The organism is Mesorhizobium sp. M0437, assembly GCF_040321335.1.
In the GTDB taxonomy this organism is placed as follows: Bacteria; Pseudomonadota; Alphaproteobacteria; order Rhizobiales; family Rhizobiaceae; genus Mesorhizobium.
In genome coordinates this window covers 53,835-109,037 of record NZ_JAMYRK010000018.1, presented here as the reverse complement: position 1 = coordinate 109,037, position 55,203 = coordinate 53,835, and the positions used below count along the sequence as shown (strand labels likewise).

At 63.3% G+C, this 55,203-nt stretch carries 57 protein-coding genes and 2 pseudogenes (2 of these 59 running past the window's edge); 26 read left to right on the top strand and 33 right to left on the bottom strand.

The genetic code is table 11. From position 1 onward, the window contains the following. Positions 1-29, bottom strand: the 5' end (the start) of a protein-coding gene (locus NKI72_RS14325; protein WP_352836636.1) for a LysR substrate-binding domain-containing protein. Its footprint begins 859 nt before the window's first position; the window shows 29 of its 888 coding nt (coding positions 1-29); the start codon lies at positions 27-29; its stop codon lies off the left edge, out of view. 75 nt (positions 30-104) lie between these two features. On the opposite strand from NKI72_RS14325, the gene NKI72_RS14320 reads away from it, so the two are divergent. Further along, on the top strand, positions 105-1,697 hold the full coding sequence (locus tag NKI72_RS14320) for a zinc-binding metallopeptidase family protein (RefSeq protein ID WP_352836640.1): 1,593 nt from the start codon (positions 105-107) through the stop codon (positions 1,695-1,697). Positions 1,698-1,730: 33 nt separating this feature from the next. Further along, on the top strand, positions 1,731-2,663 hold the full coding sequence (locus NKI72_RS14315) for a dimethylarginine dimethylaminohydrolase family protein (protein ID WP_352836634.1): 933 nt from the start codon (positions 1,731-1,733) through the stop codon (positions 2,661-2,663). Positions 2,664-2,741: 78 nt separating this feature from the next. On the opposite strand, the gene NKI72_RS14310 is transcribed toward NKI72_RS14315, so the two are convergent. Then, positions 2,742-3,749 (bottom strand): ornithine cyclodeaminase family protein, encoded by a 1,008-nt coding sequence (locus NKI72_RS14310; RefSeq protein WP_352836631.1) that lies wholly within the window; start codon positions 3,747-3,749, stop codon positions 2,742-2,744. A 155-nt stretch (positions 3,750-3,904) separates the two neighbouring features. On the opposite strand from NKI72_RS14310, the gene NKI72_RS14305 reads away from it, so the two are divergent. Beyond that, entirely contained in the window at positions 3,905-4,366 is a 462-nt protein-coding gene (locus NKI72_RS14305) for an Lrp/AsnC family transcriptional regulator (RefSeq protein WP_352836628.1), read from the top strand. A gap of 107 nt (positions 4,367-4,473) precedes the next feature. On the opposite strand, the gene NKI72_RS14300 is transcribed toward NKI72_RS14305, so the two are convergent. Together NKI72_RS14300 and NKI72_RS14295 are read right to left on the bottom strand one after the other, a co-directional pair. Further along, positions 4,474-4,857, bottom strand: coding sequence for a YybH family protein (locus NKI72_RS14300; protein WP_352501278.1), 384 nt, complete (start codon positions 4,855-4,857; stop codon positions 4,474-4,476). Positions 4,858-5,009: 152 nt separating this feature from the next. Then, a complete protein-coding gene (locus NKI72_RS14295; RefSeq protein ID WP_352836625.1) occupies positions 5,010-5,759 on the bottom strand; it encodes an SDR family NAD(P)-dependent oxidoreductase in 750 nt (249 codons plus the stop codon). Positions 5,760-5,855: 96 nt separating this feature from the next. Between NKI72_RS14295 and NKI72_RS14290 the strand changes: the two genes are divergently transcribed. Beyond that, entirely contained in the window at positions 5,856-6,749 is an 894-nt protein-coding gene (locus tag NKI72_RS14290; protein WP_352836622.1) for a LysR family transcriptional regulator, read from the top strand. An 81-nt stretch (positions 6,750-6,830) separates the two neighbouring features. Here NKI72_RS14290 and NKI72_RS14285 read toward each other — a convergent pair whose 3' ends face one another. Then, on the bottom strand, positions 6,831-7,259 hold the full coding sequence (locus tag NKI72_RS14285) for a VOC family protein (RefSeq protein WP_352541214.1): 429 nt from the start codon (positions 7,257-7,259) through the stop codon (positions 6,831-6,833). Positions 7,260-7,474: 215 nt separating this feature from the next. Here NKI72_RS14285 and NKI72_RS14280 point away from each other — a divergent pair, with 215 nt between their 5' ends. Next, positions 7,475-8,677, top strand: a complete 1,203-nt coding sequence (locus NKI72_RS14280) for an MFS transporter (RefSeq protein WP_352836618.1) — start codon at positions 7,475-7,477, stop codon at positions 8,675-8,677. 97 nt (positions 8,678-8,774) lie between these two features. Here NKI72_RS14280 and NKI72_RS14275 read toward each other — a convergent pair whose 3' ends face one another. Then, positions 8,775-9,677, bottom strand: coding sequence for a sigma-70 family RNA polymerase sigma factor (locus tag NKI72_RS14275; protein WP_352836615.1), 903 nt, complete (start codon positions 9,675-9,677; stop codon positions 8,775-8,777). 203 nt (positions 9,678-9,880) lie between these two features. On the opposite strand from NKI72_RS14275, the gene NKI72_RS14270 reads away from it, so the two are divergent. From NKI72_RS14270 to NKI72_RS14240, 7 genes are all read left to right on the top strand, one after another. Continuing rightward, entirely contained in the window at positions 9,881-11,287 is a 1,407-nt protein-coding gene (locus NKI72_RS14270; RefSeq protein ID WP_352850236.1) for an MFS transporter, read from the top strand. Between the two features lie 433 nt (positions 11,288-11,720). Continuing rightward, positions 11,721-12,917: an acyltransferase family protein gene (locus tag NKI72_RS14265; RefSeq protein WP_352473739.1), complete on the top strand. Its 1,197-nt coding sequence runs from the start codon at positions 11,721-11,723 to the stop codon at positions 12,915-12,917. A 2-nt stretch (positions 12,918-12,919) separates the two neighbouring features. Next, positions 12,920-14,026 carry a glycosyltransferase family 2 protein gene (locus tag NKI72_RS14260; protein ID WP_352473738.1) on the top strand — a complete coding sequence of 369 codons (1,107 nt, stop codon included), beginning with the start codon at positions 12,920-12,922 and terminating at the stop codon, positions 14,024-14,026. 6 nt (positions 14,027-14,032) lie between these two features. Next, on the top strand, positions 14,033-15,061 hold the full coding sequence (locus NKI72_RS14255; RefSeq protein ID WP_502896437.1) for a glycosyltransferase family 2 protein: 1,029 nt from the start codon (positions 14,033-14,035) through the stop codon (positions 15,059-15,061). 9 nt (positions 15,062-15,070) lie between these two features. Beyond that, the gene (locus tag NKI72_RS14250) at positions 15,071-16,858 is read left to right on the top strand and encodes an ABC transporter ATP-binding protein (RefSeq protein WP_502898640.1); all 1,788 of its coding nucleotides are present in this window, start codon (positions 15,071-15,073) and stop codon (positions 16,856-16,858) included. Between the two features lie 1,079 nt (positions 16,859-17,937). Further along, positions 17,938-18,156, top strand: a complete 219-nt coding sequence (locus tag NKI72_RS14245) for a hypothetical protein (RefSeq protein ID WP_352836611.1) — start codon at positions 17,938-17,940, stop codon at positions 18,154-18,156. Between the two features lie 111 nt (positions 18,157-18,267). Beyond that, entirely contained in the window at positions 18,268-18,972 is a 705-nt protein-coding gene (locus tag NKI72_RS14240) for an SOS response-associated peptidase (protein ID WP_352836608.1), read from the top strand. On the opposite strand, the gene NKI72_RS14235 is transcribed toward NKI72_RS14240, so the two are convergent. From NKI72_RS14235 to NKI72_RS14185, 11 genes are all read right to left on the bottom strand, one after another. Next, positions 18,969-19,229: a hypothetical protein gene (locus NKI72_RS14235; protein WP_023677293.1), complete on the bottom strand. Its 261-nt coding sequence runs from the start codon at positions 19,227-19,229 to the stop codon at positions 18,969-18,971. The two genes, NKI72_RS14240 and NKI72_RS14235, sit on opposite strands and share 4 nt — an antisense overlap. A 3-nt stretch (positions 19,230-19,232) precedes the next feature. Further along, positions 19,233-19,493: a hypothetical protein gene (locus tag NKI72_RS14230; protein WP_352836605.1), complete on the bottom strand. Its 261-nt coding sequence runs from the start codon at positions 19,491-19,493 to the stop codon at positions 19,233-19,235. A 152-nt stretch (positions 19,494-19,645) separates the two neighbouring features. Beyond that, on the bottom strand, positions 19,646-19,795 hold the full coding sequence (locus tag NKI72_RS14225) for a hypothetical protein (protein ID WP_023677295.1): 150 nt from the start codon (positions 19,793-19,795) through the stop codon (positions 19,646-19,648). Between the two features lie 3 nt (positions 19,796-19,798). Further along, positions 19,799-20,128, bottom strand: coding sequence for a DUF2934 domain-containing protein (locus NKI72_RS14220; protein ID WP_287286361.1), 330 nt, complete (start codon positions 20,126-20,128; stop codon positions 19,799-19,801). 128 nt (positions 20,129-20,256) lie between these two features. Next, positions 20,257-20,889 carry a BA14K family protein gene (locus tag NKI72_RS14215; RefSeq protein WP_352836602.1) on the bottom strand — a complete coding sequence of 211 codons (633 nt, stop codon included), beginning with the start codon at positions 20,887-20,889 and terminating at the stop codon, positions 20,257-20,259. Between the two features lie 167 nt (positions 20,890-21,056). After that, on the bottom strand, positions 21,057-21,818 hold the full coding sequence (locus tag NKI72_RS14210) for an ABC transporter ATP-binding protein (protein ID WP_352836599.1): 762 nt from the start codon (positions 21,816-21,818) through the stop codon (positions 21,057-21,059). A gap of 37 nt (positions 21,819-21,855) precedes the next feature. Next, positions 21,856-22,854, bottom strand: coding sequence for an ABC transporter substrate-binding protein (locus NKI72_RS14205; protein ID WP_352850234.1), 999 nt, complete (start codon positions 22,852-22,854; stop codon positions 21,856-21,858). Positions 22,855-22,912: 58 nt separating this feature from the next. Then, a complete protein-coding gene (locus NKI72_RS14200; RefSeq protein WP_352836592.1) occupies positions 22,913-23,761 on the bottom strand; it encodes an ABC transporter permease in 849 nt (282 codons plus the stop codon). 40 nt (positions 23,762-23,801) lie between these two features. Beyond that, positions 23,802-25,166 carry an LLM class flavin-dependent oxidoreductase gene (locus NKI72_RS14195; protein ID WP_352451454.1) on the bottom strand — a complete coding sequence of 455 codons (1,365 nt, stop codon included), beginning with the start codon at positions 25,164-25,166 and terminating at the stop codon, positions 23,802-23,804. Between the two features lie 52 nt (positions 25,167-25,218). Then, positions 25,219-25,776, bottom strand: coding sequence for an FMN reductase (msuE, locus tag NKI72_RS14190; RefSeq protein WP_352836588.1), 558 nt, complete (start codon positions 25,774-25,776; stop codon positions 25,219-25,221). A 732-nt stretch (positions 25,777-26,508) separates the two neighbouring features. Further along, positions 26,509-27,801: an Nramp family divalent metal transporter gene (locus NKI72_RS14185; protein WP_352451453.1), complete on the bottom strand. Its 1,293-nt coding sequence runs from the start codon at positions 27,799-27,801 to the stop codon at positions 26,509-26,511. 236 nt (positions 27,802-28,037) lie between these two features. Between NKI72_RS14185 and NKI72_RS14180 the strand changes: the two genes are divergently transcribed. Next, positions 28,038-28,343 (top strand): hypothetical protein, encoded by a 306-nt coding sequence (locus tag NKI72_RS14180; protein ID WP_023677305.1) that lies wholly within the window; start codon positions 28,038-28,040, stop codon positions 28,341-28,343. A gap of 230 nt (positions 28,344-28,573) precedes the next feature. Here the strand turns inward: NKI72_RS14180 and NKI72_RS14175 are convergent, their stop codons facing one another. Next, positions 28,574-29,428: an aldo/keto reductase gene (locus NKI72_RS14175; protein ID WP_352774375.1), complete on the bottom strand. Its 855-nt coding sequence runs from the start codon at positions 29,426-29,428 to the stop codon at positions 28,574-28,576. Positions 29,429-29,657: 229 nt separating this feature from the next. Here NKI72_RS14175 and NKI72_RS14170 point away from each other — a divergent pair, with 229 nt between their 5' ends. The 4 genes from NKI72_RS14170 to NKI72_RS14155 all read left to right on the top strand — a co-directional run bounded on the left by NKI72_RS14170 (position 29,658) and on the right by NKI72_RS14155 (position 32,035). After that, positions 29,658-30,293, top strand: a complete 636-nt coding sequence (locus NKI72_RS14170; RefSeq protein WP_352834078.1) for an ankyrin repeat domain-containing protein — start codon at positions 29,658-29,660, stop codon at positions 30,291-30,293. A gap of 145 nt (positions 30,294-30,438) precedes the next feature. Then, positions 30,439-30,828, top strand: coding sequence for an ArsR/SmtB family transcription factor (locus tag NKI72_RS14165; protein ID WP_352569142.1), 390 nt, complete (start codon positions 30,439-30,441; stop codon positions 30,826-30,828). Then, positions 30,825-31,358, top strand: coding sequence for an SRPBCC family protein (locus NKI72_RS14160; RefSeq protein WP_352472189.1), 534 nt, complete (start codon positions 30,825-30,827; stop codon positions 31,356-31,358). Before NKI72_RS14165 ends, NKI72_RS14160 begins: the two co-directional genes overlap by 4 nt. Positions 31,359-31,459: 101 nt before the next feature. Further along, positions 31,460-32,035: a dihydrofolate reductase family protein gene (locus tag NKI72_RS14155; RefSeq protein WP_352451449.1), complete on the top strand. Its 576-nt coding sequence runs from the start codon at positions 31,460-31,462 to the stop codon at positions 32,033-32,035. A gap of 63 nt (positions 32,036-32,098) precedes the next feature. Here the strand turns inward: NKI72_RS14155 and NKI72_RS14150 are convergent, their stop codons facing one another. From NKI72_RS14150 to NKI72_RS14125, 6 genes are all read right to left on the bottom strand, one after another. After that, positions 32,099-32,899, bottom strand: coding sequence for a class I SAM-dependent methyltransferase (locus NKI72_RS14150; RefSeq protein ID WP_352834081.1), 801 nt, complete (start codon positions 32,897-32,899; stop codon positions 32,099-32,101). Between the two features lie 152 nt (positions 32,900-33,051). Beyond that, the gene (locus tag NKI72_RS14145; protein ID WP_352834084.1) at positions 33,052-33,963 is read right to left on the bottom strand and encodes a DUF930 domain-containing protein; all 912 of its coding nucleotides are present in this window, start codon (positions 33,961-33,963) and stop codon (positions 33,052-33,054) included. Between the two features lie 183 nt (positions 33,964-34,146). Beyond that, on the bottom strand, positions 34,147-34,896 hold the full coding sequence (locus NKI72_RS14140) for a glucose 1-dehydrogenase (protein WP_352489988.1): 750 nt from the start codon (positions 34,894-34,896) through the stop codon (positions 34,147-34,149). Between the two features lie 47 nt (positions 34,897-34,943). Then, on the bottom strand, positions 34,944-35,948 hold the full coding sequence (locus NKI72_RS14135) for a sugar-binding protein (RefSeq protein ID WP_352489989.1): 1,005 nt from the start codon (positions 35,946-35,948) through the stop codon (positions 34,944-34,946). 53 nt (positions 35,949-36,001) lie between these two features. Then, positions 36,002-37,063 carry an ABC transporter permease gene (locus NKI72_RS14130; RefSeq protein WP_352489990.1) on the bottom strand — a complete coding sequence of 354 codons (1,062 nt, stop codon included), beginning with the start codon at positions 37,061-37,063 and terminating at the stop codon, positions 36,002-36,004. A gap of 55 nt (positions 37,064-37,118) precedes the next feature. Continuing rightward, the gene (locus NKI72_RS14125; protein ID WP_254819718.1) at positions 37,119-37,859 is read right to left on the bottom strand and encodes an ATP-binding cassette domain-containing protein; all 741 of its coding nucleotides are present in this window, start codon (positions 37,857-37,859) and stop codon (positions 37,119-37,121) included. Between the two features lie 469 nt (positions 37,860-38,328). Between NKI72_RS14125 and NKI72_RS14120 the strand changes: the two genes are divergently transcribed. The 3 genes from NKI72_RS14120 (at position 38,329) to NKI72_RS14110 (ending at position 42,026) form a co-directional block, all read left to right on the top strand. Continuing rightward, positions 38,329-39,762: a coiled-coil domain-containing protein gene (locus NKI72_RS14120; RefSeq protein WP_352472183.1), complete on the top strand. Its 1,434-nt coding sequence runs from the start codon at positions 38,329-38,331 to the stop codon at positions 39,760-39,762. A gap of 185 nt (positions 39,763-39,947) precedes the next feature. Then, positions 39,948-41,450, top strand: coding sequence for a serine hydrolase (locus NKI72_RS14115; RefSeq protein WP_352834184.1), 1,503 nt, complete (start codon positions 39,948-39,950; stop codon positions 41,448-41,450). 255 nt (positions 41,451-41,705) lie between these two features. Next, the gene (locus NKI72_RS14110) at positions 41,706-42,026 is read left to right on the top strand and encodes a hypothetical protein (RefSeq protein ID WP_352501252.1); all 321 of its coding nucleotides are present in this window, start codon (positions 41,706-41,708) and stop codon (positions 42,024-42,026) included. Positions 42,027-42,073: 47 nt separating this feature from the next. Here the strand turns inward: NKI72_RS14110 and NKI72_RS14105 are convergent, their stop codons facing one another. Continuing rightward, positions 42,074-43,015, bottom strand: a complete 942-nt coding sequence (locus NKI72_RS14105; protein ID WP_352834087.1) for a hypothetical protein — start codon at positions 43,013-43,015, stop codon at positions 42,074-42,076. Positions 43,016-43,280: 265 nt separating this feature from the next. Here NKI72_RS14105 and NKI72_RS14100 point away from each other — a divergent pair, with 265 nt between their 5' ends. Next, the gene (locus NKI72_RS14100; protein WP_352451439.1) at positions 43,281-43,721 is read left to right on the top strand and encodes a lipid-binding SYLF domain-containing protein; all 441 of its coding nucleotides are present in this window, start codon (positions 43,281-43,283) and stop codon (positions 43,719-43,721) included. An 18-nt stretch (positions 43,722-43,739) separates the two neighbouring features. Here NKI72_RS14100 and NKI72_RS14095 read toward each other — a convergent pair whose 3' ends face one another. After that, positions 43,740-44,372: a TetR/AcrR family transcriptional regulator gene (locus NKI72_RS14095; RefSeq protein WP_352850232.1), complete on the bottom strand. Its 633-nt coding sequence runs from the start codon at positions 44,370-44,372 to the stop codon at positions 43,740-43,742. Between the two features lie 714 nt (positions 44,373-45,086). Here NKI72_RS14095 and NKI72_RS14090 point away from each other — a divergent pair. Genes NKI72_RS14090 through NKI72_RS14080 form a run of 3 tightly spaced genes read left to right on the top strand, consistent with a single transcriptional unit; the run spans position 45,087 to position 48,870 of the window. After that, positions 45,087-45,572 (top strand): (2Fe-2S)-binding protein, encoded by a 486-nt coding sequence (locus NKI72_RS14090; RefSeq protein WP_352451438.1) that lies wholly within the window; start codon positions 45,087-45,089, stop codon positions 45,570-45,572. Then, positions 45,569-46,552 carry an FAD binding domain-containing protein gene (locus NKI72_RS14085; protein ID WP_352834090.1) on the top strand — a complete coding sequence of 328 codons (984 nt, stop codon included), beginning with the start codon at positions 45,569-45,571 and terminating at the stop codon, positions 46,550-46,552. Before NKI72_RS14090 ends, NKI72_RS14085 begins: the two co-directional genes overlap by 4 nt. After that, positions 46,549-48,870: a xanthine dehydrogenase family protein molybdopterin-binding subunit gene (locus NKI72_RS14080; RefSeq protein WP_352834093.1), complete on the top strand. Its 2,322-nt coding sequence runs from the start codon at positions 46,549-46,551 to the stop codon at positions 48,868-48,870. Before NKI72_RS14085 ends, NKI72_RS14080 begins: the two co-directional genes overlap by 4 nt. Before the next feature lie 109 nt (positions 48,871-48,979). Here the strand turns inward: NKI72_RS14080 and NKI72_RS14075 are convergent, their stop codons facing one another. After that, positions 48,980-49,990, bottom strand: coding sequence for a zinc-dependent alcohol dehydrogenase family protein (locus NKI72_RS14075; RefSeq protein ID WP_352541190.1), 1,011 nt, complete (start codon positions 49,988-49,990; stop codon positions 48,980-48,982). Between the two features lie 105 nt (positions 49,991-50,095). Here NKI72_RS14075 and NKI72_RS14070 point away from each other — a divergent pair, with 105 nt between their 5' ends. Beyond that, positions 50,096-51,025: a LysR family transcriptional regulator gene (locus tag NKI72_RS14070; protein WP_352685278.1), complete on the top strand. Its 930-nt coding sequence runs from the start codon at positions 50,096-50,098 to the stop codon at positions 51,023-51,025. Positions 51,026-51,150: 125 nt separating this feature from the next. Here the strand turns inward: NKI72_RS14070 and NKI72_RS14065 are convergent, their stop codons facing one another. Both NKI72_RS14065 and NKI72_RS14060 read right to left on the bottom strand, forming a co-directional pair. Beyond that, positions 51,151-51,915 (bottom strand): slipin family protein, encoded by a 765-nt coding sequence (locus NKI72_RS14065; RefSeq protein WP_352822324.1) that lies wholly within the window; start codon positions 51,913-51,915, stop codon positions 51,151-51,153. Next, entirely contained in the window at positions 51,912-53,303 is a 1,392-nt protein-coding gene (locus NKI72_RS14060) for an NfeD family protein (RefSeq protein WP_352834096.1), read from the bottom strand. Before NKI72_RS14060 ends, NKI72_RS14065 begins: the two co-directional genes overlap by 4 nt. An 88-nt stretch (positions 53,304-53,391) precedes the next feature. On the opposite strand from NKI72_RS14060, the pseudogene NKI72_RS14055 reads away from it, so the two are divergent. Beyond that, positions 53,392-53,518, top strand: a pseudogene (locus NKI72_RS14055) (HAD family hydrolase); the annotation flags it as partial. A gap of 74 nt (positions 53,519-53,592) precedes the next feature. On the opposite strand, the gene NKI72_RS14050 reads toward NKI72_RS14055, so the two are convergent. The 4 genes and pseudogenes from NKI72_RS14050 to NKI72_RS14035 all read right to left on the bottom strand — a co-directional run. After that, complete coding sequence (locus NKI72_RS14050) at positions 53,593-53,880, bottom strand: hypothetical protein (RefSeq protein WP_352494411.1); 288 nt, start codon at positions 53,878-53,880, stop codon at positions 53,593-53,595. Between the two features lie 70 nt (positions 53,881-53,950). Beyond that, entirely contained in the window at positions 53,951-54,541 is a 591-nt protein-coding gene (locus NKI72_RS14045; protein ID WP_352472172.1) for an RES family NAD+ phosphorylase, read from the bottom strand. Beyond that, a complete protein-coding gene (locus NKI72_RS14040; protein ID WP_023680350.1) occupies positions 54,542-54,889 on the bottom strand; it encodes an antitoxin Xre/MbcA/ParS toxin-binding domain-containing protein in 348 nt (115 codons plus the stop codon). 147 nt (positions 54,890-55,036) lie between these two features. Beyond that, positions 55,037-55,203, bottom strand: a pseudogene (locus NKI72_RS14035) (pseudouridine synthase) (its annotated part continues 31 nt past the right edge of the window); the annotation flags it as partial.

Here is a 55,203-nt window from a genome sequence, read left to right as displayed (position 1 = left end):
CGCAGCGCCTGCGTCGAGGGAATTCTCAAGAGGTGAACCGAATTTGCATGAGCCGGGAAAACATATCACTTTTTGGCGGGGCGCTTCACTGCTTTCTTTCCACCATGGAGAAACCGGTGACCTCCGCGCAAGCGACCGCACTTGCCTGTCTGGACGACATCCAGCCGTCGCTGTCGGCGTGGACGCGGACAATCTTCGACTTCGGCGAGACCGCCTGGCGCGAATACCAGTCGGCCGCCTGGTATGTCGAGCATCTGAAGCACGAAGGCTTTTCCGTCGAGGAAGGTTCTGGCGGCATGCCGACCGCCTTCTGCGCCCACTGGACCAACGGCGCGGGGCCGACCATCGGCCTGTATGCCGAGTATGATGCAGTGCCCGGCAATTGCCAGGATGCTGCGACGGTGAAGCGACCGCGCCCGGGCCTCGGCGAACAGGCTGGCGGCCACACCGATCCGCATTCCGGCCTCGGCATTGCCAGCCTCGGCGGGCTGCTGGCGACCAAGGCGGCGATGCAGCGCCACGGCATATCAGGCACGCTGCGCTTCACCGGCGAGCCGGCGGAGAAGGTGCGCGGGTCGAAGCCGATCCATGCCGCGAAGGGCTATTACGATGGGCTAGCGGGCATGGTCTCCTTCCATCCTTTTTATATGCTGCCGCTCTGCAATACCGCGCGCTGGGATACGCATTGCGGTGCGGCCTATGCGATGATCTACCGCTTTGTGTGCGACGAGCCGGAACATTGGGCGAGGGCGGCAGGCGGCGCAGCACCCATCCCGCAGGCGCATTCGGCAGTCAGGGCGCCCGGCGCCAACGACGCGCTGATGATGATGTATATGGCGTCCAAGGCGCTGCGCGATTCCATGCTGCCGCATCAGGGCGGCTGGTCGATCAGCGAGGCGATCCTGACGGCGGGCCAGGCGACCGCCGACAATCTGCCGGCCGGGCTGGCCGAGATCCAGTACATGATCCGCGTGCCGACGCTGGCGATGGCCGAGCAGGTCACCGCCGTGCTCGACCGCAATGCGGAAGCCGCAGCCAGGATGAGCGGCTGCCGCCATGAGCGGCACTGGGTGTCGAAGTCGCGGCCGGGGCTGGCCAATCACGTCATGGCCGGTATTGCCTTCGACGCGCTGGCGGCGGTCGGGCCGCCGTGCTGGGACGAGACGGCCAAGGCGATCGCCCGCGAAGTCCAGCTCAATGCCGGGGGCGAGGCGACCGAGGAACCATTCATCGACGAACTGGAGCGGCTGATTGCACCACAGGCGGCCGAGGCGCTCCTGCGCCGCGACCTGCCGCCTTGGCAGCTCAATTCGACCTCTGACGATTACACCGACATGTCGTGGCATACACCGACGGCACGATTCTACGTCGCCCGGCCGGCGCTGCGATCCGAGAACGGCCACGCGTTTCCGTCCTGGGCTATGAATGCGCTGGGCGGCATTTCTGCCACCATCGACCCGATGGTCATCTGCGCCGCAAAGACGGTCGCGCTGGCAGCACTTCGCCTGTTGGAAGACGATGCCGCGCGCAACGCGGCGATGGATGAATTCGTCGCCCGCACCGGCGGCGGCATCGGCGGCTCGAACTGGATCGCGCCGCTCTGCGACTACGATCCGCCCATCGGATTTCGCTGGCCGGAATACATCACCACCCCGCGCGGACGGGATTGGTGGATACCAGGCAACCAAGCCGCATGATCAACCAAGCCGCCCTTCACGAGGAGAAACCCCATGACCGTCCATGACCGCATCGTCGCCGAGGCGTTTTCGCTGCAGCACCGCAACCCGGCCGGCGGAACCAAGCCGCTGACCGCCTGGGGCTTCGCCAACGAGACCGACGTGCTGACCGACGTGCTGCTCGGCTCGCCGAATTTCCTGCGCCATCTCTCGACCAGCTCGCTGTCGCGCAAGCATCTGCGCGAAGCGCCATGCAACGTCCAGATCGCGCAGGCGCAGCACAAGGACTTGGTCGCCGCCTATGAGCATTTCGGTGTCAACATCCACTGGCACGAGCCGACGCCGGAGTTGCCGATGCAGGTCTACTCGCGCGATTCCAGCGTCATGACGCCGTACGGCGCCATCATCACCGCCATGTCGCAATGGTGGCGGCGCGGCGAGAACTACGCGGCGATCCGCACCTATAAGAAGCTCGGCATCCCGATCTACGACATGGTCACCGCGGGCACGTTCGAGGGCGGCGACTTCAACGTCATCGAGGACGGCGTCGTGCTGATCGGCTGCGGTGGCGCCCGCACGCAGGAGGAGGGCGCGCGCCAGGTCCAGGCCTGGTTCGACAAGGAGGGCTGGGAGACCCGCATCGCCTTCATCGACGAGTATTACGTCCATATCGACCTGATGGTGGTGCCGATCGCCGAAAAGCTGACCGCCGTCTGCCTTGCCTGTACAGAGCCCGGCATCGTCGACTGGCTGAAGGGCAAGGGCCACGAGATCATCGACGTGCCGTTCCAGGATACTATGGCGCTCGGCTGCAACTTCATGTCGCTGGGCAAGGACAGGGTAATCGCCCCGACCTCGAGCCAGACACTGATCGGCCAGCTCAAGGCGCGCGGCTTCGAGGTGGCGGCCATCGACATGAGCGAGATCTCGAAGACCGGCGGCGGCATCCACTGCATGGCGCAGGCGCTGAAGCGCGAGCCGGCCTGAGGGGCCGGCCTAGCCCGGCCGCTTGCGCGAAAGCGCCATTGTCAGCACCGTCGATCCCGCCCGGCGTGCGGCGCGCGCCTACAGCACGACGAGCTTTCCCTTGCGCAGACGCCGGGCGCAACGATAGACGAGGTCGGCAGCGACCATGTCTTCCATCGCAATGCCCATCGCCTTGTAGGTGGTGATCTGTTGATCCGAAACGCGGCCCGGCGCGCGGTCGAGCAGCATGGCGCCAAGCTCGGTGCCGAAATCCGGGTCGAAGCCGGCAAGCTCGCAAGATCCGACCGGGGTCGGTCTGAATGCATCCTTGGTTTCGACAAAAAGACTGGATCTGCCGATGAGCTCGATCGGCATTTCACCGCCGGGCGGCGCCACCCCGACCGAGGAGACATGCGTGCCCGGCTGGACCCAGCCTGCGTCGATCACCGGCTGGTAGGAGTGGGTCGCCAGGCACACCACGTCGGAACTGCGCACTGCCGTCTCGAGATCGGCGACCGCCACCACCGACGGATGCAGCCGGGCAAGCGCTGCCGCATCGTCGAAGCTCTTCGAAGCGACACGGATTTCGGCAAAGTCGCGCACCAGCGGCAACAGATGCAGGTGCTGGTTGGCCTGCACGCCGGCGCCGACCACGGTCGCTATCCTGGCATCCCGGCGCGCAAGCGCGCGCACCGACAGCACGGCGGAGCCGGAGGTTCGCACCGCGGTTATGAAGGTGCCGTCCATGATGCAGACCGGCAGGCCCGACAGCGGATCGAACAGGCTGATGGTGGCAAGGTGGCTGGGCAGGTTCTTGGCCAGGTTGCCTTCGAAGACGTTGACGATCTTGACGGTCAGGTTCATGCCCTCCATCCAGGCCGGCATGGCGAGGCTGTAGCCGGCCTCGGGGATGTCGAGCTGTGGTCGGGGTGGATTGACGACCTTGCCTTGTGACAGCACCTTGAAGCCGTCTTCCAGAACATCGAGAAGCTGGCTGAGGTCGATGCATGCCATCACGTCGGCTTCGCTCAGCACCAGGATCTCGGTCGCTCCCTTGCTGATTTCCGCCGCACTCCTGCCGGCTGGGCTGAACGCTTCCTTGGTCATCCTGCACTCCTGTGTTCGAAATCGGCTCACCACGTTTGCTTTCAGCGGTGAGGGAAGCGCAGGCTATTGCGAGGTTTTATGTTGTGAAATACGTTGATTTCGGTGTCTCTGCGTGAAATCAACACGCAAATCCCTTAGATAGCGTGGATTGTGAAATGAGCGACCTCGACCAGATAGACCGCAGCCTGCTCCGGTTGCTGCAGGAAGACGGACGCCGGACGACGCTTGATCTTGCCGGGCGTGTCGGGCTGTCTCCGACCGGAACCAGCCAGCGGGTTAAGCGCCTGTTCCGCGACGGGTTCATCACCGCGGTCAGGGCCATGCTCGATCCGCGCAAGGTCGGCCGGGGAACGCTGGTGTTCATCGAGGTCCGGCTTGACCACACGGCGCCTCATGTCTTTGACCGCTTCGCCGAAGCCGTGGCGAAAGCTCCGGAGGTTCTGGAGTGCCATATGGTGGTTGGCGGTTTCGATTATCTGGTCAAGGCGCGGATCGCCGATATGGCGGTGTTCCAGGATTTCCTGCAGCGGATCATCCTGCCGCTGCCCGGCGTGCGCGAAACGCACACGTTCGCCTCCATCGCCGATGTCAAGCCGAACGCCCTTTTGCCGGTGTGATCGGGTAGAGGAGGGGAACGCTGTTCAGGGCGACCTGCATCGCATCTTCGCCATCTAATCGCTCCCCCCTGGCGCGCCTTCAGGTGCAGCGATGCCGGAGACCGGCTCTAGCCTTGCTGGGTCAGCAGGTTTGCGTCGCGTGCGAGCCGCCACTCACCATCCGCCTCCTTGCGCAGGAGCGTCAGCGCATATCCCGATCGATGGACCGGCTCGCCATTCGGCGGGGTCGCGGTCATATTGATGCGGCTGCGGATGAAGGCCCAAGTGCCGAGAAGCTGTAGTTCCACGATATCGCTCGTGCCGTCGATATGAACGCCGGCCGTCTCCCGCGCGGCTGCCGCGAAGATCTCCTTGTCGAAGGGTTCCCGGCCGGGAACCATGAAGATCGCGTCGTCCGTCATTAAGCTGAGGACGGTCGCGATGTCTCCACGCTTGCTCGCATCCATCCACGTCTCGACCAGCTTTCGGATTGCTTTTTCGTCGCCCGTCATCCGTTACCTCCCTGGCATCTCGCCGTCATCGATGGCGCACGGCGCTCCTTCCTCGCTGCTACATAGGGCTTAGATCGCTCTCGTCATCGATTGCAGTGCGTCGCGCCGCGGGTAGCACGGTCAGCGAGCCGGCAGGTTCGCGCCCTCCATGCCTATCGCCAGCCACCGGAGGCGGTGATGCGCTCGCCGGTCAGCCAGGACGCTTCGTCGGAGGCGAGGAACACCGCGACGCGGGCGACGTCGTCGGGCAGGCCGAAGCGACCGAGCGGCGTCATGGCTATAATCTGGTTCTCGAATTCGCTGCCGACGATGCCGATGCGCGCGAGGCCCTCGGTATCGATGCCGCCGGGCGCGATGGCGTTGACGCGGATGTTGCGTGCGCCGAGCTCCCGCGACATCGACAGCGTGATCGTGTCCACCGCACCTTTGGTCGCGGCGTAGACGAGCGAGTTCGGCTGCGGATTGCGGCTGGCGACCGAGCTTATGTTGATGATGCTGCCGCCGCCCGCGCCAAAATGCTTCACTGCTGCTTGCGTGGTCAGAATGATGCCCAACACATTGATGTCGAACTCGCGGTGAAACTCGGCCTCGGTAACCGCTTCCAGCGGCTCGAATGCGAAGACTCCGGCATTGTTGACCAGTATGTCGAGCCCGCCAAACTCCAATTTCGCCGCCTCGAACAGGCGGCGCACATCAGCCGCTTGCGACACGTCGCCCTGGACGGCGACGGCGCGGCCGCCACGGTCGTCGATCTCGGCGACAACGCGGTCAGCGCCTTCCCGTGACGAGGCGTAGTTGACGACCACTGCGGCGCCGGCCGTGGCAAGACTCTTGGCGATGGCGGCGCCGATACCCTTGGAGGCGCCGGTGACGATGGCGACCTTGCCGTTCAGCTTGCTCATCAAATCTCTCCTTTGTTGACGATGAGCGTATTTAATCATGATCGAAACGCGTATTATGGTGCCCGCAATCCGATCTTTCGTGCCTGGAATTCCGGAATGACCACCATCCTCGAAAAGACCGCCGGTCTCGTCGCCTTCGTCCGCACGGTCGATGCCGGCTCGTTCGATGCCGCCAGCCGGCTGGTCGGCTCCAGCCCGTCGGCAGTGTCGAAAAGCGTGGCGCGGCTCGAGCGTCGGCTCGGCGTCAGGCTGATCCAGCGCTCGACGCGCCGGCTCGGGCTGACCAGCGAAGGCATCGCCTATTACGAGCGCGTGGCGCCGCTGCTCAGGGCGCTGGACGATGCCGAAGACATCGTTCAGATGGCCGATACGGCGCGCGGCCTGCTGCGCGTTACAGCGCCGGTCGAGCTTGGGCGTGGCCTGATCGCGGCATGGGCGCAAGCGTTCCTTGCGCAGCACGGCGCAGTCAAACTGGAGCTCAGCGTCACCGACCGTCACGCCGATCTGATCCGCGAAGGCTATGACGTTGCGGTGCGCATGGGGCCGCTCTCAGACACCGGGCTCGTCGCGCGCAAGATCGCCAATCTGCCGATCATGCTGGTGGCCTCACCGGCCTATGTCGAGCGGCGCGGCCGTCCGGCATCGGTCGAGGATTTACGGGACCATGAATTCGTCCGCCACCAGATGGCTGGCCGGCCTTATCCGGTCACATTTGCCGACGGTACGATGATCGTGCCGGATGGGCGGCTCGATACCGATGACGGCGGCGCCATCCGCAATGCCGCACTTGCCGGCACCGGCATCGCGCATCTGATGCGGTTTGCCGTGCAGAACGATCTCGACACGGGTCGCCTGGTCCGCATCCTGCCCGACGTGGCGATGCCAACCATGCCGGTGCACATCGTCCATGCCTACGGGCGGCAGCTGCCGGTCCGGGCGCGGCTGTTCGTCGACTTCCTGGTGGGCCAAATGGCGGCACTGACGCGATAGGGCAGACGCGGTCTGACGCAAGCACCCAGCTTTTGGCAGAGACCAACCGTGCCGGCCGGCGCGAACCACCCTTACCCGAAGCTAGAACGTGATCTTCACTGAATCGGCGCTGCGGTTGGCCGCGCCGTGGTGGACGGCCTCGATGTTGTTGCCGTCGGGGTCGAGCAGGAAGGCGGCGTAATAGCCGGGATGGTAGGATCGTTCGCCGGGCGCGCCATTGTCGGTGCCGCCGCCGTCGAGGCCGGCCCTGTAGAATGCGTCGACCATGGCGCGGTCATTTGCCTGGAAGGCCAGGTGGTGGCGGCCGGTCAGCTTTCCCAGGGCCGCCGGGCTGTCGGGGCTGGAAATGAACAGCTCGTCGGCCCAGAAATAATTATTGCCGGCGCCACCGATCGGTATGCCGAGCACGTTGAGAACCGCCTCGTAGAAACGACGGCTGGCCGCAAGATCCCTGACCACCAGCTGGAGGTGGTCGATGAGACGGCCGCGATGAAGTTCCTGATTTGCCATGCTTGACAGCTCCTGATCGCCGGTTGGAAATCTAGCTTCGAATGGTGCGCGGTCAATCCAGAAAGCCGTGGAATGGCGCCGTCGCGCCGACTGGATAAAAATGCAACCGGATTGTCGGATTCAAGACATGTCCAACGTCCTTCGGACGCAAGCGGCTCGGCGGAGCTCGAAAAGGTCGTGCCGTATCAACGCTTCCGGCATGGGAGAAAAGTGAAATGAGCCTTCCCTATCGTTGGGTTGTCGTCACGGCTGGCGCGCTGATGACCTGTGTCGCCCTCGGGGCGATGTTCTCGCTGGCGATCTTTCTCGAACCGATGGCGCTCGACACACAATGGTCGCGCGCCGGCATATCGAGTGCGATGACGCTGAACTTCCTGGTAATGGGCCTCGGCGGCTTCGCCTGGGGCGCCATTTACGACCGCTTTGGCGCCCGCATCGTCGTCATGACCGGCGCCGTGCTGCTCGGCCTGGCGCTGGTCCTGGCCAGCCGCACCGGTTCGCTGCTCGTTTTCCAGTTGGCCTACGGCGTGCTCGTCGGCCTCGCGGCAAGCGCCTTCTTCGCGCCGATGATTGCGCTGACCTCCGCCTGGTTCGACACGAACCGCAGCCTCGCCGTCTCGCTGGTCTCGGCCGGCATGGGCGTGGCGCCAATGACCATCTCGCCCTTCGCCCGCTGGCTGATTTCGGCCTACGACTGGCGCACCGCAATGTTCGACATCGGCATAACCGCGTGGGTGCTGCTACTGCCGGCCGCGCTTCTGGTGCGCCAGCCGCCCAAGCCCGCTGCCGACGGCGCTGCCCCAAGCGTTGCCGCCGAGGGTGCCGGCATGACGGTTCCGCAGGCGCTGCGCTCGCCGCAATTCATCGTGTTGGGACTGACCTTCTTTGCCTGCTGCGCGGCGCATTCCGGGCCGATCTTCCACATGGTGAGCTATGCCATGCTGTGCGGCATAGCGCCGATGGCGGCGGTCAGCATCTACAGCATCGAGGGCCTGGCAGGGCTGGGTGGCCGGCTGCTTTACGGCGTGCTTGCCGATCGGTTGGGCGTCAAGCCGGTGCTGATCACCGGGCTGGCCATACAGGCCGTGGTCATCGCAGCCTATCTGGCGGTCAGCGAGCTTGGTCAATTCTACACGCTCGCCGTCATCTTCGGCGCCACCTATGGCGGCGTCATGCCGCTCTATGCGGTGCTGGCGCGCGAATATTTCGGCCAGCGCATCCTCGGTACGGTGTTCGGTGCAGTAACCATGCTGTCCAGCCTCGGCATGGCTTTCGGCCCGCTCGCCGGCGGCATGGTGTTCGATGCCTATGCCAGCTATTCCTGGCTGTTCATCGGCTCGGCCCTTGTCGGGCTTGGCGCGATGGCGATTGCGATCGCCTTCCCGCCGCTGCCGCGCAGGGAGTTGCAACCGGCTTAAAGCAGGATCGGTGGAAAAGGGCGGCCGCTTGGAGGGCAAGCGGCCGCGATCCAAAAATAGCTGGCAGTGTTTGTTCGGCATTATGAAACGCGAATTGCTATGCAAGCAGAGGCACCACCTCGGCGCCGTCAAGCGTGTAGCGCGCATAGCGGAAATCGCGAATTCTCGCCAATCTGTCGCCGGCCCATTCCAGCAGGATAAAGTATTTTAGCCCTCCGGCCGAGTCGTCCGGATCGATCACCAGAATGGCTGGCTGCCGATCCACCAGGCCTGGAAGCAGCCGCCAATCGTGGATACCCGCGTAATTGTGGAAGTACCGGCCCACTTTCGTGCGGCCACTCGCCCGGAGCCGGTTGACGAGGTCAAGCCGGACGTCCTCGGCCAGCATGTCGCGGATCGCATCGAAGTCGCGGGCGTTGAACCGCTCTACATAGGCTGCCAGACGCGCCTGCTCGGGCTCGGCCAACACCGGCACAGGCCGATCGTCAGGCTCGCCGGCGACCTGGCGCAGGTGCAGACGGCCGCGATGCAGTGCGGCTTTCACCGCCGGAACGCTGCTGTCGATAATGTTGCCGATCTCTTCGATCGTATAGCCGAGCACATCCATGAGGATGACGCTGCTACGCTGCGCCGCGGGCAGGCGCATGAAGGTCTGCAGGCTTGCGGCTGCAGTGTGTCGACCCTCGGCCGACATACCGGGGTCAGGGATCATATCGATATCCTCAACGACATGCGCGGCATCCAACCTGGCACGACGGCGTAGGTGGTCGAGCGCGGCATTGTGCGCGATGCGAAACAGCCAGCCCTCGACATTGGCTATCGGCCCGGTCCCGGGGAACGCCTCGAGCGCCTTGACCGTAGCTTCCTGGACGACATCCTCGGCATCGATCACCGAACCGGTCATGCGGGCACAATAGCGGTGCAGTTTCGGCCGCAATTCGCCGAGCAGCCGGTCAAATGGCTCCCGTCCTTCTAGCGTGCCGGTTGCGGATCCGGTCATCGCACAAGGATCAATTTCATGCGTATCTCCCAGGCAAGGCGCGGGTCATCAGGCGCAGCGTCTTATAGACGCTCGACGATGGCAAAAGGATTCGGTCGAAAAAACTTTGTTTGGCTGGAATCCTTTGATGGTTCCTACGCGTCTCTGGATCACGGGCCCGTCAACCTGGCGGGCCCTTTGTTCAAGCCGGAGGCGCCATAATCATGAGCAAGCAAAGTGCGGGATCAACGAAGGTCTGGGTTCTCGCCCTCACGTCGATAGGCTCCTTGATGGTCGTTCTCGATGCGATGGTCGTGGCGACGGCATTGAGCACGATGCGCGTCGAGCTCGACGCCTCGCTGGAGACGCTGCAATGGACGATGAACGCCTATAATTTGAGTTTTGCCGTCCTGCTCATGACCGGGGCTGCGCTCGGTGACCGGTTCGGCCGCCGCCGTACGCTCGTTGCCGGATTGGCGTTGTTCGTCGCAGCGTCGGTTGCGTGCGCGCTCGCTGGCAATGCCGGATTGCTGATTGCGGCCCGTGCGGTCCAGGGCGCAGGTGCCGCGATGGTCATGCCGCTGGCCATGGCGCTGCTGAGCGTCGCTTTTCCTCCGGAGGAACGAGGCAAGGCGCTGGGTATCTTCAGCAGCATCACCGGCCTGGCCCTGATCATCGGCCCGATAGCGGGCGGTGCGATTTCCGAAGGCCTCTCCTGGCACTGGATCTTCTGGCTCAATGTCCCGGTCGGCATCGCTCTCATCCCGCTGGTGCTGCGTCGGATTCCGGAGAGTCACGGGCCGGGCACGGTTATCGATGTCCTCGGCGTCGTGCTGGTAACTGCGGCGGCATTCGGAGTGGTCTGGGGCCTGATGCGCGGCAACATCGTGGGCTGGAGCAGCTCTGAAGTGCTGACGGCGCTGACGGCCGGGCTGCTTCTCGCCATCGCGTTCGTCCTTTGGCAGCTGCGTGCCCGTGAGCCCATGCTGCCTTTGCGGTTCTTTCAGGCGCGCGCATTCTCCTCGGGCGTAGGGGCGAACTTCCTGCTTTGCGCCGCCATGTACGGCCTCGTATTCCTGTTGCCGCAGTTTCTGCAGTTTGCCCAGAGCCGTGGGCCGTTCGGCGCCGGCATGGGATTGCTGCCTTGGACCGCCACGCTTTTCGTGGTCGCACCGATCGCCGGCAGCCTGATCAACCGAGTCGGCGAGCGCTGGCTTGTGGTGGCCGGACTGATCCTGCAAGCGGCTGGCATGGCCTGGCTGGCGCAGATCGCCGCACCTGATCTGCCCTACGTTCAGCTAGTCGCCCCGCTGATCATTACCGGTGCCGGCGTGTCGATGGCCATGCCTGCCGCGCAGAACGCGGTTCTCAATGCGGTCGCCCGGCCGGAGGTCGGCAAGGCTGCCGGCACGTTCAACACATTCCGCTTTCTCGGCGGCGTATCCGGGATCGCGATCGCCGGTGCGGTGTTCGCCGGCACTGGAAGCTTCTCGTCCACCGACGCGTTCAGCGATGGCTTCACCTCGGCAATCGACGTCTCCGCTCTGCTCTCGCTCGCCGGCGCGCTCGTCGGATTGGGGCTCCCGGAGCGTCGCGCAGTGGCGCTCGCGAATGCCAGCAAGGAGGCGTAACTCGAAGGCGGGAAGCTTGCGCTTGCTCCCACTGTTGTCGCGCTAACAGCAGCCGCGCCAGCGCAGCAAAAAGGTCGCCGAGCGTCGGTTGCCGGCCGGTCCTGTGGCGGGGCATCTGTGTCCAGACCCAGATCTTGCGCCCGTGATGGCGGCGAACATGCTGCATCGCAGCACCCTCTCGCCGATATCGGCGGGCCAAGGCAGTGCGAAAAAATCGTCAAGAATGGACAATTCAGGCTGTTTCCTGCTGTTTTTTGGCTTTTATTAGTCGCGCCTCACGTTCCTGTTTCAAATGTGTCAACTTTTTGTGTTGCGTTGCACAATGGTGGTCCTATTCTGCGCAAGGGGGGCGCTTCCGATTGGAATGCGCCGTGAACGACGCCGCTATATTGACCGATTGGCAGTTTCGCCGTCCCTCCGGCGTATGCCGCTAATGGGAAATGCGCGCGACACCCAATTGGACGCGCTGAGGGCCATCGCCGTGACGATGGTGCTGTACTCCCATTTCTTCGCGGCCGGAGGGTCCTCGTTCTGGGGCCATATCGGCGTGCGCCTGTTCTTCGTGCTGAGCGGCTTTCTGATCACGCGACTGCTGCTGGAAGCCAGAGCGGCCGCCGAATTCGAAACCGGACCGGCGCTGAAATCCTTCTATATCAGGCGGGCGCTGCGAATATTCCCGCCCTATTTCGCCGTGCTGGGTTTCGTCTGGCTGGTGGACCTGGAGCAGTCCAGAGGATCGCTGGCCTGGCATGCCCTCTATCTGTCGAATTTCTGGTACGCGGCGCAGAATGAATGGACGCCCTGGCTGCTCTGCCATTTCTGGAGCCTGAGCATCGAGGAGCAGTTCTATATCGCCTGGCCACTGATCGTCCTGCTGGCACCGCGCCAGCGCCTCGAAGCGATCTGCATCGGCGTGATCATGCTGTCGCTGGCCTACCGGTTTTATTGGCCGATCGCGGGAACGCCCGGTTTGGCGCGCGACCTGCTGCCGCCGGCGTCGATGGATGCATTGGCGTCAGGCGCGCTGCTCGCCGCCTACCGGTCAAGAACAGCCGGCTTGCCGCAATGGCTTCGAGCTGGCTGGCCGGGGCTCGCCGCGGCGTTTTTCGTTCTGCAGTGGTTTGCGCCGGCGCCGGCAAATCCGGTGCAGGAATGGGGTCTCTGGCTGCTGTTGCAGATCCTGCCTGTCGCGCCTCTGGTGGTCATCGTTGCAAGCTGTTCAACGGGCATTGGCGGTCGCGTCGGAAAACTTCTCGAACTGCCGCCGCTGCTTGGCCTTGGCCGCATAAGCTACGGCGTCTATCTCTACCATCCCATAGTGCTGGCTCTGGTTGTCAAGTCGCAGCCCTGGATCCCGCTCAACGTCTCGGAGCAAGGGCCGGGGCGGTTCCTGGTCGCGGGAACTGCGACGCTCATGCTGGCTTCGGTTTCGTGGCTGCTTTTCGAAAAGCCGCTCAACAGCCTCAAGCGCCACTTCCCCTATGTTGCTGGAAAAGGCCGAGGCGCCATCTCGGCAGGCATGGACGTGGGCAATGCCGGATGGCTCGCGGCCGGAGCATATCCGGGCAGGCCGCTTGATGGTGGCACGTCACCCTTGCCGCGCAAGCTGCACCGAACCGATCGGAGCTGATCATGGCTGCTGCTCCCTTGGTTTCCGTTCTGCTGCCGATCTACAATGCGGGACCTTATCTCGCCGCTGCGCTGGGCAGCGTCCTGCGCCAGGATTACGAGCGTCTGGAGGTCATCGCCATCGATGACGGCTCGACCGACAACTCGCTGCAGATCCTGCAGAAATACCGCCAGGCCGACAATCGCATCTCGATCATCTCACGCGAAAACCGTGGCCTGATCGCAACTTTGAACGAAGGCCTGGCCGTGGCGCGCGGCGATCTGGTCGCCAGGATGGACGCCGACGACATCGCCTATCCCCAGCGCCTGTCGCGGCAGGTCGCGCTGTTCAACCAGCAGCCTGACCTGGCTCTATGCGGCGCGGGTTTCGATACCTTGCTCGGCAACCGCATCGTCCGGGGTTCGCCCGATCCGATATTCCAGGACAATATCCTGCGAATACTGTCGATGTTCTTCACGATCTTCATGCATTCCACGGTCGTCTACAACAGGAAGGTCATCGAAGAGAGCGTTCTATTTTATGACGAAAGCTACAAGCATGCCGAGGATTTCGACCTGTTCAGGCGGCTGACCGACCGCTACCCGGCGGCCATGATCCCCGAAAGCCTGATCGCCTATCGTATCCATGACGACAGCGTGACCAACAGGCACAAGCGCGAAATGCGCAGGACCCATTTGAAGATCGTCGCCGAGAACCTCGAGCGCGAAGGGCTCGCACAAGAGACGCAAGGCCTGCGCGACATCGGTGAGGTCCTGTCGATGGACACGGTTCGCCGTGCCGCCGAATGGATCCTTGCGCTGGAAGAAAGGATTTCGGCACTGCCAGCCGAGACGAGGCCGAGTTACCAGGCCGGCACGCTGAACCTGTTCTATTTCCACTACCAGCTGATATCGGGGGAAAGGCAGCCGCTGCTGATGCACGAATTCCTGACGCGGACGGCGAAATGGAACCTCATCCGGCGGCGCGAGCAGTACGTGTTTCGGACCGGTGCCTTCGCGCCGCGCTTCAGTCTCGCCTCGATGTCGGTCACCAGGCAGGTGGATGCCCTGTCGCGGTATCTGCAGTCCGTGCCGGCCGCGGCGGTTTTGCCTTCGAACCAGTTGAGCTAGCAACGCATGTTCGTCAAATCGCACCAGCTCCAGCAGCGCGGCCGCTCGACGGTGCCGGCGGCCATGTCGCCGCGGCCGCAGCAAGGACCGGCGCCGGCGGTCAGCTTCATTGTCTGCACACGCGACCGTGTCGCCGTACTCGAGCCCTGCATCAGCTCGATCCAGGCCGCGTGTCGTGCCCATGCCGACTTTGCCGCCGAGCTGGTGGTTGTCGACAACGGCTCGACCGACAGCACGGCCAAACGGCTGGCCAGCATCGCCGAACTGTCGGACATCCCGTTCACCGCCATTTGCGAGCCGCGACCCGGATTAGCGGCCGCGCGCAACGCCGGGCTGGAGCGGGCGCGGGGCCGCGTGCTGGTCTTCGTCGACGATGATTGCGCTGTCCACAAGGATTATTTGCGCGATCTGCAGCGGCACTATGCGGCCGGCGAACGGGTCATCCGCGGCGGCCGCGTCGAGATCGGCGACCCCCGCGACCTGCCGTTCACCATCAAGCGGTCGCCGGTGCGCGCGCGGCTTACGCCGGATGTCCATCCCGGCGGCTTCGTGCTTGGCTGCAACATGACGATGCATCGCGATGTCGCCGCCCGTATCGGGCGGTTCGACGAACGGTTCGGCGCCGGCGGCCCGCTGCGATCGGCGGAGGATACGGACTATCTGGTGCGGGCGGTGCTGCTTGGGATTCCGGTCGAATACGTGCCCGACATGACCATCTATCACCATCACGGCCGGCGCGACCGCAAGGCCATCGAAAAGCTGCATCGCGACTACAGCATGGGCAATGGCGGGCTTTGCCTGAAGCATATCCGCAACGCGCCGTGGCTGCTTCGGCATTTCTACTGGTCGATGAGGGCGGCCTTGCGCGAATTGGGGAAAGGCCCGCTGTTCGACCGTGAACTCCAGCTGTCGCACTGGCCGATCATCGGCATGAACTTGCTGGGCGCGGCCAAGTTCGCGGTGCTTTTGCTGGCGAAATCCCCCGAAACGACGGAAATGCGACAGGAGCAACAGGCAAATGCCGAGGCAAGGTGATCCGCCATCATGCGACTGATGCCGCCCAGCCTACCGATGCTGCGCCGCGCGCTCGGGCAAAAACAGTTGCGTCTGCTTCCGGCCGTGGTGGTGCTCGGGCTGCTCAGCGCCGCGCTTGAAGGCTTCGGCATCGGCCTGATCATCCCGTTGCTGAACATAATCATGGGGCAACAGGGGCAGACCGGCATGGCTGGCTTTTCCGCCGTCTTCCAGCATGTCGGATCGAGCTTGAGCGAGCGCGACCGGCTGATCGTCATATCGGTCGCCATCCTCGGCTCGATCGTGCTGAAGAACCTGTTCGCTTTCGCCAACACGCTGCTGACCACCTTTATCTATGGCAAGGCAAGCCATTCGATCCGCAGCGCGCTGTCGGAGCGGCTGCTGCGGGTGGGCTACCCATTCTTCCTGCAGCAAAGCCCGGGACGGCTGCTCAACATCATCTCCAACGAATCCTGGCGGGCCTCGGATGCCATCCAGATCACGTTGGGGGCAATCGTCAATGCATCGGCCGCAATCATCCTATTGGCCTTCCTGCTGCTCCTGTCGTGGCAGATGACGCTGCTGGTGACGCTGGGCCTGGCGCTGGTCCAGGTCGCGCACGCCGTGCTGTCGGCCAATCTGAAGGCGCCGAGCCGCAGCGTCGCCTCCCGCAACAGCCAGCTCGCATCGCAGATGCTGCATCTGGTGCATGCCGGGCGGCTGATCCGCATTTTTGGCCAGGAGCAACGCGAGAAGGCGGCATTCGACCAGGCATCGGATGCGGTGCGCCGGGCGGCGTTCGTGCTTTTAACCCGCCAGGGAGCTTTGCCGCCGCTGACCGAGGTTCTGCACGCCATGCTGTTCCTGGCGGTGGTGATCGGCGCCTGGTTCGCCAATGTTTCCTTCCCGCTGATCGTCGCCTTCGTCATCCTGCTCTACAGGCTGCAGCCCTACATGCGATCGTTGCAAATGGCCTGGAGCCAGCTGCAGGGCCTCAGCGGATCGCTGGAAGAGGTGACGTGGATGCTGGACCCATCCGACAAGCCAGCGCCGCCGCAAGGCAGCGCAGCGTTCCCCGGGCTCAGCCAAGGCATCAAGTTCGAGGACGTCACCTTTACCTATTCCGGCTCGGAGCAGCGCGCGGTGGTGCTGCATGCGGCGAGTTTCGATATCCGTAGCGGCCGCTCGACCGCGCTGATCGGCCGGTCGGGCGCCGGCAAGACGACGATCGTCAACCTTTTGTGCCGCTTCGTCGAACCGGATAGCGGCAGGATCCTCGTCGATGGATCGCCGCTGGACCGCATAGACCCCGGCCAGTGGCGAAAGCACATCGCGCTTGCCAGCCAGGAGCTGGAGCTGGTCGACGGCACGATTTTCGACAACATCATCTACGGCCAGGACGCGGCCTCGGCCGATGACGCCGAGCGCGCGGCAAAACTGGCCGAAGCGCATGGCTTCATCGAGCAACTGCCGCAGGGTTACTGGACGGTCGTCGGCTACCGCGGCGTCAATCTCTCGGCGGGACAGCGACAGCGGATCGCGCTGGCCAGAGCGCTGGTGCGCGATCCCGATATCCTGATCCTGGACGAAGCCACCAATGCGGTGGACGGCCTGTCGGAAGCGGCAATCGTCGAGACGCTCAAGTCGCGGGCCGGCCGCCGCACTACCATCGTCATCAGCCATCATCGCAGCACCATCTCGTTCTGCGACGACGTCGTGATCCTGAGCCACGGCCGTGTGAAAAAGCAGGCGCCGTTCGCCGCGCTTGCGACGCTCAGCATGGACGAGCTTTACCAGCACGAGGCGCTGGAAGGCTGAGGGCGACCCGCTGCGTGCGCGCGCTGGGAGGTCGTCTCGGATGTCAAGCCGGGTCAAGCATCTCAGGGGCGAGGAAGACCTCCGCCATACGTCTCTACGGGGTTTCTGGGATGATGAGTGATCCCGAGCTTACCCGCTTTTCATCTGGAGCGTACAGAACCAAGGGTCCGCCTGCCAAATCCAGCAATGGCAGGCGGACCCTAATCAGCGCATGAAGGGACTGATTCTGCGCCGATGTCTCCTCGAGGAGGTGACGCCTTCAACTGAAGACGGGCGCAGTTGTTCCCGACGCCGGCCGTACACAAGACCATTGCGCAGGCAGGTCAGACTTAGGTCCCTGTAAACGCGCATCGCTGGCTGGAGTGAACATCGGATCGGCTCGGTGGTAGCGAAACTTCGGCCGGAGATAGATGCAGCCATCGGGTCCCGGAGCATGACCGGCTCGGCGCTGATCATGGGCGGCGATCTGTCCCCGCACGACTGATGCCGAGGGCGCTTGCAGTCCTGCGGAATACGCATCCACCAGCGCCAGTGAAGTTGTCCAAGCGGTACGCAGCGGTCGTCAAGCTGTTGCTAATATGCAGCACAGGCAGCGCTCTATGAACGGCGTCGCTTGGAACCGCTACCTCCGACCAACCGTTAGTGTCACAATGACAAACCAAAAAGTGAGGCTGACGATGGACCCGCTGCAAAACAACACGTTGGAGATCTGGTGTCTTGCGGCCGTTCCGCTGTCGCTGCTCCTCACGGTGTTATTAGCCGGATTTATCCTTTAGCCGGACCCAACGGGGCCGGCTGCGGACCGGGGCCTGGAAGATGAAAATGCCGGCCATTTAGGCACGCTAGGCGTCTCGGACACCCCGTAGCACCAGGCCGTGGCAGCCTTTCCAACATTGCCATCATAATCGGCTCTTTCGACCGGTCCGGTCCGCAGCGATTGCTCGCAGGCCCGTTGCGAGGGCGAGCATGCGAGCTCGTACGTTTTTTACACAATCTCTGATTGGTGGACTCGCCCGCCGCCATCGACGTTAATTTTGCGTTAGCGACAGGAGGGGGAGATCGCTAAAGGGAGGAAGAAAATGAAAGAAAACTACGATCTGACGATCGACTACGCCGACGAACCTTACGACAACAAGCCTTACGATCTAGCCACATTCGCAAGGAAGCACGGGCTCAACATTCGAGCCGCCGAGCTTCTTCTTTTCGCCAAAGGCCCGTCTCGAGCGGCCTGCGATGCCGCGGCGAGGGCTTTTCTCGCCGCAGTCGCCGCACAAGCTATGAGACAATCGGCGCGGTAAGTCTCACAAACCATTGCTGACACGGCCTGCCGTGTCAGCAACCCGACGCACAGCGCTGGAAATTCCAGGCCGTTTCCAACAAGATGCCTGAGCATCCGGGAACGGCCTGAAATGTGCAATCTCTACAACATCACGACCAGCCAGGAGGCCATCCGCCAGTGGACCCGCGCCTTGCGCGACATCCTCGGCAATCTCGAACCCTCCATCGACATCTATCCCAACCAGCCCGGCCCTGTGGTGCGCAACACGCCGGACGGCGAACGCGAATTGGCCAATCTGCTGTGGGGCATGCCGACGCCACTGGAGCGGGTCAAGGGCAAGGCCGACTATGGCACCACCAATATCCGCAATCCGCAATACGGCCACTGGCAGCAATATCTCGGCATCGAGAACCGCTGCGTGGTGCCCGTCACCAGCTTCGCCGAGCCCAGCCCGACGCCCGGCGACAAGGACCCCGAGACCGGCATTCAGCGCAACTACTGGTTTGCACTCGGCGAGGACCGCCCGCTATTCTTCTTTGCCGGCCTGTGGACGCGCTGGCATGGCCTTCGCAAGGTCAAGGACGGCCCCGCCGATCACCAGGTCTATGGCTTCATGACGACCCAGCCCAACGCGCTGATCTCGCCGATCCACGAGAAGGCGATGCCGGTGATCCTGACCACGCCGGAAGAAACCGAGGCCTGGCTCACCGCGCCATGGTCGGAGGCAAGGCACCTGCAGCGCACGGCGCCCGATGACGCGCTGGTGATCGTCGAAAAACCGGCGACACAGATCAAGTTTCCGCAGCAGGCGCCGGCGCAAGGCTCGTTGTTTTAGCGCTTGAATTTCTGCAGCACCCAGATGTAGCCCTTGGGTGGATGGTCCTGGTCGATGAACTGCGTCTTCACCGTCGTGTCCTTGCGGCTGCATCGTTTGCACCTGAACCTGATCGCTTCCAGCGGCTTGTTCCAGCCCACCACCTGGGCCACGTCATTCGCCCTGAAGCGTCCGACATGGTAGCAATGGCCGCACTCCACGATAAGCAGCATGTTGGCCTTGGCGGCACGCCCAACGCTGTCCATCGGCCCGGCCATGGCTCATTTCCGGGTCGAGTAATCCTCGGGCAGCGGAAGCAGGCCAAGCTCCGCCATCCGATAATCGGGCTCCTTCTCCGCGACGCTGGCCAGCACCTCGTGCAATTTCTCGACAAGCCCGCAAAGCTGCCAGAACAGCTCGCCATGCGCCTGCAGATGCAGCTGCGACGACAGCACCGTCTTGCGCAGGCTCAAAGCGTCCCTGATGATCGCCTCCGCATCCCTCGCCGACAGCCTGTCAAACCGGCTTTTTCGTCTGCCCATCGCGGCTCTCCTCGATTTGTGAGCAACCGCCCCGCTTACTGACAAATAGGAAGGCATTCCTCGCAGAGTCAATTCGCTCTTGACATTTTTGTTCCCGTTTTGTTCTGTCTCAACAGAAACTAATGGAGGCATCGAAGCGACAGCACGCCGCCTCAATGCCTCTTGAAATACTGCACCTCACGTTCGTGCTTTTCGGCGGCCTCGCGGGTATCGAAGGTGCCGAGATTGCGGCGCTTGCCGGTCTTTTCGTCCTTCTTGCGCGAATAGAGGCGGTATTTTCCGTCTTTGAGTTTTCTGATCATCTGTCACTCCCCGAGGCGCTGCTTCCCCTTGAGGTTGCGCGCGGCTTGTTCGATAGCCGCCCTGTCGTTGCCCAGCCTGTCGATCAGCTCCTGCGCCTGTTCGCCCGATATGCCGGTGCGCACCGCCAGGGCCTCCACCGTCAAGACGTCGGAGCTCGCGACCTCGCGGGTTTCCGGCAGGGCATCGCCTGCCGTCAGCGGCAGGGCTGCCTCCCTGTCGATCTCGGCCTCGGCCCGGTGCCAGTGCCGCTCGGGATCGCCATGGATCCCGCCTTCGCGTTCCCAGATCTGGTATGCGCGCTCACGAATCTTGTCTTCCCGGTCGTCGCCCATGTTGATTTCTCCTTTGGGTATCGGATGAACGCCGCGCCAACCCGAACGATCCAAGAAATCTGCGTGATCGTTGGGTGGGGTCGCACAAGGCGCCATGCACTGCGGCCGCCAGCCACCCCACGGCCTGCCTACTCGCACTGCCGGCGCGGCCCGCCCGAATACGGCTGATAGCTGTTGTCCTCCGGTCGATATGACCGGTAGCGGCTGAAGCAGTATTGCACGTGGTCGAATGAGAGCTCGGCGGCGCCGGGTTCATCCGATGGCGCGTAGCCCGCCACCGACGACGTATCGCTCGCCTCGAAATAGCTGCCGTCATCGGCGGCGCCGAGATAGGGCGAGATGCAGGGGCGCTGTTGTCCGCTGTAGGATGTGTAGTGGTTGTCGTCCGGCCTGTAGGAGCGGTAGCGGCTTGCGCACCATTCCACGTGGGCGGCGGGTAGCGTCTGCTGCTTTTCCGCTGGCGGCTGGATAGAGCCGGTCGCGGTGATGTCGGTTGTCGACGCTGCGGCATCGGCGGGTTTCGAGCTGCGATCAACTTCCGAGGTGCGAACGGGGACCGGGCGGGCCGGAAGGCGCTCGAGGCGCTGCGCGGCCGGGTTCACCGGTCGCGGGTCCCTGGTCCACAGTTCGGCGACGCTGGAGACCGGGGCGGCCGGCCGTACCGGCTTGGCTATCAGAAGCCAGGTGGCGAAGGCGAGGCCGCTGGCGAATACGGCAAGCGTCAGCACGAAGCCGCCAAAGATTGCGAACAAGGCTTTCATGCCGCGCTCCTTCGCCTCCCGGTTAAGGAAATGCGGGGGTGGGGAATCCGGTTCCAGGAAGAGGGTGGGGGCAGGGCACTAAAGGATGACCCCTCTCTCCGTCTCGACTACGCCGAGACACCTCTCCCGCTTTGCGGGGCGAGGACCCAAGGCCCCTTAGGCGGCTTTCAGTGCAGGCCGAATTCGCGCAGCAGTTCCTCGCGGTAGCGTACGAAGCGGCTTTCGCTGCGCTCGCGCGGGCGGGGCAGGTCGATGTCGATCAGCCGCGCCGCGCCGCCTTCCTCCTTGGGCAGGATCAGCACCCGGTCGGCGAGGTAGATCGCTTCCTCGAGGTCGTGCGTCACCATCACCATGGTGACGTTCTCCTCGCTCCAGATGCGCGCCAGTTCCTCCTGCATGCCGATCTTGGTCATCGCGTCGAGCGCGCCCAGCGGCTCGTCGAGCAGCAGGATTTCGGGCTGCACGGTCAGCGCGCGGGCGATGCCGACGCGCTGCGCCATGCCGCCCGACAGCTGCCGCGGAAACGCATCGCTGAATTCGGCGAGGCCGACGAGCGCGATATAGAAGCGCGCCCTTTCCTCGGCCTCCGCCTTGGGCACGCCGCGCACTTCGAGACCGAAGGCGACATTGCCGAGCACCGTCAGCCAGGGCAGCAGGCGCGGTTCCTGGAAAATCACCGCACGCTCGGCGCCGACGCCGTGCACCGGCTTGCCGTCGATGGCGACGCCGCCGCTGTCGGCGGCCTCCAGCCCGGCTAGGATGCGCAGCAGCGTGGTCTTGCCCGATCCGCTGGCGCCGACGATAACAAGGCATTCACCCGAGCGGATGTCGAGGTTGAGGGTCCTCAACACGGCGAGCGAGCGCCCACTGATGCTGAACGATTTGGACAGGTCGCGTATGCTGACCTGACCGCCGCTTGTGCTGCTCATCGCGCTCGTCTCCCAACTGGTTGGTCGGTTGCTTTTGTCAGTTGGTCTTGGTTTCGCCCGGCCGGTAGAGGATGTCTGTTGCCTTCAGCTTGCCCTTTGGCAGGCGGCCGTCGCGCTCGAGCACGCTGACCCAGAAGTCGATGTCGCGGTCCGTCGCCTTGGCGCCCTGGCGCAGGCCGAAGCCGGTCCAATAACGCGCCAGCTCGCCGTTTTCGCCGCGCTTGTCGAGGATGTTTGCCAGCACCTTGCGCGCTTCGTCGGGGTTCTGCAGCGACCAGTCGGAGGCGCGCGCCGATTGTTCGACGAAGTTGCGGGCGGCGTCGGGATGCGCGGCGATGAAGTCGCGCCTGAGCACGACGAAGCCGCCGGCCAGCTCGCCCAGCACGTCGGTGTCGTTGAACACGCCACGCACACCGCCATTGTCGACCAGCGCCCCGGCAAACGTCGCCTGCCAGTAGCCCAGCGCCGCGATGTCGACCTGGCGGGAGCGCAAGGTCTGCTCGAGCTGCGGTCCGGGCACGACGACGAGATTGGCGGCATCCGGCGACAGGCCGACGCTGTGCAGCGCCTCGCGCACGCTATAGTCGAGATGGGCGCCGAGCGTGTTGACGGCGATGGTCTTGCCGGCAATGTCAGCGATCGATTTGATCGGGCTGTCGTCGAGCACGTAGAAGACGCTGCGCACCTTGCTGTTGATGCCGTTGCTCGGATAGACGGCGACGAAGTCGTTGCCGCCGGAGATCGAGTTGATCACGGCGGCGGTTGCAGCCGAGCCGATATCGACGCTGCCGGAGGCGAGCGCAAACAATGATTCCGGGCCGCCGCCGGAATAGCCGACATTCTCGACCTCGATACCGAGGCCTTTGAAATAGCCGAGCTCGGCGGCCAACTCATGCGGAGAGATGCTGCCACGGCTGGCGAGGGAGCGGAACTTGACGGGTGCCGCTTCGGCAAAGGCGAAGCGCGGCAGGCCGGCGGTGAGAAGGCCGGCGGCGAAGGGCGCGCCGGCAAGCAGGGAACGGCGGGAGATTTTCATGGTCCGGGTCTTTCCTGATTTGAGTTCTGGCCTGGTTGAGATTGGTAAGCGCGGGTGGTCAGTCGACGGCATTGCTCCAGCGGCAGAGCCGGCGCTGCAGGCTGACCAGCGCCTGGTTGGCGATCAGGCCGAGGCCGGCGAGGATGACGATTGCCGCAAACATCAGCGGGATCTGGAAATTGTATTGCGCGTTCATCACCTGGAAGCCGATGCCCTTGTTGGCGCCGATCATTTCGGAAGCGATCAACAGCAGCAGCGCCGTGGTGGCGCTGAGCCTAAGCCCAACGAAGATCGACGGCACGGCGCCGGGCAGCACGACGCGACGGAAGACGGTGAGCTGCCTGGCACCATAGACGCGGGCCATCTCCAGCAGTTTCGGATCGACTTGCTTGACGCCGCCGATGGTGTTGAGCAGCAGCGGGAACAGCGTCGCCCAGAAGATGACGAATACCTTGGACGCTTCGCCGAGCCCAAGCAGCAGGATAAAGACGGGATAGAGCGCCAGCGCCGAGGTCTGGCGGAAGACCTGCAGGATGGGATCGAGCGCGGTCTCGACCGTGCGCACCTGACCCATGAACAGGCCAAGCGGGATGGCGACCAGCACGGCGGCCGCGAAAGCGAGACCGGCGCGCTGCAGGCTGATGGCGATGTCGCTGAGCAGAGTGCCGCCGACCAGCCCCTTCCAAAGTGCCGCGACAATCATGTCGATCGGCGGCAGCACGGCCGCGTTGACCCAGCCCGCGCTGCTCGACACTTGCCAGATTGCGAGGAAAGCGATGAGGACGCCGTAGCGCGACAGGAAGCGGATGCCCGCCCGGCCACCGAGGCGCAGGAAGTCCGTGCCGAGGCTTGTCGTGCTGTCAGGCGTGCCGAGGCTGGCGGCCTGTTCGATGTGCTGCAAGGTCATCGTGTTGCCTCCTGCTTGGAAAATATCGGGCTTCTCGGGATTATTCGGCGGCCAGCACCGCCGAGCGGGCGGCGGTCCAGGGGTTTTCCGGCCGCCTGAGGCCGAGGTTCTCGCGCAACGTCCTGCCTTCATAGGCGGTGCGGAACAGGCCGCGGCGCTGCAGCTCGGGAATCACCAGCTCGACGAAGTCGTCGAGCCCGCCGGGCAGCCAGGGCGGCAGGATGTTGAAGCCGTCGGCGGCTTCGTTGCCGAACCATTCCTCCAGCTGATCGGCGACCTGCGTGGCGCTGCCGATGACGGTATAATGGCCGCGGGCCGTTGCCACCCATTGGTAGAGCTGTCGGATGGTGAAGTTGTGCTCGTCGGCAATCTGGCGGATCAGCGCCTGGCGGCTCTTCATGCCTTCGGTCTCCTTGCTCGGCGGCAGCGGTCCATCGAGCGGATAGCCGGTGATGTCGAGCGTCTGGCCGGCCAGCCCGTTGAGCAGGGCGACGCCGTCTTCGGGCAGGATGAGATCGTTCAGTTGCTGGTACTTGGCGCGCGCTTCTTCTTCGGTGCGGCCGACGAAGGGTGCCACGCCCGGCATGATCAGCACCTGCTCGGGATCGCGGCCGACGGCCGTCACGCGCGCCTTGATATCGCGATAGAATTCCTGCCCCGACGCCAGGTTCTGATGGGCGGTGAAGATGACTTCCGCCGAGTGGGCGGCGAGCTTGCGACCGTCTTCCGATTGCCCCGCCTGCACCACGACCGGGTGCCCCTGCACCGGGCGCGGCACGTTGAGCGGCCCTTTCACGCTGAAATGCGCGCCCTTGTGGTCGATGTCGTGGAGCTTGTCCTTGTCGTAGAAGCGCCCCGATTTCTTGTCGCGGATGAAGGCATCGTCCTCCCAGCTGTCCCACAGCGCCTTGACCGTCTCGACATGCTCATGCGCGCGGGCATAGCGCTCGGCGTGGGCAGGCTGCGTCTCGCGATTGAAGTTGCGCGCTGTTTCGTCGCCGGCCGAGGTGACGACGTTCCAGCCGGCGCGGCCATTCGACAGATGATCGAGCGAGGCGAATTTGCGGGCGAGCGTGTAGGGCTCCTCGTAGGTGGTCGAGGCGGTAGCGATGAAGCCGAGATGCGTAGTGAGCGGCGCCAGCGCAGCAAACAGCGTCACTGGCTCGAAGCCAGCGATCTTGGCGTTGCCGCCTTCGCGGGCGCCGAGCCCGACCGTCAGATTGTCGGCGAGGAAATAGGCATCGAACAGGCCGCGCTCGGCGATCAGGGCGAGCTGCTTGTGGAACTCGAAATTGGTGGCGCCGTCGGCCGGCGCCTCGGGGTGGCGCCAGGCGGCGATATGTTGTCCGCCGCCGGGCAGGAAAGCGCCCAGTTTGATTTGCCTGGATTTGGTGGATCTGGTCATCGCGGCGTGCTCCTGGACGGATCGGAAAGGGGATCTCGGGTCAGTGGTGCGTTCAGGCGGCAAGGCCGACGCCGTAGGGCACCCCGGTTACCCGGCATGCCTCGGCGACCGCCTGCCGGGCGCGGGCGTGGATGGCTTCGGACACCAGAACACCATTGGCAAAGTCCTTGTCGGAGGCGTAGATCGCGGTCGGTACGGTCAGCGCCTCGAAGAAGCCGAACAGCGGCCGCAGCTGGTGCTCGACGATCAGCGAATGGCGCTCGCCGCCGCCGGTCGCGGCGAGGATGACGGGCTTGCCCCTCAGCGATGACGGATCGAGCAGGTCGAAGAAGTGCTTAAAAAGCCCGGTATAGCTGCCTTTGAAAGTCGGCGAGCCGGCCACCAGGATGTCGGCGCCCAGCAGCCGTTCGACGATGTTGCGCGCCGCGGGGTCGAGGTCGCCGAGGCGCCTTGCCTGCGGCAGGGACGCGCCGAGATCCTCGATGTCGAAGACGGCCGAGGCCGCGCCGATGCTTTCGGCGGCCTGCTCGACAATGTGGCTGACGAACGCCTTGGTCTTCGATGGCCGGGTCAAGTTGCCCGACAGCCCCACCACGAGCTTTTTCGACATTCCTGGCTCCCTCTCAAGCGCTCTATTTTAGGATCTTGGGTCTAGCGATCTATGTTAAATCTAGAGAGTTTGTAGAATTAAGAGAGTGAGAAAATTTCAAAAGTAGCGCATTGGGCGAACGGAGTTTGCGGCACATCGCCTGCAATTGGTTCATTCAATGCGCCGCAGCGCGCTGAAAACCCGCCACAGCGCCTTCAGCCGCGATGGCGCAGCGCGTCGGACAGAGCGCATGAAGCCGGCCGGACATATAAGGCAAGTCGCCCTCGGACGCTCTCGGCGCGACGTCGAGGAACTATGTCCCGATACCACAATCCTCGACGGCCTAGCGGTCCTCGGGGAGGATGCAAGCGAGGCACAGGCCACGGCGCTGGAGCGGCTCCGCGGCATGCAGTGAGTCAGGTCAATTTGATTCAAATCCGGCTGTGGATATTTGCTTTTGGCTAAATCGAGGCGGTCATCTTGCCGGCGGGCGGGCAACAGGGAGATGCCTATGACAAGCGACTTTGCCGCCGCACACCTGCACCTTGAACGAGCCTGCCACTATTTGAGCGGCGAGGACGAGACGAGCCGCACGGCTCGTGCGGCTCTGGATCTCCTGATCGATGCAATTGTCGCAGCGCAATACAAGCGGCCGGTGGGAGATGTTGTGGAGTTTCCAAGGCCGGCAAAGCTGGGGCAATCCGCAAGCGGGAACGGGTAATCCAACTAGCGGCGTCCCTTGTCCTGCCGGATTTACATGAACCAGGTGGCCACCAGGCCGATCGTCGCCGAGAAGATGGCGGCGGTCGTTGCCCAACCGAGTATGTTGGTGCTGCGGCTGTTCACCTGCTCCCCCATGATCCTGCGGCTGTTCGTCATCAGCATGATGAGCAGCAACAAGGGCGGCGTCGAGAAGCCCTGAACGATGCCGGACCAGACCAGCGCCTTCATCGGATTGAAGCCAAGGAAGTTGAGGCCGGCGGCGATCGCCGTAAAAAATCCGATGGCGAGATAAAATTTGGGTGCCTCTCGAGCCCGGGCGTGCAGGCTGTTTTTCCAGCCGATGGCTTGCGCCACGTCATAGGCAGCGCCGGCGGTCATGACAGGAACCGCGAGGAAACCGACGCCGATCACGCCTGCGGCGAACAGGACGCTTGCGGCTTGGCCGGCTAGCGGGCGCAGCGCCTCCGCCGCTTGCGCTGCCGTGTCGATATCGTGGTGGCCCGCCTTGTAGAGCGTAGCACCCGTCGACAGGATGATGAAATACATGATGAGATTTGAAAACGTCATGCCTATGAGGATGTCCCGGCGCGAGCGGCGGAGTTCGCCGGCGGTGGCGCCCTTCCTTTGCCTGAGCGTCGTTCGCCCCTGGGCAATCTCCTCCTCGACCTCCTCATTGGACTGCCACGTGTAGAGATAGGCGGACAGCGTGGTGCCGATGATGGCGACCAGGATCGACAGGAACTCGCGGTTGAATTCGATCCTTGGAAGCAGCGTTCCGCGCAGCACCGCCGCGGCGTCCGGTTTGGCCAGAATGGCGGCACCGACATAGGCGAGCAGCGCCAACGCCAGCCAGCGAAAGATGTTGCGGATCAAAGTATAGGAGCCGAAGACCTGGAGGGCGAAGATGAGGGCGGCGACGAACAGCACGATCAGCGGAATGGGAAGCGGCACGAATATGTTGATCGCCGCCGCCATTCCACCAAGATCGGCCGCTGCCTCGATGGTGTTGCCGACGAGCACACCCAACAGCACCGACCAGAGCAGCCACCGCGGGTAGAAGTCCTTGATGACGTGGAACAATCCGCGCCCCGACACCTGGCCGAGCTTCGACGACAGGTAGACGACCGCGTACATCATCGGCAACGTCACCGGAGCCGTCCAGAGCAGGTCGGGTCCGAAACGGGCGCCGGCACTGGCATAGGTGCCTATTGCGGAACAATCGTCGTCGGCCGCCCCTGTTATCAGTCCGAGGCCGAGCGCTCGTCCTATGCCGCCTTTGCCCTCCTTCGGTGGGATGGAATGATCGGAACCGGCCTGCCTCATTGCGACGGGACCGGGTTGCGAACGAAAGACGCGGCCTGCCATGCAATAATGGTAAGGATCGGTCGCGGCGCTGGTCTCATTTTGCTTCCTTCAACAACTTGCCCAAACCCGGCGTGCCATGACTTGTTCCGCGACGACGGGACAGGGGTTTTGTCTCAGGCAAAAAAGTTCGGGTTGACCGCTTCCGAACGCGAAGCGACTATCCGTTCGAGGCGAAGATCGCAGGAGGAAATGCAATGGACGAGCCCGGTCAGTGGCGCCACATGTCGAGCGCGCCAAGGGACGGCAGCAGAATCCTTGTCACGGTTCGGCCGTCCGAACAGGGTCCGGCCGAGGTCGACATGGCTTACTGGGCCCGCGCCGATCAGTTCGGCAGCGAAGGCTGGCGCGCCTCCGACTCGTCTCCAGGACGCATCGTCGAATATGCCGAACCCGAACTGAAGTGCTGGATGCCGCTGCCGTCGGCCAATCTCAGCAAGGGATCGATGCCTAGCCCCTGGGAGGGCGAAGATGTGCCGCTGGTGGATGGCTCCGGGATATGAGCGAGCGGGAAGGGTAGTTTTGATCGCTGGCGGGACAGCGCCCCCCTCTGGCCTGCCGGCCATCTCCCCCTCAAGGAGGGAGATTGGCCCTCATCGCGGCCTTCGCTAATCTCCGACGCTGCAAGAAGGGCGCGGCTATTGAAGCTGCCGATCTCCCCCTTGAAGGGGAGATGTCCGGTAGGACAGAGGGGGGTGTGAAGGAATGCCAACGTCCCGGTTGGCCCGCCTCGTTAGAACAGGAATGCGGCCGTGGCGGGGTTCGGGCCGGTGCGGCCGTCGGGCGAATCCATGCCCCGGATAAGCTCGAGGTCCTTCGCTTCCAACTCGAAATCGAAGACATCGAAATTGGCGGCGATGCGGTCCTGGTGGATCGACTTTGGAATGACGATCAGCCCTTCCTGAAGGTGCCACCTGACGATCGTCTGCGCCACCGACTTGCCGTGTTTCCTGGCGATGCTTTCAAGCGTCGGATCGCTCAACAGCCGGCCGCTGCCCAGTGGGCTCCAGCTCTCGATGCGGATGTTGTGCCTGTCGTGGAATTCACGTTTGTCACGCTGCTGGAAGCGGGGGTGGAGCTCGATCTGGTTGACGGTCGGCGTGACGCCGGTCTCGCCGATGATCCGTTCGAGGTGGTCCTGGTTGAAGTTCGAAACGCCGATCGACTTGATCCGGCCTGATTGCCTGAGTTCGATCAGCGTCTTCCAGGCCTCGACATATCTGTCCTGGCTGGGCACCGGCCAGTGGATCAGGAACAGGTCGATCTGTTCGATGCCGAGCTTGCTCATCGTCTCGTCGAAGGCGCGCAAGGTGGCGTCGCGCTGATGCGCGCCGTTGCGCAGTTTCGAGGTGATGAACAACTCGCTTCTCGGCACGCCGGCCGAGCGGATCGCCTGCCCGACACCTTCCTCGTTCTGATAGCCTTCGGCGGTGTCGATCAGCCTGTAGCCGGCCTCGATTCCCCAGCGCACCACCTTGGCGGTGATGGCTGGATCGACCTGCCACACGCCGAGGCCGATTTGCGGAATGGCGGAGCCGTCGTTCAATCTGATTTGTTCAGGTCTATTCAGGGTAATCTGTTCAGGCATGTTCAGGTCCTTCTGCATCGTTCCGCCCGGCGCAGGCTCTATCTAGTCTGAATGGCCGCCAAAGCCAGTCGATATCAGGAGAATGTGAGGAGACGGACGTGAAGCGCTGATCCTCCGCTTCGGGCCGACAGCTCTCTGTGACCCACGGACTCCAGGGAACTCTATACAGGACGACCCCACTATCGCGGATTCTGTGGTATTCTGTGGACTATCCGAGGAGGCGACTGCGTTGACCAACAGCTTGGAAGCCGAAGGGGCAAGAGACTGGTCGCCCCTGCTGGTCGCGGCAGAACAAGGCGATGCGGAGGCGGTTCGATCGGAATTGGCGGCTGGCGCCGACATCAATCAGTCGGACGACGGCGGCTGGTCTGCACTTCACCTTTCAGCCCTCAATGGCCGCACAGCTGTGGTGGAGGCGCTGATCGAAGACCCGGAAATCGACGTGAATGCCAGAAACAAGTGGAAGAGCACGCCCTTGAGCCTTGCGTCGGCCAAGGGACATTACGCGTGTATCGCAGTCCTCGTGAGACACCCCCAAATAGAGATCAACGCGCGAGCTGACTACTACGGCAGAACGGCTCTTATCGAGGCGGCGAAGAACGGGCATCTCGAAGTCGTCAAGTTGCTCGTGGAGAATGGCGCGGAAGTAAATCTGACCGACAAGACGGGGAGAAACAACGCGCTCATCGAGGCTATCAAGGGGCGGCACTACGAGATCGCGGAATACCTGCTGGATTCTGGGAAAGTGAGCTTTATCAACAAAGAGATGAGGCTAAACGCCCTGATCTGGGCTGGCAGCTGCCACAACTCTCAGCTTATCGAAAAGCTGGAAGCCGCGATCCACAGTTTCTTCAACGGCAAATAAGGGCCTCGCCCTTACTGTCGCGGGGCGCGTCCGTATCTCCCGTCACGTCGACACGCTCGATGGCGCAAACGGCCCCGCGGCGCTTCACAAAAATTATTCAACCAAACGGTTGACTATCTCAAAGCGTGCGTCTATATTCAACTACATGGTTGAATTAGAGACACCCCAGATGGACGCGGTTTTTCACGCCCTTGGCGACGCCACCCGGCGGCACATGCTTCGCGATCTCGCCGATGGCGAGAAAACGGTAAGCCAGCTGGCGGAACCCTTCGCGATGTCGCTCGCGGCGGCCTCCAAGCACATCAAGGCGCTGGAGAACGCAGGGCTTATTCGTCGAGAGGTGAGGGGCCGCACGCATCTGTGCCGACTAGCCCCTGGACCGCTGGCCAGCGCCCATCAGTGGCTCAGCTTCTACGAGCGCTTCTGGACCGGTCGTCTCGATGTTCTCGAACGCCTTCTTCGCGAAGAGGACGCACGCAAAGCCCAGGATGAGTCCAGGAAATCGCCCAACCCGAAAGAAGGAGACGAGCAATGAACCAGATGAGAACCATCGACGCCTATGGCGAGCTGAGCGAGCCCGCCACATTCACCATCCAGCGCCTCTTGCCCGGCCCCATCGAGCGCGTCTGGGCCTATCTCACCGAGAGTGACTTGCGCCGGCAATGGATGGCCGCGGGCCAGATGGAAATGAAGGCCGGCAGCTCGTTCGAATTGGTCTGGCGTAACGACGAGCTGACGGACCCGCCTGGCCAGCGCCCCGCGGGCTTTCCCGAAGAGCATCGGATGGAGGGCCGGATCACCGAACTCGATCCGCCGCGCAAGCTTTCCATCACCTGGGGAAACACCGGCGGCGTCTCCTTCCTGCTGGAGGCGAAGGGTAACGATGTGCTGCTCACCGTCGTTCATCGCCGCCTGCCGGAACGTGCAATCCAGCTCAACATCACGGCCGGCTGGCACATACACCTCGACCTGCTGGCCGCCCGCCTGGCGGGCAAGACGCCGACCTCGTTCTGGGACGGCTGGAGCCGCCTGCGGGAAGAATACGACCGCCGCCTGCCGGCCTGATGTAACTCGCGGCGGCCATCCCTGAGGTCGCCGCCAGCAACACGAAGCAACGCTGAAACGATGAAACGTGCTTGCATCCCGCAAGCCTGATGGAGGAAGTCATGCGCAAATTGATCGCTGGAATGAAGATTTCCGTCGACGGCAAGATGGAGGGGCCCGAGGGTTATGCCGATTGGGTCGACGCGTGGTCGGACGAATACGGCCTGACGCCGCAAATCGACGCTTGCCTGCTTGGCAGCGTCATGTATGCCGGCTACGAGCGCTACTGGAGCGCCATCCAGAACGAGCCCGACAAGCCGCTGCCGATGACCGGCAAGTTACCGAAGCCGGCCGAGCTCGAATGGGCCAGCTTCGCCGCGCAGACGCCGCATTATGTGCTGTCGAACACAATGACTTCGGCGGCCTGGCCAAAGACGCGCTTCGTGCGGAATTTCGAGGATATCGCTGCGCTGAAACAGCAGCCCGGCAAGGACATCTACCTTATGGGCGGCGCCCGAATTACCGCGAGCCTTATCGATGCCGGGCTGGTCGATGAACTCAGGCTGATCGTCTATCCGCTGCTCGCCGGTGACGGAAAGGCGCTGTTTGGAACGGCGAAAAATCGTCGTGGGCTCGAACTGCGCAAGGTCGAACAGCTTTCGGACGGCCGCGTCGGGCTGGTTTACGGGATCGGCTAAAGCGCGTCGCATTCGATCGGCCTCATGCGACGCGCTTTTTCGCGGCGTGCATTAGCGCCAACGTCAGGCAACGGCACCGCGGCAGGCCCAGGCGACATTGGCAAAGGACCTCGGGCCGTCGGGCCGGCCGGCCTCATAGGCGTCGCGCATGGCGGCGTCGGTGCGCGCCCGCTCTTCCGGATCGAGCGCGGCCACATACTTGCCGAGCGGCCCTTCGCCGGCGGCAATCGGCGCCCAGTAATCACCGAAATTTTGGTAGTCCATGCGGATCATCAACTGGGTTTCCGTAACGTCGCGGAGACCCTGTTCGACAAAGGTCCGTTTCATTTCACCCGGCTGCATCATCGGCTGCGTGCAATAGCGGGCACGCAGCTGGCGTCCGCCTTCACTGAGCACCGCCACCGTGTCGATCATCATGCGCATCCCCGGCATGCCGCCGAGATGGTCCCATACCGTCGCCGCGACGACGCCGCCCGGCCGCACGACGCGGCGCATCTCGGCGACTGCCTTGCCGGCTTCGGGCACGAAATGGAGCACGAGCAGGGCTAGGGCACGGTCGAACGCGCCATCCTCAAAGGGCAGGGCGCAGGCATCCGCCTGACGGATTTTTATCCGCGGATCGGTGTTGCGTCGGATTGCCTCCTCGACGAAAACGGCCGAAAAGTCGATCGCCGCGACCTCGCCGAGGTCAGCGGCCTTGACGAGCGCGAAGGTCAGGCTGCCGGTACCGCAACCGACGTCGAGGATCTTTTCGCCGTCGGCAAGCCCCACGAAGTCGATGAACAGCGGCGCGAGTCTTTGGCTCCAGCGGCCCATGAGCTGCTCATAGCCGGCAGCATGATGAACGTTGAAACTTGAAGTCATCGAAGCCTCCTCCCAAAGCCGTATGCTAGACTTCGGCGGCCGCTGACGAAAGCCACTTTTGGCGCGTGTTGGTTCGGCAGCCCGGAGCGCGCGAAGACATCGCCGGCCGGATTTGATGGCGCCGGCCAGCCAGCCTCCGTGGCCTCGACCACCTATTCGGCGGGCAATCCGCGGCGCTTCCATTCGCTGCGCGGCACCGGATTTCCAACACGAAAGGCAAACGACACGACTCTCATCGCGTCCGGATCGACCTCGCAGCGAAAGCTCAGATCGTACCACTGCCCGTTTGCAGGGAACGGCGCACTGGCGACGTTCATGACCGTGCCGGCCTTCAGCCGATACTCAAGCAGGCTGTTTGGGAAATAGGGGGGCGACGCGTGCACCAATTGCTGTGCGAGTTCCGTGTTGCAGAGCTGACCGATCCGCACGGCGCGCGGCACATTTTTCATCGCGGTTGTCGCTACCGGATCACCGGTTGCTGATTTTGAGAACAATCTCTTCGCTTCCTGAAGCTTCAAGGGCCTTTGCACTTTGGCGACATCCGCTGGCTTGGGCTTCGGCGGCGGTGATGCGCCAGGCGACGGAGCCTGGTCTTTCCCCTCAACCGCTGTCACGGCAGGTGGCTGTGCAAGATCCTGGCTACTGGGAACTTGCGGCGCTGGCGGTTGTTCCGAACCATCCTCCGCACTGTTGCCGTCCAGAGACTTGCGAGGACCGGCGTCCTTCTCACCGAATTGGAAGACAGGTCTCTGCGCGGTGACCTCACGGCTCGTCGGCGTCTCGACCTTGGCTTCCGGCTGCTTTTCCGGCTTGGGCGGTTCAGCGGGGGACGGAGGTTTGGTTTTTTCCGGCGGTTTAGGCGGCGGCACGATATCAACTGCGATGGGCTGCTCCTTCTGCGGCTGCGGGGGCGACAGCGGCAGTGCGGACAAAAGAAGCGCGGCGGCGAGCAAATGCACGACCGCGGAGGCAGGCAAGGCCCACCCGAATACCCGGCGCTGATCCCGTATGTCGTCTCTCATTGTGACCGGTGTGTGGAATGAAATATTGGCGGCATCAAGCATCGATGCCGCCAGACGTCGAAATAACCTGTTGCGAATCGAAAGTCGGCGGCTGCAATGCGGCGCGGCATCCAATCGTGTGGCGTCGGCGTCCGCGCAGGGGACCGGGCCAGCAGCGCATGCATCAAGTCGTCATTTCAGGCGGCTAGCAGGCACGCCCTCCCGGCACGGTGTCGCCGGTTGAAATCACAGGGAAACCGATAGCCCGCCGTCAACCGCCAGCACGTGCCCGTTGACGTAAGCGGCAGCGTCGGAGGCGAGAAACACCACGGCTCCGCCGAGCTCCTCAGGCTGGGCCCAGCGGCCCGCGGGGGTTCGTGCCTCGACCCATTTGGTGAAGGCCTCGTCGTGCATAAGTGCGGTGTTGAGCTCGGTGGCGAAATAGCCGGGGGCGATGGCGTTGACGGTGATGCCGTGACGGCCCAGCTCAGCGGCAGTGGAGCGTGTCAGCCCGTGCAGGCCCGCCTTTGCCGCCACATAGGCGTGAATGGTGGGGCGGCCAAGGATCGCTGCGACCGATCCGGTGTTTATTATGCGCCCGAACTTGTTTGGCAGCATCAGGCGCACCGCGTCGCGCATCATGCGGAAGCAAGCCGACAGATTGACGGCAACCACATGGTTGAAATCCTCGTCCTGCCATTCGACCAGCGGTTTCCGATGCTGGATGCCGGCGTTGTTGACCAGAATGTCGAGGCGGCCGTGGCGTTCGACGATTCCTTCGAGCGACGCCCTTGAGATCGCCGCGTCGGTGACATCGAACGGCAGGGCTTCTGCACCGATCCTTTCGGCCGCCACGGAAAGGGCGGCCACGTCGCGGGCATTGACGATCACCGTCGCACCGTTTTCGGCAAGTGCCTTGGCCATGGCAAAACCAAGACCACGCGAGGCACCCGTGACCAATGCGACACGGCCCTTGAGCGAGAACAATTCCGGCATTGAGATCCCCTATGAAAAGGGCGGGAGTTTCCTCCCGCCCAAAAGCGCTATTTGGCGACGCAGGTGTCGGCTGTCTCCGGAGTGCAGACATCGAGGCCCGTGTAGGTCGGGTCGGCCGGCGGAGCCTTGCCCTCCTTCATGTCCTTCAGCGCCATCATCGTCTTGTAGCCCATCTCGAACGGCCGCTGACCGACCTGGCCAAGGGAGAAACCTTCCTTCATCTGGTCGATCTGTACCGGAAGCGTGTCGGCAACGACAAGGGCCAGGGCTTTCGAGGCGATCTTGTCCTTGTACGGTGCGACCGCGGCGCGGTTGGCGTCGGGGATGAACTGCGGGAAGCCACCGGTTGGGACGAATGCGTCGAGGTTCGGGTTTTTCGCCATGATATCCTCGAACTGTTGCACCGAAAGCGGGAAATCATCGTTGGTGTAGAGCGGACAGCCTTCGATTTCGGTCCAGCCGTTCTGGCCCGTCAGCCGATCCCCGGGCGAGGCCGCCGATTTGGTGCCCGAAAGTGTATCGCGAATGCCCTGCATGCGCTCGTTGTGGTTGGCCGCCGCGGCGCCGCCGGACTGGATGCAGATCGTGCCGCCTTTGGGCTTGATCTGCATGACAAGCTTGGCGAGGTTCTCGCCGATCTCATAATTGTGCGTGCCGATATAGGCAACGCGCAGATCCTTGTTTTCGGGCAGGAGATCGGAGTCCCAGGTGAGGACCGGGATGCCGGCTTCCTTGGCGGCCTGCAGCGCAACCGCCATCGCCGCGGCGTTCGATGGTGACACGGCGATGCCGTCCACCTTCTTGGCCACGAGATCCTGTACGATCTGTACCTGCTCGTCGCCGCCGCCATGCTCGCCGGGGCCGATATACATGCACTCCACGGCGCCATTGGATTCGGCCTCGGCTTTCTTGCAGCCGTCGCGTGCCTGGTCGAAGAAAGGATTGTTCATGTTCTTCGGCACCAGGGCGAAGGTGTATTTCGCCTGGGCGCCGGAAACGGCAAGCACCATTGCGCCAAGCGCGACGGCGGCCGTCAGCAGATGTTTTTTCATGTGACGTTCTCCTCCTTGGTGTGATGTCCCGCAAGCCTCCCGCCGGCGGGTTTCTAGCGGCGTTTTTTGGGCATCAAGACTGCCAGCGACGCGGCGAGAATCGATTTGCCGCCCGTTTGCATGCCCAAGAGAACCGCAAGAACGATGAAGGCGCCGACGAAGGCACCCTGCCAGTTTGAATCGATGCCGGCCATCAGCAGCGCATTCCTGATCACCTCGAGGAAGGCCGAACCGATGATCGCACCGAAGGCCGTGCCGGCGCCGCCCATGAGGCTGGCGCCGCCAATGACTGTCGCGGCGATAACGCGCAGTTCGTAGCCCTGGCCCATGGCATTTATAGCCGAACCGTTATAGCCGAGGAGCAGGAGCGAGGCGAGCGCGGCGGTGAAAGCCGAGAAGACATAGGCCTCGAATTTAATCCAGTTGACCGGAACGCCGGTGAGCCGTGCCGCCTCCTCATTGCCGCCGATGGCGAAGAGATGCCGGGCCCAGGCTGTGAAGTTGAATACGAAGCCGACAATCAGGGCCAGGATCACCATGGTCCAGAACTGTGACGACAGTTCTGGTATCCAATGCGGTGCCCAGTCGTTCGGACCATGCCGCGGCCATTTCCACTGACCGATTGCCTTCACAATCGGAGCATCGGGCCCGAACTGGTAGAGCATCTGGTTGGCCGAGAATACGACCGCCAGCGAGCGCGCGACGGACAGCATGCCGAGGGTGACCACAAAGGACGGCATCCCGACATAGGCGACAAAGAATCCGTTGACCGCGCCACAGGCCAGACCGGAGAAAAGGCCCATGGCGAAGGCGACGTACCAGGGATAATGCCAGGTGAGGAACAGGCCGGCGACGATGACCACGAGACCCATGACGGAGCCGACCGACAGATCGATACCGCCGGTGATGATGACGATCGTCATGCCAAGTGCCATGATGCCGAAAGGTGCGAAATTGCGCGTCACATTGGCGACGTTTTCAGAGGTGCCGAAGCTCGGCTCCATCGCAGTCATCAACATGACGAGCGCGATGAGCGCGATCATCACCCAGAAGGGCTGACTTGAAATCACACGTTGGAGAACTGTTTTTTCCTTGGTCGGGACGAAATCCGACATGGCCGGCCTGCCATGTTCTTCGACTGAGCCCTGAACGCCAACTGACTCCTGAACACTATTCGCCACGGATGGCCCCCGTTATCAGTCCGGTGATTTCCTCGGGCGATGTTTTGTCGGCTGGCTTGTCGGCAACTTTCGAGCCCCGCCTGAGGACGATAATGCGATCTGCCACGGCGAACACGTCAGGCATTCGGTGACTGATCAGCATGACGCCGACTCCTTGTGCTTTGAGGCGTCGGATCAGTTCGAGTACTTCCGCCACCTGGCGCACTGAGATGGCGGCCGTTGGTTCGTCCATCAGCACCAGCTTGGCATTTGAAAGCCGGGTCCGCGCGATGGCGACCGCCTGGCGCTGCCCACCCGACATCTTCCTGACGAGGTCGCGCGGCCGGGTTTCCGATTTGAGTTCCTTGAACAGCGCTGCCGAGCGATCGATCATCGCCTGCTTGTCAAGAATCCTGATCGGCCAGAAGCCCTTCTTGATCTCGCGCCCCAGAAAGACGTTCTGCGCGGCCGTCAGATTATCGGCGAGCGCCAGGTCCTGATAAACAACTTCGATCCCCTTGGCGCGGGCCTGCACGGGCTGGTGGAAGTGGCACACCTCGCCCTCGACTACAATTTCGCCGTCGCTCGGAGGAAAATTCCCGGCCACAGTCTTGACTATCGTCGACTTGCCGGCGCCGTTGTCCCCCATCAGACCAACGACTTCGCCTCGCTCCACCTGGAAGCTGACGTCGGTCAGGGCCTGGATAGCCCCGAAATTCTTGGAGACGTGGCGAACCTCAAGCACCGGCATCGCGGTCCTCCCGGGACAACATTTTATCGGTCTTGTCCCTGGTCTATGCACAGCAGCTAATCAGCGAAACGTATTCAACACAATCATTTATTAGGTCAGGCATTTATTAGGTCAGGCCTCCCGGCAGTGACACGCGTCGTCTTAGGCCGTGACCTTGTAGCTGCTGCAGAACACCGAGGGCTCGGCCGGTCCTTAAGACAATCACCAGGCGATCCTCAGGCTTGCGCCGCTTCATATCCGTTTCGGGTGAAATGAGCAGGCATTTTGCGAGCGGTGCCAACGCCTCGGGTATGGAGCGCGGCAGAACACGGTTTGCGTCATTCAAACACACGAGGACAGTGGCCAAGCCTGTCCCTAGCGTGCGTCGGCCAGAGCGCACGTCAGGAGATGAACCCGCATTCGGGGGAGGCGAGGGTCAAGTATTGAAAATCCGCTCCTTGCCGGCGCTGCACGAGAGGGATATTCGGTCATGAATTTCAAAGGTTTGATCAAGCGTGCCGAGACAGTGGAGAGAGCGTTCAAGGAGCTCGAAACCGATTTGGCGGATGCGTTTAGCGAATGTCTCAATGTGGACGATCAGTCGCCGTTGAACGACGTCACTGTGCCGGATGAGACGGTATCGGATGAGAATCTCGCGACAACGGATGACAGCTCGCAGCTCGAAGCCAATGCGGACGCCTTCGAGACCGCACGACGGCTGTCCCCCCATACGCAAACCCGGCTGGCTGCCTTAAATGCGGTCGATGGGCTCTTTCACGACGCGCAGGAGTATCTGGGGGAGATCAATGCGAAACTGTCGGAGATCGCGACCTCGCATCATCTGACGGGCGAATTCCTGAAACTGCTTCACGGCGACATTCTTCGCGCCAACGAATTGGAGCTGGCAAATACCGGCCTGACCGCGCAGCAAAGGGTGCTGTCCGAACAGCTCCACGATGCAACCAGAAAGCAGCGCGAGCGCGACAGCGCTATCGAGGCCCTGCAGCAGCACGAGGCGAGCCTGGTCGAGGACAAGGAAGCACTTCGCGGCGCGCTGGCTGCGGCAAGGCTGGAACTCGTCGTCGCAGGCAATGCGAGCGCAAAACGCGAGGCCGAGTTCGGCGAGCTTGTCAAAACGCTCTCGGCCAGAGCGGTCGAGGCCAACAGACGCTCGCGCGAGAACGAGATGCTGCGGGAGAAGCATGTCAGTCTGTCGATCGATCTCGACAAGGCGCTGAAACGGGAGGCCGAGGCGCGGCACAGGCTGGACGAACTCTCGACCGTCCATGCCAATGACGCCGCGCAGGTTTCCGAACTGCTGGCCGCGCTTGGCAAGAGCGAGAAAGAGGAAATGCGGCTGCAGAAATCGCTCGATATGGCGCAGACGAAGCTATCGGAAATAACGGAAGCGGCCCGCCTCAGGGACGGTGACAGGGAAGCCGAGCTTGCACGCAGTGTCGCGGAGATGACCGGCTTGCGTTCTGAAATCGAGGACCTTCGATCGCGGCTGGAAGCCGCCTCCAACCACAACAGCGAAGCCGTCACCGAGATCGCCAGGCTCAAGGCTCAAGCGAGCGACGCGGTGGCCGAAAAGCAAATTGTCGAGCAAAAATTGTCCGCTCTCACGAAGGAGAGCGAACACGACAAGATGAACCTTTCCGCGGTCAGCGCGAATTTTTCGCAGCTTTCCCTGCAGCAGGCATCCGAACAGATACAGTTCGACGTCCAGCGGCAGGAATGCGAGGATCTGCGAGCCGAAGTCGCGTCGCTTCAAGCCCGGGTCAAGGAACTGTTGCCCTATGAGCGGCTCCACAAGGCCACCAACGCCAGACCGCGTGAAGACGGCGTGGTCGAGATCACCGCCGCGGTGGCGGAGAAGGCCCGCGCCAGCAGGCGGCGCCTTCGCCTGCGCGCTGCTTCGTAGCTCAGGCGCGGCTGTCTGAATTTCGACTGGTGCGAAGCGAACATCCGTCGATGGAAGCGATCCTTGGGGCTGGCCTCCCCTGCGTCAGGCTGCAATAGTGCACGCCGGTGAGGCGGAGGGGGCTGAGCGTGCGGCTATTCACAAACCGGAACCACCTCCGTTGGAGGTTGGCCGTCATCGCAATCATGGTGCTTTCGCCGAAGGCGGCGTCGGCCGACACCATTACGCCCGACCGGGTCGCCGCGGCCATTGCGAAGCTCGAATTGCTTGCCGAAGGCGTCGTCGCGGATGGTAGCGTGCCCGGTCTGGCCATCGGCGCCGTGCACGGCGACGAGGTGATCTTCCTCAAGGGGTTCGGGCATCGCGAAGCCGGAAAACCGGAGATCGTCGATGCTGACACGGTCTTCCAGATTGCCTCGCTCTCCAAGCCGGTCTCCGCCACCGTCGTGGCGGCGCTGGTCAGCGACGGGATCGCTTCGTGGGATTCCAAGATCGCCGACCTCGATCCGGCTTTCCGGCTCGCTCAGCCCTATCCGACCAGCGAACTCACGGTCCGCGACCTGTTTGCGCACCGCAGCGGGCTTCCCGGCACCGCCGGCGACGACCTCGAGGACATCGGCTATGACCGCGCGGAGATCCTGCGCCGGCTGCGGTTCGCGTCGCCGTCATCGAGCTTTCGTGCGGGCTATTCCTACAGCAATTTCGGACTGACCGAGGGTGCGGTCGCGGCCGCGAAGCCGACGGGTAAATCATGGGAAGAGGTCGCCGAAGAGAAGCTCTACCGTCCGCTTGGAATGGCCTCGACCAGCTCCCGTCATTCGGACTTCATCAAGCACGCCAACCGCGCCGAGCTCCACGCCAAAATCGATGGCGCCTGGATCGCGAAGGTCCAGCGCTATCCGGATGCGCAGGCGCCAGCAGGCGGCGTCAGCTCCACCGCACGCGACCTCTCGCAATGGATGCGCCTTGTGCTCGGCAACGGGGTCTATGCCGGCAAGAGACTCATTGCCGCCGATGCGCTGGAACAGACACATATTCCCTTGACGGCTCGCGGCAAGAATCCCGTCTCCGGAGGCGAGGCCTTCTACGGCCTCGGCTGGAATATTGAATTCGGCCGGCACGGGCTGATCTGGGGTCACGCGGGCGCCTTCAGCACCGGCGCACGCAGCCTGGTGATGCTCTTCCCCGAGGAGAAGCTTGGCATCGTCGTCGTCGCCAACGCCTTTCCGACAGGCGTGCCGGAGGGGCTGTCCGACAGCTTCGCCGATCTCGTTTTCGACGGAACGCTGGGGAAGGATAAGGTAAAGGCATGGAATAATATCTATGCGAGCATGTTCGGCCCGGTGATTGCGGCGGCCAAGGCCACCTATGCCGCGCCGCCCTCTCCAGCAAGTCCAGCCGAGCCGGCTAGTGCCTATGCAGGCCGTTACTTCAACGATTTCTTCGGCGATGCTATTGTATCGGGCGAAGGAGACACTCTTGTCCTCAAGGTCGGGCCTGCCGGCGCGCGGTCCTATTCGCTGAAGCATTTCGACCGCGACCTCTTCGTGACCTTCCCCGATGCCGAGATGCCGGACAGGCCCTCGGCCGTCAGCTTTGCCGTCGGCCCCGACGGCAAGGCGTCGGCCATCACCGTCGAATTTCTCGACGACAATCATCTCGGCACGCTGCAACGCGTGGGAGATTAGAGCACTTCCAGGAAAGTCCGGAGCGGCTTTCCGTCCATAATTGCGTAAAAACAGATATTTGGAGCGGGTCAGCGACTATCAAAAGCTGAACCGCTTTAGGTCAAAATTCAATCAGCGGGCTGCCGCCAACAGCCGAGATGGTCAAAAAGCAGTCAAGCTTATTATGGTAGGAATCGCCGATAGCGGATTCGACAAATCATGCAAAGACCGACTAACGAGACCAGTCGGCTTTCGTCCCAAATTGGAGACCAGCAGGTGGCCTGGGTGCAGAATTGGGTCTGGCTAGTTAATTGGAACCCGCTGATCGATGAACTCGGTCACATGGCTGGCGAGGCCCTTGATGTCGGATTGCGTAGGATTCTCGAAGACGAGCTCAAAGAAACCGATACAGATGCATCTCCACAGCGATGGGCATCGTGCCATTTCGATGGTCCCCGACCGATTGCCGCTTTGTTCGGAATTGATCAAGGAACAGACATTTTACTCGTTCGGATCGAGGTGCCAGACAACCTTTCTGTACGCGCCGAGACAACACTTGATCTGATGAAGTCATACGCGTTTGTGGCGCTTGACTGATCGTCCGCAATGGGGTCGAACCTGGTCGTTGAGTGTTTGGCTCGTTCTCAACTCAAAGGCGCCGGGCCGAACTGGAGCAGTTTGAAGCAATCGCCGCTTCCTGACTTCAACTGCGTCAGAAAGGGTTTCGACCGGTCGAGCCATTCCTGGTGCGATCTGGCATCGGCTTCGATTTCATTGGCCGGTGCAAGCTTGACGAAGCCGCGCCCCGTGCTGAAAAGCCAGCACGCGCGGGCGAGAAACCGCCTGCTGCGCTGGCGCAGGAGGTCGGCATCATAAAAGACGTCGAGCACCTCCTGCTTGATCTTCCGTTCCTTTTCGGGATTGGCGATCGCAACCTCGATCGGCTCGCCGCCGATTGCATCCTGCAGGTCCTTGTAATCCAGAGCGATCTGGGTAGTGGCATATTTGATGTCGCTCTCGTCCCGGACGATGTTGAACCATAGCGTTGGGTTGAGCTCGTTGACAACGAACGATGCTTCGAAATCGCGTGACAGATTGAGAATATCGAACCCCTGAACATCGACGTCGCGCTCGACCAGAAGGATCTGCGAAACCTGCTTGGCGAGCCCCGTTCCCTGGGCGCTGACAGCGGCGTTGTCACCGCCGTGTTCCGGACTGGCATAGGCACCGCCATCATCCAGCAGCGCGTCGAATTCGCCGAGGGCCTCCACGACAGCGCTGCCGCGGGCAACACGCGCCGCCAGTTTGGCGAGAACCTGCTGGAGCTCCGTTTCGCGTTTGCGCTGGTCCTGATAATTCTGCTGGAAAAAGAAGATGAACAGGGACACGCCAATCCCGATCAGGATCACGCCCAGCTGCGAAAAGATATTGCGATAATATTCCAGCAGCTTTTCACGATGGCGTACGTCGTCACGCACACTGTGCGCCACGCGAAGATTGACGATCAGCGAAACGACCAGGAGCCCGGCGCCGACCAGGATCAGGCCACCGATCAGCAGGTAGCCATGTCGTGAGTTGAAGTCCATTGCTTTGCCGCGCTCCCGAAACCCCAGACAGCGCAGACTAATACCATTCCGCCTCAACACCTACGATCATCCCCACCATTCGGCCACTGTTCTTACAGCCAGGACTATGCTCGCCATCCGCCTCGTTTCGTGGCGGTCTTCTCGCAGCCGGATTCAGGCCGCGTGCTTGGAACCAATGACGGGCGAGACTGTTCAGCTATGACTTTGATACGACGCCGACGTGCCCGGCCGGCTGGGCATGCGGCGATCTTGAGGAGTTCTCATCATGAAGATTTCGTCCAGATTTCGTTCAGTCGCAGTTGCCGTCATCGCTGCGGCGGCAGTTAGCTTTGCCAGCGTCGCGCATGCCGACAGCGGTACGATCCGCTTCGCCGTCTACAAGGCGGCCTTCTTCATCGGCGGCTCCGGAGGCGAGGGCACACTGACCTTCCATGGTCGCCGATATCCCATCTCGGTCGGCGGCATCTCGGGCGGCCTCGCCTTCGGCGCCTCCAAGACCTATTTCAAAGGTACCGTGCGCCACATACGCCGCGCCCGGGATGTGACGGGGGTGTACGGTGCAGCGGGCGGTGGCGGCGCGCTCGGCAAAGGAGCCCAGGTGATCGTCATGACCAATGACAAGGGTGCCCAACTCGAACTCACGGGCAGGCAGGTAGGCCTGCAAGTCAATGCCGATCTCAGCGGTATGAGCATCTCGCTGAAATAAGGACAGTCACTGCATTCGTTATTCCTTGGATGGGCCGGATTTGGCCGCTCCAAACCGCAACCCATCCATCAGCAGCGACACCAATCGGCGCGAGCGGTCGCGCCAGTCCTTGGTGTCCGGGGCCGAATAGATGCCGCCCAGCGCATGCAGCACGTCGGAGGCATCGACATCGCCGCGGATCGAGCCGTCGGCGACCGCAGCATCGATCAGCCGCCGCAAGGCGAGCGTCACCCTGCCGGAAACGTCGGAGAACAGGGTTGAGTTGGTCGTGAGCAGGATGCGCAGGCTTGTCGACAGCCCGCGCTTGGTGGCGATGTAGTCGACGAAGCGCTGCATCCATTGTTCGAGCGCCATGTCGGGCGCATGATCGCGGGCGAGTTCGTCGGCCGCCTGGCACAGTCCTTCCACTTCGCGCCGATAAACCACCTCGACCAGGTGCTCGCGGGTTGGGAAATGCCGGTAGAGCGTGCCGATGCCGACGCCGGCCTGGCGCGCAATCTCCTCCAGCGAGGCATCGACGCCTTGCGCGGCAAAGGCTTTTGCCGCGACCTCGACCAGAGCATCGCGGTTGCGCTGCGCGTCGGCCCGCAGCCGCTTTGCAACGGCGGCTTCGGTTTTGTCTCCAGAAATGACGGGCGGCTCCGCGGCCAATTTTTTCTCCAGTGCTGATCCGAAGCATACCCGGATAGGCAGGCCCCGTTTCAAGAACGCAGACGCTTCCACCTTCGTTACGTCTCCGGCAAATATAATCGCAAGTAAACATAATCACAGGATCGAATCTGGGCCGGCGTTCCGGCAGGCGAGGCATCTTGCCCGCCTCCGGTGCACGGCCCGTGGATGACGTCCGGTGGATGACGACGGAGGATATTTCCTCGCGGCCGGCACTCGTCATCTGTTCGGCCGATGCCGTGGGGCAAAAATGAGCCCATGTTGAGCACGATCCCCTCAGGATCATTGGACTGTCCTGCCCCTACAGACAGTTCAGAGAGCACCACCGGCTTGGGCCGGTGGTGCTTTTTTGTCTCCAGACATGACGGCCGGCTGCCCTGCCAATTTCCTCCAATTTTGATCATTTTCGATCCGGGGCTTGAACAGGGCGGAGCAGGCCCTTAGGTAACAAACGGAGGCGCCTCCGATTGTGGAGCGCCTTTCTCATGTAATCACGGGATCGGGTATGTCACGTCTTTCGACCTCCCAAGTCGCAGCCCCGGAGCTCGCGCCAAGTCGAACCGACCCCCTCTGCCCTGCCGGGCACTTCCCCCAAGGGGAAGATAGCCTTCACCTAGCCATAAGCTGACCTTGCCGCTCGCCGGCCGGGCACCAGATCATCCCCTCCCGCGTCAAGCAACTGGAGCCAGACGCCCCATGACAAGCAAAACCCGAACTCCAATCCAACTTCGAATCAACGGACATCGACATGAGCTGGAGGTCGAACCGCGCGTTACCCTGCTCGACGCCTTGCGCGACCATCTCGGGCTGACCGGCACCAAGAAGGGCTGCGACCAGGGCCAGTGCGGCGCCTGCACCGTTCATATCGACGGCCAGCGCGTGCTGGCCTGCCTGACGCTTGCCACTCAGGCTGAAAGCAGGGACATCACCACCATCGAAGGGCTTGCCGGGGAGGATGGCACGCTGCATGCGGTGCAGGCCGCCTTCCTCGAACAGGATGCCTTCCAGTGCGGCTATTGCACGCCGGGCCAGATCATGTCGGCGGTCGCCTGCATTCGCGAAGGCCATGCCGGCTCGGATGAGGAGATCCGCGAATACATGGCCGGCAATCTCTGCCGCTGCGGCGCCTATCCGCATATCGTCGCCGCCGTGCGCCAGGCGGCCATGGAGGCCGCGTCATGAGGGACTTTTCGTATCTCCGCGCCGGCTCCGTCGATGCAGCCCGTGAGGCAGCAGCACTTCCCGGCGCCATGCTTCTGGCCGGCGGCACGACGCTTGTCGATCTCGCGAAATGCGGCGTTGCCGAACCCGAGACCGTGGTCGACATCACCCATCTCAAAGGACTGGACACGATTGCCGTTGATGACCGGGGCGCCACGATCGGCGCGCTGGCCAGGATGAGCCGCGTCGCCGACCATGCCGATATCAAGAGCCGGTTCCCCGCAGTCTCGGAAGCATTGTGGCAGGCGGCATCGGCGCAGCTGCGCAACATGGCGACGATCGGCGGCAATCTGATGCAGCGTACACGCTGCCCCTATTTCCGCGATCCGGCAAATTTCCCCGCCTGCAACAAGCGCTCGCCCGGCAGCGGCTGCTCGGCGATTGGCGGGGTCACCCGCGGCCATGCCGTGCTCGGCACCAGCGAGGCCTGCGTCGCCACCTATCCCGGCGACCTGGCGGTTGCACTCGTCGCCTTCGACGCGATCGTCCATCTCGGCGACCGTCAGATCGCCGTCGATGATTTTTTCCTGTTGCCGGGCAGCACACCCGAAAGGGAACATGCGATCGAGCCCGGCGAGATGATCACCGCGATCGGCATTCCCGCTTCGGCGGCCGCCCGCCGCTCGACCTATCTCAAGGTCCGCGACCGCCAGTCCTATGAATTCGCCGCGGCAAGTGCCGCGGTCGGCATCGAATTCGAGGCCGACGGAAGGACGATCCGCGATCTGCGCGTCGCGCTTGGCGGCGTCGCCACCAAGCCATGGCGCGCCCTTGCCGTCGAAGAGGCGCTGAAAGGCAAAGTGCTCGAGCCGGAGGTCGTCAGGCAAGCCAGCCTGCTCGCCGTCGAGGGCGCCGTCGACCATGGCGCCAACCACTACAAGATCGAACTGGCGCCGCGCGTCGTCGCCCGCGCCATCCTCAAAATGGGAGAAACGGCATGACCGTTCACGAGTTGAGAACAAGACCCGGCGATGCCAAACGCGGCGACGCTTCGGACGGTGCCGTCCTCGCCGACCAGGTCGGCGGCCGGCTGTCGCGCGTCGACGGCCCGGCCAAGATCACCGGTGCCGCCAAATACGCCGTCGAGCAGCAGCTCGAGGGGCTTACCCATGCGGTGCTGGTCGAGAGCACCATTGCCGCCGGCCGGGTGCGTTCGATCGACACGGCCGCGGCCAAGGCGTCGCCCGGCGTGCTGCTGGTGCTGACGCCCGACAATATCCTGCCGCTGAGAACCGCAACGGACTGGCTGGGCACGCCGCCGCCGGACGTCGCTTATTGCCCGCTGGCGCGCGACATCACCTTCAGCGGCCAGCATGTCGCGGCGGTGGTGGCCGAGAGTTTCGAGCAGGCGGTCGCCGCCGCGGCGCTGGTCAAGATCGCCTATGACGAGGCGCCGGCGATCGTCGACCTCAGCGATCCAAAGGCCGGCGACGGCATCCCCGTCGATGCGATGACCAAGGAATGGGGCGAGGCGGAGACAGCGTTCGCCTCGGCTCCGGTCAGGATCTGCAACGCCTACAACACGCCGCGCGAATACCAGGCGCCGATGGAGCCGCATGGCCTGATCGCAAAGTGGCAGGGCGACCAGCTGACGGTCTGGGAGCCGAGCCAATGGCTCGACGGCATGGCGCGGACCTATGCCGAATGGTTCGGCGTGCCGTTCGAGAATGTACGACTGGTCTCGCCTTATATTGGCGGCGGCTTCGGCTCCAAGGCGTTTGCCTATGGCTACGGCGCTGTAGCGGCAGTCGCCGCGAAAATGCTGGGACGGCCGGTGAAGCTGGCGGTCACCAGGCCGCAGACCTTCACCGCCTATGGCGGACGGGCGGCGACGCGCCAGACCGTGGCGCTCGGCGCCAACGCGGAGGGCCAGATCCAGTCGATCGTGCATCGCGGCGTCAACGAGACCTCGGTCGACGGCATGTGGGTCGAGCCGCTCGGCTCGGTCACCTCGGTCATGTACGCGACGCCGAATTTCTCGTCGCGGCAGAACGTCGTGCGGGTCAACACGGTGGTGCCGGGGGCATTGCGCGCGCCGGGCGAGAACCCGAGCGCCTTCGGCATCGAAAGCGCCATCGACGAGCTCGCCTATGAGGTCGGTATCGATCCGCTGGAAATCCGGCTCAGGAATTATGCCGAGCAGGATCCGCATGCGAAGAAGCCGTGGTCGACACGGCAGCTGCGTGAGGCCTTCGCGGCCGGCGCCGAAGCCTTTGGCTGGTCGAAGCGGAACCCCCGGCCGCGTTCGATGCGCGACGGCAACCAGCTGATCGGCTGGGGTGTCGCGGCAGGCACCTATCCGGTGCGGCGCGCCTATGGCGAGGCGGTCGTGCGCATTCTCGCCGACGGCTCGGTCGAGGTCGAAAGCTCATCGATCGACATGGGGCAGGGCACCTACACGATCCTGGCGCAGACCGCCGCCGAGGTGGTGGGCGTGCCGGCGGAAAACGTCGTCGTCAAGCTTGGCGATTCCCGCTATGCCCGTGCCGGCGTCACCGGCGGTTCGCGGCTGGCCGGGGTGATGACCGGCGCCGTCCACAAGGCGGCGAGTGCCGCGCTCGACCAGCTGATCGGGCTCGCCATCAGCGATCCGGCTTCGCCGTTCCATGCGCTGCAGGCCAACACGCTCGTCGTCGCCAATGGCCGCATCGCCTCGCCGCGCGGCAACGGCCCTGAAGTTTCCATCGCCGAACTGCTCAGGAGCGTCGGGCGCGAGCATATCGAGGCGAAGGGCGACACCATGCCGGCCAATTCGACGGTCGAGGACCGCTACAAGAACTACACCACCATAGCCATGGCGCTGCCACACACCGAGGGCGACTATTCCCGCCACAGCTGGTGCGCGCATTTCATCGAAGTCCGTGTCGACGAGGACTTTGGCACGGTTCGCGTCTCCCGCGTGGTGTCGGCGCTGGATTCGGGCCGGCTCTACAATCCCAAGCTCGCCGAAAGCCAATGGAAGGGCGGCATCATCATGGGCATCGGCCAGGCGCTGCTCGAGGAGGGCATCGTCGACCGCCGGCATGGGCGCATCGTCAACGACAATTTCGCCGACTATCTCATCGCCACCAATGCCGACATTCCCGACATCGAGGTGATCTCGGTCGGTATTCCCGATCCGCATTCCTCGGCGCTTGGCGGCAAGGGGGTCGGCGAGCTGGGCATTGTCGGCGTGGCGCCGGCGATCGCCAACGCGGTATTCCACGCCACCGGGAAAAGGGTGCGGGACCTGCCGATCACGCTGGAGAAGCTGATTTAGGCGGAGGTTGGGACTGTCGGCGCATTGGCGATTGTCAAAAGCCGAGGTGACGACCGATCTCCCCACGAGAGGGGAGATCGGCAGCTTCAACGCTCTGCCTTTTTCAGGCTCACCACGACAGACTGAACGCGAGCTTGCCGAAATGCCGGCCGCCGGCTGCCATGTGGGCGTAGGCCTCGGTCGCCTGGTGCTGGCTGTAGACAGTGTCGATGACCGGATCGATACGGGCGGCGCCGATGGCGCGCGCCGCGTCGCACAGATCGGATACCGAACCGGTGTTGTTGCCCACAACCTTGAGTGCCTTGATGATGATCGGCAGCAGGTTCGTGGTGGCCTCGGCGCCGGTGACGAAGCCGATGGCGAACACCGTGCCGCCGGGCGCCGCGGCATTGATGGAGCGGGCGAAGGTGGCCGAGCCGCCGGTTTCGACGATCAGATCGGCGCCGAGGCCGTCGGTCAACTCGAGCACCTTGGCGTCCCAGTCCGGCGTCTCACGATAATTTATGAGATGATCCGCACCCAAGGCCTTGGCGCGGGCCAGCTTTTCGTCAGACGACGAGGTGATGATGACCGTGGCGCCGGCTGCCTTGGCCAGCTGCAGGGTCAGGATCGAGACACCGCCGGTACCGAGCAGGACGACGACCGACCCCGGCCCGGCATCGGCGGCGCGAAGCGCATTCCACGCGGTGGTGCCGGCGATCGGCAGCGTCGCTGCCGCTTCGAAGGACAGATGCGCCGGCATCGGCACGACGGCATTGGCCGGCAGCGCGACATATTCGGCGAGCGAGCCGGGCAGTGTCAGCCCGCGCATCTCTCTGGTCTCATAAGGCCGCGGACGGCCGCCGATCCAGCGCGGTTTTGCATGGGCGATGACGCGGTCGTTGATGGCGAGCCTCGACACGCCCTCGCCGATGCCGACGATCTCGCCGGCGCCGTCGACGACGGGAATGAGCGGAAAGCTCGGACCTGGATAGTTGCCGCTCGCTATCGCGACATCGACAAAATTGAGGCTTGCGGCGCGCAGGCGGATCAGCACTTCGCCGCGTTGCGGTTCAGGCGTGGGAACGGTGGCCGCGCGAAACGCGTCCAGTCTCGGGGCAGTCAGTTCGATCGCTTTCATGTCTCACTCCGGTTGATGGCCGATTGACGGGCCGGGATTGAGTGAAACTAGCTGCTGCGCTATTGGTATATAATCCTTGGCTTTTACATTTGAGCTCTGCACCTGATGCAGCAATCGCACGAACCGGCAGCATTGGTCGAAATGGCCGCCTTCGCGGCAATCGCTGAAGCACGCTCCTTCACCAGGGCGGCTGCTCGCATCGGCCGCGACGCGACGATCCTGTCGCGGCGCCTTGCCTCGCTGGAAGAGCGGTTGGGCGTGCGCCTGCTGCACCGGACGACACGAAGCGTGTCGCTGACCGAGGCGGGTTCGGAATTTCTCATCCGGGTCCGCGCCATCCTGGCTGCGGTCGACGAGGCCGAGGCTGTCGCGTCGGCGCATGCCGGCGGCGGGCCGCGCGGCGTGCTGCGGCTGGCGCTGCCCGGCTCGTTCGGGCGCATGTGGATCGGCCCGCTGCTGCCCCAGTTTCTCGCCGAATTTCCCGACGTTCGTATCGAGGCCGAGTTCTCCAACCGCTTCGTCGATCTCGTCGCCGAGAATTTCGATGTCGCCGTGCGTCTCGGCGCGCTGGAGGATTCGCGGCTGGTGGCGCGCAAGGTCGCTACACGGCGGCGGCTGCTGTGCGCCGCGCCGTCCTACCTCGCCCGCCGGGGCACGCCGACTGCGCCGGAGGCGCTGCTGGAACACAGCTGCCTGGGCTTCTCGGGTTTCCAGACCTTTCCGGCCTGGGAGATGACCGACAGTTCGGGTCGCCGCATCAGTATCGAGGTCTCCGGGCCGCTGGTCACCGACGACGCCGAGGTGCTGGTCGAAGCCGCCGTGCAAGGCGTCGGACTGATGATGAGCACGGATTGGCTGGTCGGACGCGAGCTCGCCGACGGCCGTCTGGTGCCAGTGCTGGAGGACTGGACGCTTGCCGACGAGGGCGCCGTCTATGTCGTCATGCCTTCGGCCAAGGGGCAAGCCGCCAAGACACGTGCCTTCGCCGACTGGATCGGCAAACGCTTTGCGCCGGTCCCGCCGTGGCGGAGGTGAGGGTGGGTCGCGGCGCGTGGAGCGTCAGCGCCGTCTCTCGTAGGGAAGGCGTCGGCGATCTATGTGAGACGACCTCCTCTGGCCGCTTCGCAGCCATCTCCCCCTCGAGGGGGAAGATTACGCGCTCAGCCGCCTCCACCACCCTGCTTGATGAAATGACCGAGCAGATCCATCGGCACCGGAAACACGACCGTCGACGAGCGCTCACCGGCGATGTCATGGAGAGCCTCGAAATAGCGTAGCTGCATGGCCTGCGGTGCTTCGGCCAGCATCTTGCCGGCCTCGACGAGCTTTGCCGCCGCCTGCTGTTCGCCGTCGGCATTGATCACTTTCGCACGCCGCAGCCGTTCCGCCTCGGCCTGCTTGGCGATGGCGCGGACCATGTTCTCGTTGAGGTCGACATGCTTGATCTCGACATCGGAGACCTTGATGCCCCAGGCATCGGTGCGCTGGTCGAGAATCTCCTGGATATCGCTGTTGAGCTTGTCACGTTCGGCCAGCATTTCGTCGAGCTCATGCTTGCCGAGCACCGAGCGCAACGTGGTCTGTGCCAGCTGGTTGGTGGCGGTCATGAAGTCTTCAACCTGGATCACCGCCCGCTCGGCGTCGACGATACGAAAATACAGCACCGCGTTGACCTTCACCGAGACGTTGTCGCGCGAGATCACGTCCTGCGGCGGGACGTCCTGGACCACCACTCGCAGGTCGACCTTCACCATCTGCTGCACGAAAGGGATGAGGATGATAAGGCCGGGGCCCTTGACTCCGGTGAAGCGGCCGAGCGTGAAGACCACGCCGCGCTCATATTCCCGCAGGATGCGAATGGCCGCGGACAGGAACATGACCACGACGAGCGCTGCTGCCAGATAGGCCACATAACCGATGATCATTGCCTTGCTCCATCGCTTCTCACATTGCGGCGCCGTATCGTCAGCACGAGATCCCTGACATCGGCCACCTCGACGCTGTCGCCCACTGCAAGCGGTTCGTCGGCTTTTGCCCGCCAGCGCTCGCCCCGGGCGAGCACGTGGCCCTCGCTGCCCTGCCAGTCGAGGACCTCCGCCGGCAGCCCTTGCATGGCCTGTGCGCCAACACGCGGAACGTTCTTGCGGGCCGCCCACAGATAGCTGCCGGTCAACAGCGCCAGGCCGAGCGTCAGGACGGCGGCGGTGCCGATAACGGCCCACGACATCTCGAAGCCGGGCCCCTCGATCCTGAGCAGCATGGCTGCGCCCAGCAGAAACGCAGCCACGCCTCCCAGCCCAAGGACCACAGTCGGGTTCAAGGCTTCGACGACCAGGAAGATGATGCCAAGCAGCATCAAGGCAAGGCCGGCATAGCTGATCGGCAAGAGATTGAGCGCATAGAGCCCGAGCAGAAGGCAAATCGTGCCGATCACGCCGGGCGCGACCGCGCCCGGGCTCGTGAATTCGAAGACGAGGCCATAGACGCCGACCAGCATCAGGATGACGGCAATATTCGGGTCCGTGATGACGGCGAGAAGCCGGATGAGCCAGCCTGGCCCGAGCGTTTCGACCGGCAGCCCCTTCGTCGCCAATGCCTCTTTTTTGCCGGCGATCTCGACGGTCCGGCCGTCGGCCAGTTGAAGCAGTTCGGTGGTGTCGCGGGCGACGAAGTCGATGACATGCTGCTGCAGCGCCGCGCCGGCCGACAGGCTGGCCGCCTCGCGCACGGCCTTTTCTCCCCATTCGGCATTGCGCCCGCGCAATTCAGCCAGGCTGCGGATCAGGGCAACGGCGTCGTTCGTCGCCTTGGCGATCATCGCATCGCCCGCGGGTGCGTTCTTCTTGTCCTTGTCCGCCTCCGGGCCATCGTTCTTGCCGCCGGGAAACGATGGCAGCGGCCCGCCCATCTCGATCGGCGTTGCCGCGCCCAGATTGGTGCCGGGCGCCATCGCCGCCAGATGGGCGGCGTAGAGGATGTAGGTTCCGGCGCTCGCCGCATGCCCGCCGGCCGGCGCGACATAGCCGATGACGGGAACCGGCGAGGCGAGAATGCCGGCGATCATCTCGCGCATGCTGGTGACCAGCCCGCCGGGCGTATCCATCTGCAGGATGAGAGCCTGGGCATTTCGGTCCGCGGCCACCGCCAGCGCTTCCTCGAGCTGCCTGGCACTCGCCGGACCGATGGCGCCGTCTATCTCGACGCGCAACACAATTTTCTCCCGGCCGTCCGCCTCTCCGGTTGCTGAAGAGGGACAAACGGCCGCAACAGCCACGAAAGCCGCGGCAAGCAGGACCGCACGCGCGAGTTTCACGCTCAAAGCTCCACATCTAGGAATATGGGCTGGATTTTGCCGAAATCCATGACGCGGCGCGCGGCGGGTGACGCATCGCACGGTCCTGCTGGATGTCGGCCTGCTCAGCGGCGGCTACGGCACCGTAGAAGCTCCGCCAATCGGGCACGTTCCGCGTCTATGAAGATCCCGACGACATGCTGCGCCATGTCGACGAAGTCGGCGGCCGCACATGAAGGCGACCGGCGGGCTGTCGCCGTCATTCGATCACACCTATGTTTTGCGCATTGGAGCCATCTCTGGCGGGCTTCTATTGCGCGGCGTCCTCCTGGATTGTCTGTTCCTGGATACGGGCGGGTGCCCCGAGACACTGATCGTAGCCGATGGTGCAATTATTCAGACATTCGTTGCGCCCCTGGATGGATTTGACGCTGTTGTAGTCGATCGGCACAGCCTGGCATTTCTTCTGGCACGCCTGGTCCTTCTCGGCGCAATTTGTGCCGTGGCCCTTAGGGTACTTCTTCGTGGTCGCTTCAGCGTTCAATGGCATGACGGCCAGCAGCGCCAGCAGCGTCGGTATCAGTCGGAGCATACGCATGGATCCTCCCTTGCGCGTTAGACCCTCTACACTTGGAGGCAATGTTAGCGCGCCACTTCCGCTGGCCACATCACCCGTGCGGGGGATGGACGGCAGCGGGGCCGCCGCTAGCCCAGGCAATTTCCCCGTGGTCGGTTCTGATCGTCATCGCTCCGGCCGGCAGCCGATCACAAAACGCGACGACGTTCAGGCAGTCATATCGCGCGCTGGGCACGATCAGACCGTCATAATCGAGGAAATGCGCGGCCTCGCCGATGTCTTGCGACCTCGGATATTCGGCGTGCTTTTCCTGATACGAAAGCTGCCCGTAGCGCGCGGTGTCGAGGCCAAGGGTCTGCAAGGCCGCCAGGTCGAGCAGTCTGAGCGTCCGGTCCAAAGCAAGATCGATCTCGAAGAGATTGTATCTGACGCGCGAAGGGACCACTGGCTGCCCCCGCGTCAGGTGGAATCTCATCTCGCTCAAGGCACCTTCGCGCTCTTGCGAAGTGTAGAGCACGTCGAACGTTCCATCGTCCCAACGGCCACCGGAGCTCGAGCACTGGATCGGGCTGCGGCCCTGGCGCACCACACGCCAAACCGTCCCGGAGTATTCGACCGGAACTATTGCCTCGATAGCGTCGATGAGCCGGCTATCGCGTCGTTTCCGCCCGGCGATCGCCAACTAGAGAAAGACCTCGTTCTCAAGCCGATCGATGACTTTGAGCACGTCGAGAGCACGGTCGTCGTGAATGAGATCTATCGCCCTTTCACCGTTCAATTGCGGGTGGCGAGCGTAAAGCCAGGTGCGGATATCACTTGGCTCGTAGAACTCCTGCAGACGGCCGACGATATAGTGCAGGTCCGATAGAATGAGCTCGCTGCGCGGCTGGGGCTTGATGTCGCCGGCCTTCCACCTCGAAACCGTGGCCTTGGACACGTCGGTGATGTTTGCAATATCGGTTCCCTTGAGGCCGCCAAACGTACCCAATTCGTCCAGGAACCTGGGGACCGCCCGCAACGCCGTGCTCATGCTTTTCTCTCCGGCTGCCGAGCCACTTCGCGTCGGACCAGCCCTTCAATTGCGCTGTCGCATTTCGGTTTCATAAAAGGAAAATATGAAACAGGAATGTTAATGTCAATCACCCGTTCGGTGCGAAGGCCCCCTGGAGCCAGCACTTCAGGCCTGAAGTAGCGCCAGCTCTTCCGCGCTCAGATGGCGTGCTTTGCCTTTGGCAAGCTCGCCGAGCTGCAATTGGCCGATCGCCACCCGCACCAGGCGCAGCACCTCGATATCGTAGGCGCCAAGCAGCCGGCGGATGTGGCGGTTGCGGCCCTCGTCGAGCA

Bases quoted from the DNA above. Each gene is read 5' to 3' on its own strand.
- NKI72_RS14320 (WP_352836640.1), top strand. From the start codon at position 105: ATGGAGAAACCGGTGACCTCCGCGCAAGCGACCGCACTTGCCTGTCTG.
- NKI72_RS14315 (WP_352836634.1), top strand. From the start codon at position 1,731: ATGACCGTCCATGACCGCATCGTCGCCGAGGCGTTTTCGCTGCAGCAC.
- NKI72_RS14310 (WP_352836631.1), bottom strand. From the start codon at position 3,749: ATGACCAAGGAAGCGTTCAGCCCAGCCGGCAGGAGTGCGGCGGAAATC.
- NKI72_RS14305 (WP_352836628.1), top strand. From the start codon at position 3,905: ATGAGCGACCTCGACCAGATAGACCGCAGCCTGCTCCGGTTGCTGCAG.
- NKI72_RS14300 (WP_352501278.1), bottom strand. From the start codon at position 4,857: ATGACGGGCGACGAAAAAGCAATCCGAAAGCTGGTCGAGACGTGGATG.
- NKI72_RS14295 (WP_352836625.1), bottom strand. From the start codon at position 5,759: ATGAGCAAGCTGAACGGCAAGGTCGCCATCGTCACCGGCGCCTCCAAG.
- NKI72_RS14290 (WP_352836622.1), top strand. From the start codon at position 5,856: ATGACCACCATCCTCGAAAAGACCGCCGGTCTCGTCGCCTTCGTCCGC.
- NKI72_RS14285 (WP_352541214.1), bottom strand. From the start codon at position 7,259: ATGGCAAATCAGGAACTTCATCGCGGCCGTCTCATCGACCACCTCCAG.
- NKI72_RS14280 (WP_352836618.1), top strand. From the start codon at position 7,475: ATGAGCCTTCCCTATCGTTGGGTTGTCGTCACGGCTGGCGCGCTGATG.
- NKI72_RS14275 (WP_352836615.1), bottom strand. From the start codon at position 9,677: ATGACCGGATCCGCAACCGGCACGCTAGAAGGACGGGAGCCATTTGAC.
- NKI72_RS14270 (WP_352850236.1), top strand. From the start codon at position 9,881: ATGAGCAAGCAAAGTGCGGGATCAACGAAGGTCTGGGTTCTCGCCCTC.
- NKI72_RS14265 (WP_352473739.1), top strand. From the start codon at position 11,721: ATGGGAAATGCGCGCGACACCCAATTGGACGCGCTGAGGGCCATCGCC.
- NKI72_RS14260 (WP_352473738.1), top strand. From the start codon at position 12,920: ATGGCTGCTGCTCCCTTGGTTTCCGTTCTGCTGCCGATCTACAATGCG.
- NKI72_RS14255 (WP_502896437.1), top strand. From the start codon at position 14,033: ATGTTCGTCAAATCGCACCAGCTCCAGCAGCGCGGCCGCTCGACGGTG.
- NKI72_RS14250 (WP_502898640.1), top strand. From the start codon at position 15,071: ATGCGACTGATGCCGCCCAGCCTACCGATGCTGCGCCGCGCGCTCGGG.
- NKI72_RS14245 (WP_352836611.1), top strand. From the start codon at position 17,938: ATGAAAGAAAACTACGATCTGACGATCGACTACGCCGACGAACCTTAC.
- NKI72_RS14240 (WP_352836608.1), top strand. From the start codon at position 18,268: ATGTGCAATCTCTACAACATCACGACCAGCCAGGAGGCCATCCGCCAG.
- NKI72_RS14235 (WP_023677293.1), bottom strand. From the start codon at position 19,229: ATGGCCGGGCCGATGGACAGCGTTGGGCGTGCCGCCAAGGCCAACATG.
- NKI72_RS14230 (WP_352836605.1), bottom strand. From the start codon at position 19,493: ATGGGCAGACGAAAAAGCCGGTTTGACAGGCTGTCGGCGAGGGATGCG.
- NKI72_RS14225 (WP_023677295.1), bottom strand. From the start codon at position 19,795: ATGATCAGAAAACTCAAAGACGGAAAATACCGCCTCTATTCGCGCAAG.
- NKI72_RS14220 (WP_287286361.1), bottom strand. From the start codon at position 20,128: ATGGGCGACGACCGGGAAGACAAGATTCGTGAGCGCGCATACCAGATC.
- NKI72_RS14215 (WP_352836602.1), bottom strand. From the start codon at position 20,889: ATGAAAGCCTTGTTCGCAATCTTTGGCGGCTTCGTGCTGACGCTTGCC.
- NKI72_RS14210 (WP_352836599.1), bottom strand. From the start codon at position 21,818: ATGAGCAGCACAAGCGGCGGTCAGGTCAGCATACGCGACCTGTCCAAA.
- NKI72_RS14205 (WP_352850234.1), bottom strand. From the start codon at position 22,854: ATGAAAATCTCCCGCCGTTCCCTGCTTGCCGGCGCGCCCTTCGCCGCC.
- NKI72_RS14200 (WP_352836592.1), bottom strand. From the start codon at position 23,761: ATGACCTTGCAGCACATCGAACAGGCCGCCAGCCTCGGCACGCCTGAC.
- NKI72_RS14195 (WP_352451454.1), bottom strand. From the start codon at position 25,166: ATGACCAGATCCACCAAATCCAGGCAAATCAAACTGGGCGCTTTCCTG.
- msuE (WP_352836588.1), bottom strand. From the start codon at position 25,776: ATGTCGAAAAAGCTCGTGGTGGGGCTGTCGGGCAACTTGACCCGGCCA.
- NKI72_RS14185 (WP_352451453.1), bottom strand. From the start codon at position 27,801: ATGAGGCAGGCCGGTTCCGATCATTCCATCCCACCGAAGGAGGGCAAA.
- NKI72_RS14180 (WP_023677305.1), top strand. From the start codon at position 28,038: ATGGACGAGCCCGGTCAGTGGCGCCACATGTCGAGCGCGCCAAGGGAC.
- NKI72_RS14175 (WP_352774375.1), bottom strand. From the start codon at position 29,428: ATGCCTGAACAGATTACCCTGAATAGACCTGAACAAATCAGATTGAAC.
- NKI72_RS14165 (WP_352569142.1), top strand. From the start codon at position 30,439: ATGGTTGAATTAGAGACACCCCAGATGGACGCGGTTTTTCACGCCCTT.
- NKI72_RS14160 (WP_352472189.1), top strand. From the start codon at position 30,825: ATGAACCAGATGAGAACCATCGACGCCTATGGCGAGCTGAGCGAGCCC.
- NKI72_RS14155 (WP_352451449.1), top strand. From the start codon at position 31,460: ATGCGCAAATTGATCGCTGGAATGAAGATTTCCGTCGACGGCAAGATG.
- NKI72_RS14150 (WP_352834081.1), bottom strand. From the start codon at position 32,899: ATGACTTCAAGTTTCAACGTTCATCATGCTGCCGGCTATGAGCAGCTC.
- NKI72_RS14145 (WP_352834084.1), bottom strand. From the start codon at position 33,963: ATGCTTGATGCCGCCAATATTTCATTCCACACACCGGTCACAATGAGA.
- NKI72_RS14140 (WP_352489988.1), bottom strand. From the start codon at position 34,896: ATGCCGGAATTGTTCTCGCTCAAGGGCCGTGTCGCATTGGTCACGGGT.
- NKI72_RS14135 (WP_352489989.1), bottom strand. From the start codon at position 35,948: ATGAAAAAACATCTGCTGACGGCCGCCGTCGCGCTTGGCGCAATGGTG.
- NKI72_RS14130 (WP_352489990.1), bottom strand. From the start codon at position 37,063: ATGTCGGATTTCGTCCCGACCAAGGAAAAAACAGTTCTCCAACGTGTG.
- NKI72_RS14125 (WP_254819718.1), bottom strand. From the start codon at position 37,859: ATGCCGGTGCTTGAGGTTCGCCACGTCTCCAAGAATTTCGGGGCTATC.
- NKI72_RS14120 (WP_352472183.1), top strand. From the start codon at position 38,329: ATGAATTTCAAAGGTTTGATCAAGCGTGCCGAGACAGTGGAGAGAGCG.
- NKI72_RS14115 (WP_352834184.1), top strand. From the start codon at position 39,948: ATGGTGCTTTCGCCGAAGGCGGCGTCGGCCGACACCATTACGCCCGAC.
- NKI72_RS14105 (WP_352834087.1), bottom strand. From the start codon at position 43,015: ATGGACTTCAACTCACGACATGGCTACCTGCTGATCGGTGGCCTGATC.
- NKI72_RS14100 (WP_352451439.1), top strand. From the start codon at position 43,281: ATGAAGATTTCGTCCAGATTTCGTTCAGTCGCAGTTGCCGTCATCGCT.
- NKI72_RS14090 (WP_352451438.1), top strand. From the start codon at position 45,087: ATGACAAGCAAAACCCGAACTCCAATCCAACTTCGAATCAACGGACAT.
- NKI72_RS14085 (WP_352834090.1), top strand. From the start codon at position 45,569: ATGAGGGACTTTTCGTATCTCCGCGCCGGCTCCGTCGATGCAGCCCGT.
- NKI72_RS14080 (WP_352834093.1), top strand. From the start codon at position 46,549: ATGACCGTTCACGAGTTGAGAACAAGACCCGGCGATGCCAAACGCGGC.
- NKI72_RS14075 (WP_352541190.1), bottom strand. From the start codon at position 49,990: ATGAAAGCGATCGAACTGACTGCCCCGAGACTGGACGCGTTTCGCGCG.
- NKI72_RS14070 (WP_352685278.1), top strand. From the start codon at position 50,096: ATGCAGCAATCGCACGAACCGGCAGCATTGGTCGAAATGGCCGCCTTC.
- NKI72_RS14065 (WP_352822324.1), bottom strand. From the start codon at position 51,915: ATGATCATCGGTTATGTGGCCTATCTGGCAGCAGCGCTCGTCGTGGTC.
- NKI72_RS14050 (WP_352494411.1), bottom strand. From the start codon at position 53,880: ATGCGTATGCTCCGACTGATACCGACGCTGCTGGCGCTGCTGGCCGTC.
- NKI72_RS14040 (WP_023680350.1), bottom strand. From the start codon at position 54,889: ATGAGCACGGCGTTGCGGGCGGTCCCCAGGTTCCTGGACGAATTGGGT.